The following is a 53,668-nucleotide window of genomic DNA, read 5'->3' on the forward strand; positions in this document are numbered from 1 at the left end:
ATCAGGTGCCGGACCTCGGCCCGCAGCGCCGGGTGCTCCAGCGCTTGGTTGAGGAAGGAGGCGGCCAGCACCGAGGAAGTTGCTGTCAGCAACACCCGCTCTACCGCGTGGCCGCTCCGCACCCAGGCGTCCTCGTCCTCGTCCGCGGTGCTGAGAACGGCGATGCGCGGACGGTGTTCGAAGACCGCCTGCTCTCGGCCCGGTGTGTCGAGACCGGTCGCCAGGTCCCGGACCATGGCCGGTCCCGCGGGCACCGGCCCGAGCGCGGTGTCCGGAACGCCGTCGTCCGGCCGCTCGCCGCCGACCCATCGGCCGCGCTCCAGCAGGCGGTCCTCGTCGTACAGGTCGAGGTCGTCGGCCTGCTGCAGGAGCTGGCGTAGCTTCCGGGTCGCATCGTCGTCCAGCCAGTGCAGCTCCGCGCCTTCGATCTCGGCGGCACGGATCAGCGCGCCGATCACCGTCGGCGGGATGGCCTGGTCGAGCAGCGGGCCGCGATAGGTGTGGCGGCGCGAGATCTCGCCGTACAGGGCGGACAGTTCCGTGACCGGGCCGCGGCGTTCGGACAGGAAGACCCGGGCCACTACATCCGGTTCGGCCGGGTCGGGCGCGACGGCGAAGGTCGACTCGTGCCCGAGCATGGCGGCCGCGACCCGGAGGTTGAAGACCGCGGCACCCAGCCCGATCCGGATCTCGCGGCCGGCCGGGTCGGCGGCGGGCAGGCTCCGCTCCCCGTCGAGCCGGACGTCGATCACCGGCCCGGCGACCTCGAACCGCCACGGCTGGGTGTTATCCATCGATGGAGCGTGCACCGCGGCGGCGAGCAGAATGCCCACCTCGTCGTCGGTCAGTGCCTTCGTGGTGTTCACGGATGTCCTCCTTGTGCGGCCCTACGGCCGGGGGCACTACGAGAGGTCCGATGCCGGGCAATAAGGCTGGACGATCTCGGTGTGCCAGGTGATGGGGTCGCCGTCGGGCGGATCGTGATAGATCTCCCAGGGCGCACCGGAAGGCGTGGCGCCGCGCAGCCTGAGCCAGTCGGTCAGCGCCTCATAGGTGGAACCGAGTTGGTCGTACGGGCCGACATGAACGGTCACCACTGCCGGACCGCCGGGCAGGGTCGATGGCTGCGTCGTCCCATCGGAGCTCACCGGTTCGGGCACCGGGAAGCCGGCCTCGACGTCGAAGTAGCCGCCGGGCAACATGCGGTACCGCGCGAACGGCGGACCGGTCGGAGTGATGCCGCGGAGCCGCAGGAACTCCGCGACTTCGCCGAACGCCTGGGGGAACCACGTCGGCATCTCGGCGGGGGTCATTGTCCCGCGCCGGACCACGGTGGGTTGCTTAGTCAGGTTCTGGCTCTCGATCAGAGCTGTGCGCATGGTTCTGCTCCCTTCTCGATCACTTCCAGCACACGGCATCCGGGTAGGTGGCCGGCAGGGCCGACAGTCCTGAACCAGCCGGGCCTATGGTCGGCGACCGAGCACTATGGCAGCCCGACCGGGACCTTCGGCCCTGCGCGCGCGATCGGCCGGCTCGTGGAATGGGGGTGGACGCTTTGCCGAGGGGGAGTTATGAAGCACCGGCGGACGGTCGCGGACGTGATGACCGCCGACGTCATCACCGTGCCCGACGACGCGGGATTCAAGACAGTGGCCCAAGTGCTGCGTACTGCGGAACGTGTCCTCCTGAGTCAGCGCACGACTGCGACCGGGCAGGGGGGGTGGTGCACGAGCGCCCGGCTGGTCGAGCCGAGCAACAGACCGCGGAACGCGCCGCGGCCCCGGGATCCGACCACGAGCAGTTCGGCGGACCGGCCGGCGGCGAGCAGTGCGTCGTGCGCGGTCCCGTGGACGAGCCTCTCGTCCACCAGGACGTCCAGGTACTTGTCCCGGTGGCCGGCCATCGACTCGGCCAGCAGTGCCGCGCTTTCCTCTTCGACGATGTCGAGGTCGTAGACAGCAGGCAGCGGGTCGTTCGGTCCGGTGCTGATCGGGTCATGCCAGGCCATCATCGCGGTCAGCGTCGTCTGCCTGGACTCGGCCTGCTCGAAGGCGAACTCGATTGCCTGGAGTGAGCACTTGGAGCCGTCGACTCCGACGACGATTCCGCCGGCCCGGCCGGACTGCCAGTGCGGCGGTACGACGACGACCGGACAGGTCGCGTGTGTCGCGACATGGGCCGACACTGATCCCATGGCCAGATCGCGGAACTCGCCGAGGCCCCGTGAGCCGACAACGACCAGCTCGGCGTTGGTTGCCTCTTGCAACAACGCCGCTGCGGCGCCGCCGAAGGTGACGACGGCGTCGACCAGCAGTTGCGGGAAGGTCTCCCGGATCTGCTGGGCGACTTCGGCCAGCAGGTGTTCGGCTGTGACCCGCAACAGTTCGGTGGGTAGCGGAACCGAGGGGATCCCCAGTGGGCTGCTGAAGAACGGCAATGGCTGGGCGTAGGTCAGGCGGAGCCGCGCCGACCGGCGGTCGGCCTCGCCGGCGGCCCACCAGACCGCGGTCTCGCTGGCGGGAGACCCGTCGTACCCGGCGACGATCGTGGTGATCATGAGTGACTTCCTCTCGTCATCGCGTTGTGCCGGCACGAACTCGGCGCCCGGTGATGCAGGTCGGGGTGATCACGACGTAGACCTGTCGGTCACCTCCCGCCCAGGGGTCGACCGTCGTGCTGAGCAGCGCGGTCAGTTGGGAGTCGGCGTGCCGGGCAGTGCCGTCGATGAGGACACTCCAGCCTTGGTGCATGCCCTCGTCGAAGCGGTCCACCTCGAAGGCGACCGGTCCTTGGCCGTACTGGCCGATCGCTGTCGTCGCCGCGGTCCGGACCACGATGCTGCCGTTGTGCACGGCGAAGTTCACCGGTACGACCGTCAGCCGGCCGGCCCACTCGATGGCGACCCGGCCGATGCCGCCCGATTCGATCAGCCGCCGGCATTCCGGCTCGCTCAGCTCGGCCAGGATGGGGTGCAGGGCGGCCCGACCGTGACCCGGGGGTTGTTCGGGGATCGCGCCGAGAAGCTCGGCGACGGTGGTGTCGAGGGCGTCGGCGAGGCGGACCAGCGTACTGGTGGTCAGGGGGACGGGCGCATGCTCGACGCGGGCGAGATATCCGGAGTCCATTCGGGCTCGTGCGGCGACCTCCTCGCGGGTCAGCCCCAGTACGCTGCGGCGTCTGCGCACCCGCCGGGACAGATCTCCGCCGCCGTCCGGCTGCTCGTTCGCGGTCATCTGCGCTGCCTCCACTCGAGAACCTCCTGTTTCCCACGCACTCGTTCGCTCAGCGGCCGTGGGCCTGCTTCATCTGTTCGGCGGTGAGGATGTGGGCGCCCGTGCTCGGGATGACCAGCGTCTCGGTCCCGGTGTCGTCCCAGCGGACGATGTACGGCGGCGATCCGTCGGGGCCGTGGACCTCCAGGATCAGGCCGTGACGTTTCGGGTCGTCGAGGTGGGTGCCTTCGATCATCAACCAGTCGCCAGGTGCCGCCTTCATGGTCGTGCTCCTCCCGGTGAGGGGGCTACCGGCGGTCCGCCGGCACGCCTACCTTCAGGTGACACCTGCCCCGGGCGCGGCGGCAGGGGCCAAGTTCCCGCCGGCAGGGACCGAAAGGCCCTCGCCCGGCTGGAGGTCCCTTGTCCGGGGTGGTCGGGACCTTGGGCCCTGGGGAGGGCCGGCGCCGCGCGGCCAGGATGCTGATAGACCCGGCGTGAGGTGCCTGGGACCCGTGACAACCGAACGGGGAGTGCAATGAGCCTGATGCTGGACCGGCTGCGTCGTTTCCGTCCCGTCGGGGCTCCGGGAGGTGCCGGCCCGGTCGGCGTACCCGTGGACCACCGCCCCGGCGTCCCTACCGAACTGGTCGCGGTCTTCGACGCCCTGGACGGTGTGATCGCCGAGTGCCGGGAGATCCGCGCGACCGCCGAGCGGGCGGCCGCCGAGCTGATCGAGGGGGCGCAACGCGAGGCCGCCGGCCTGGTCGCCTCCGCCGCCGCCCGCGGACCGGCCGAGCGCGCGGAGGCGGCAGCCGCGATCACGGCCGGTGGGGATGCTGTGGCCGAGCGTACCCGGACCACCGCGACAGCCGAGGCCGAAGGACTGACCCGGCGCGGCCGGCAGCGGATGGACGAGCTGGTCGCCCTGATCCTGGATCGGGTTCGTGACGGCACCGGCCGAGCCGGAGCGGTGTGATGGGTGCGGGCTGGGTGGCCGCTACGGTCCGGGCGAAGGCGATGGCACGGCGACGCGTCGGGGCCGGTGCGGCTCAGCGGATCGCGCGTACGCCGAACCTGTCCGATGCGCTCGGTCTGCTCGCTGGTACGGCGTACGCGAAGGCCTCGGCGCCGGGCACATCCTTGCCGGCGGCGGAGCGGCTGGTCGCGGCGGCGGAGCTGTGGGAGTTGCGGGTGTTGTCGGGCTGGTTGCCCAGATCGGCGGTGGGGCTGGCCCGGGCGCTGGGCGCACGCTACGAACGCGCCAACGTCGAGACGCACGCGCGGAGCCTCGCCGCGCCCGGCCGGTCCGCGCAGTACTACGAACTCGGCAGCCTGGCGTTGTCCTGGCCGCGGCTCGCCGTGACGACCTCGCCGCAAGCTCTCCGTGCAGCGCTCGCGGCCTCGCCCTGGGGCGATCCGGGTGACACCACGGTGGCGGCGCTGCACGACGTCCTCGCGCTCCGCTGGCTGCGGATGGTTGCCGCCGAGGCGGCCCCGACGATCGAGTGGGTGACCGGTGCGGCCGCCCTGCTGGTGGCCAAGCGGTTGCTAGTAGCAACTACTGGGCCGGCCGACTGGCTGGTACGGTCCGCGGCCCCCTTGGTCGGGACGAACTGGGTGCGGGCGGTGCGCTCAGCGACATCGATCGCGGCTACTTGGCTTACGCCACCGCGGTGGAGGATTCGCTGCTGCGGCAGCGGGTTGACGAGGCGCGGAGCTTCGACGAGACGCTGGACCGGCTGTGGCAGGCCGTGTCCGTCTTGCCTCGGCGTGAGCTGACCATGCTGTCGCGCGCCTTGCTGACCGAGCATCTGCCGGGCGGCGAACGATGAGCGGCACGGCGGCCACCGGCCGCGCCGGACGGCTCGCGTTGACCGCCAGGTTGTCGACCGCACGGCGTGCCGTCGAGTTGCTGGATCGCAAACAACGAGCGCTCGCAGTGGAGTGCGAGCGGTTGGAGTTGGCCGCCGGTCGAGCTGCCGAGACCTTCGAGCAAGAGTCGCGCACTGCGGCGAACTCGTTGCGGCGAAGTACCGCGCTGGACGGTCAACGCGGTCTGCGAGCGTCGACCCCGTTGACTGCCGCCGACGTCACCATCGGCTATGACGTGACCATGGGTGTGCGACATCCAACCAGTGCCGAGATCCGCTTCGTTCCGCGGCCCGAACCGGCCGGAAGCTCTGCCTTGGCCTATACCGTCGAAGCCCACCGCACGGCACTCCTCGCCGCGGTACGGCTGGCCGCGGCCCAGCGCGCCCTGGTCGCCGCCGAGCTGGCGCTGACCCGGCAGCAACAACGCGCGCCCGAACAGGGCTGGATCCCCAGGCTCGACCGCCGTCTGGCCGAGATTGTGCAACGCCTCGACGAGACAGAGCGTGAGGAGAACCTGCGGCTGCGCTGGGCCGCGGCGAATGGATCCCGGGAGGACCGATGACGGACCGGTTCCTGGTAGTGGTGGACGACTCCGCGGCGGCTCTGCACGCAGCGCGAGTGGCAATCGACCTGGCGGCGGCGGCCGGCGCGAGGCTCATGCTGGTCACGGTCGTCGAGGATCACGTGCTGGACGCTCGGCTCAGTGCGGCCGCGATCCCGGATGTGGCGGGTCGACGGGCTCGCGGTGCGGTGGCGATGGTGAGCCGGGTCGCCACGATGGCGGATCGCCAAGGTGTGCCGGCCGAGACAGAGGTGCTGTCCGGGCACGGCGCCGAGCAAGTACTGGCGGCCGTCGGCCGATGCGGCGCCGACCTCATCGTGGTCGCGCGGGAACCACGGCTGCCGGCCGGCAGCCGCACGCCGTCGGTGAACGTCGAACACTTGCTGGAATTCGCCGACGTCCCGGTCCTGGTGGTGCCGCCCGCGCCGAAAAGACAGCGTCAGGAGGCGCCATGAGAACAGAATCGCTGGACAGTTCCTACCTGGCGCTGCCCGACGACGGAGGTCCGTTCGCCGGTGTGGTTGTCGTTCACGAGGCCTTCGGGCTCAACGACAACATCCGCGACATCTGCGACCGGTTCGCCGGCGAGGGATATGCCGCTCTGGGCGTCGACCTGTTCGAGGGTCGGAGCCGGGCGGTCTGTATGGCCCGGATGCTCGTGGGTGCTCTGGCCGGCAACCTCGACTATTACGGAGTTCCCGGCCTGAAGGATGCGCTCGGGAGGCTGGCCGGCCATCCCGAGGTGGACGGGGAGCGGATCGGTGCCATCGGGTTCTGCCTCGGCGGATCCATCGTCCTCACGTGGGCCTGTACCGAAGACCGGCTGACGGCCGTCGCCCCCTTCTACGGCTCCGCTCCGAGGCCTCGCGAGGCAATTCGCAGGTTGTGCCCCGTGGTCGGGTCCTGGCCCGAAAAGGACTTCACGACCAAGGCTGCGGGCGTGCTGGAGACCGACCTGACGGCGGCGGGTGTCGCGCACGATCTGAAGGTCTACCCGGGTGCCAAGCATGCGTTCTTCAACGACCAGTGGCGCAACCACCAACCCGATGCGGCGGCTGACTCGTGGCGGCGGGTCCTGGCCTTCTTCGACGAACATGTTCGCCGGCGTGCGACCGACTGACGCGTCGCCGATGGTCCCGCGAAAGCGGGACTGTCTGCCCTGACCATCGCTGTGGGGGGAGCAGACGCTGAAGATATGTACAGCGTCGAGACTGTTCCCGCGCAGGCAAACCCGACCACTGGTCAGGTGCTGGTCGCATCGCATCTCGGCAAGCGGTTCGGAGATCGGGTCGCTGTCGACGACGTCAGCTTCAAGGTGGCGGCGGGGGAGACTTATGGTCTGCTCGGGCCGAACGGTGCCGGCAAGACGACCACCATCCGCATGGTCTGCGGGCTGCTCCGGCCGGATGCCGGCCAGACCCTGATCGTCGGCCGGCGCGTCAGCACGACGGCGACCCTGGCGAAGAAGTCCGTCGGCTACGTGCCACAAGACATCGCGCTCTACCCCGATCTGACCGCGCGGGAGAACCTGAGGTTCTTCGGCCGCCTCTACGGGCTGCACGGCCAGGCCCTCAATCGCCGGGTCGCCGAGGTGCTGGACCTGATCGGGCTCTCGGAGCGGAGTCGCGACCGGGTCGAGTCGTTCTCGGGTGGGATGAAGCGGCGGCTGAACATCGGTGCCGGCCTGGTGCACGAGCCCACCCTGCTGGTCCTCGACGAGCCCACCGTGGGGGTGGATCCGCAGAGTCGCCACGCCGTGATGGAGAGCGTGCGCGCCTTCGGTGCGGCAGGCATGGCGGTACTCTACACCACGCACTACATGGAGGAGGCCGAGCGGTTGTGCGACCGGGTCGGCATCATCGACCACGGCCGATTGGTTGCCGAGGGCACCCGTCGTGAGCTGGTCGCGCAGCTCGGTGAGCACGACCGCATCGAGCTGACGGCGACCGGTGACCTCGGCGCGCTGGCCGACCGCTGCCGTCACCTCGACGGGATCGACCGCGCGGACGTGAAGGACGGCGAGGTGCAGTTGCTGGCCCGTGACGGGCGCCGGCTGCTGCCCGCCGTACTGGAGGCCGCGGAGCATCTGGGTACGCCGGTACGGTCGGTCGAGGTGGCCGAGCCCGACCTGGAATCGGTGTTCCTGCACCTGACCGGCACTGCCCTGCGGGAGTGATCGTGAACGCACCCCTCGTCATTGCCGCCAAGGATCTGCGCCAGCGCTTCCGGGACCGCTCGGCCATCATCCTCGGCTTCGTCGCACCCGTGCTGGTGGCTGCTCTGATGAGTTTCGCCTTCTCCTCGGTGGAGGCCTTCCATGCCGATGTCGCACTGGTGGACAACGACCACGGGCAGATCGCCGTCGCCTTGCGTACGGCGCTCAGCGGCCCGGACCTGTCCGACGTACTGACGGTGAAGCCAATCGGTGACGAGCAGCAGGCCCGCAAGCTGGTGGATCACGGCGACGTCGGCGCCGGTCTGGTGATCCCGCCAGGGTTCAGTGCGGCGGCAGTCGGTGACGAACCGATCGGCTTGACCGTGCTCGGCAGTCCGGACAACCCGCTGGAGGCACAGGTCGCCCGGGCTGTCGCGGACGCCTATGTCGCACAGCTGAACGCCGACCGATTGTCCGTGCATGCCGCGCTGGCCGCCGGAGTGCCGCCGAGTCGGACTGCGGAGCTGGCAAAGGCGGTGGCCGGCCTCAGGCTGCCCGAGTCGGTCGAGGCTCGCGCGACGGGTTACCGGCAGTTGACGACCGCCAGCTACTACGCGCCCGCGATGGGCATCATGTTCATCCTGTTCGCGATCGGCTTCACCGCGCACAGCTACTTCGCGGAGCAACGCGCCAGCACCCTCGAGCGGATCAGTGCCGCACCGATCCGGCGGGGCGTCGTACTGCTCGGCAAGTCATTGGCCGCCTTCGCCTACAGCGTTGCGAGTCTGACCAGTCTCGCCGTGGTGTCCTCGCTGGCGTTCGGCGCCCAGTGGGGTCCACCGATCCCGGCCGCGGCGTTGATCCTCGCCATGTCGGCGGCGCTGGTCGCACTGACAGCCCTGGTGATCGCGGTCGCACGGACCGAGCGGCAGGCGGACGGGATCGCGATGATGATCACCTTCGCCCTGCTGCTGGTCGGCGGAAACTTCGTCCTGATCAGTCAGGCACCCGAGACATTGCGCAAGCTGGCGCTGCTCACGCCCAACGGCTGGGCGCTACGTGGCTTCACCGATCTCGCCACCGGCGCGGCCGCAACGAGCGCCGTTCGACCTGTTCTTGTCATTCTCGGTATGGCCGCGCTGGTCGGCGTACTCGCCGCGGCAGTTGGTCGCTGGAGGGCCGCCTCATGACAGCTCTGGCTGTGGCGGGCGCCTCGCTGCGCCGGATGCTGCGGGACCGGACGGCGCTGTTCTTCGTCGTGCTGCTGCCCGTTCTCGTGATCGCGATCATCGGCACAGTCGTGAGGAACCCGGGTGGCTTCCGGATCGGCGTCGTGTCAGCACAGGCCTCCGGGCAGCCGCTTGCCGGCACCCTGGTCGACGACCTTGGCGCCACCGGACCGGTGCATCTCCAGTCCGACGAGCAGACCGCGCGTACGGCGTTGCGGCGCGGCGAGCTGGACGCGGTGGTGCTGATCCCGAGCGGTCTGGAAGCGGCACTGCTGCGGGGAAACGACGTGGTGATTCCAGTGCTGGCCGGCGGCGCGGAGTCGACGCAGAGCGCCGTACGATCCGCCGTCTCCGCCGCGGTCGCGCGGCACGCCGAGCGGATCCAGGCGGCCACGTTCGCCGCCCGGAAGACCGGCAGCACCGTCGCCGAACAGTTGCCCAGAGCCACTGCTCTGCAACGGGTCACTCCACGCATCACGGTGAGCACCGAGAACGTGGCCAGCGGCAGCAACTACCTTCCACTAGGGTTCGGGTACAGCGCGCCGACCATGTTGGTGCTGTTCGTGTTCATCAACGCACTGGCCGGTGGTGCGACAGTCGTCCAGAACCGTCAGCTCGGAATCTACGGCCGTTCGCTGGCGGCGCCGGTCCGGGCGAGTGATCTGGTGCTGGGTGAATCCCTGTTCTACCTGACGTTCTCGCTGCTGCAGTCGGCGCTGATCATCGGTACCGGATCGTTGCTGTTCGGCGTCAGCTGGGGCAATCTGCCGGCGGCGATCGCGCTGGTTGTCATGTGGGCCCTGGTCGGCACCGGCGCGGGGATGCTCAGCGGCGCCGCCTTCAAGACGCCGGACCAGGCGTCGGCGATCGGGCCGGTGATCGGCATCGCGTTCGCCATGCTCGGCGGCTGCATGTGGCCACTGGAGATCGTGCCGGACGAGGTCCGCACCCTCGGTCATGTGACCCCGCACGCCTGGGCCGTGGACGCCTGGATCACTGTGCTGTCGCGCGCGGGCGGTGTCGCGGACATCGCGGCGAACCTGGCCGTGCTCACCGGATTCGCCGTCGGAATGCTCGCCCTGGCCTCGGTCCTACTCCAGCGCCGCCTCAGCAGCTGACCGCTTGTTTCACCCCCGCTGGACCCGCATCACACTCGTCCGCGGCCGGCGACTGCAGCGGTCGCACTCGTCTGCGGCCGGCGACTGCATCGGTCGCACTCGTCCGCTGCCGGATCCGTCGCGCTCGTCCGCGGCTGGCGACCGCAACCTTCGTCGGGACACGAACCTCGGGTGGCTTGCTGATGATGGCAGCGGCGTCGTCGACGCCGCGGCCGAGGCAAGTTGCATCGAAACAGCTCGAAACACTTGAACCTGGCGTACTCGATAGCCCCGCTGATAAGGATCGGTTATCTGTCGGTGGCTGACGATCGTGTGCGTGGCGCTCGTCGCCCGCCGGCGACCGCAACTTTCGTCGAGACACGAAACCTCACGTGGCTTGCTGATGATGGCAGCGGCGTCGCCGACGCCGCGGCCGAGGCAAGTTGCATCGAAACAGCTCGAAACACTTGAACCTGTCCTCCTCGGTAGCCCCGCTGGTGAGCTGAGGATCGGTGGCCAGTCTGTGGCTCGACATGCGCCGGCATAGTGGGGCCGTTTCAGCGGCGGTTCTTGGTCGTCTTGATTCAGGCCGCGGCTGTGTTGCCACGAGGCCCGGTGGATTTGCGCCAGGGGTCAGCAGCGCGACGGTCGGGTTCCGAATCGCTGTCGTTGTTGCCGTCACCGTCGTGGTCGCCGCCAGGTTTGCTGTGGTCGGACTCGGAGACGAGGTCGCCCCACGGATCGAACGTGGGGGTGATGTCCGCCGTGGGTTTACTCCAGCGATCAACGGTCGGGTTCGGGATCACCGCATTGCCCCACACGTCTGTGCAATCCCGCCCTTCGTTGGCTGACGTCTTGGGGCCGTCGTGTGGTCGGCTGTCGGAGTCTTCGCCCCAGGGGTCGAACGTGGGGGTGGCTGGGCGTGGCGGTCCGGGTTCGGGGGTCGGGTCCTGGTGGTTCTGGTGCTTCTGCTCGTCGCGGGTGTGGGTTGCTCTGAGGTCGGGGGTGTCTCCCCAGGGGTTGAGGTGTGTGGTGTCGTCGGGGGTGATCCAGGGTGGGTCGGTGTCGCGGGGCCAGGCGCGGGCTGGTGCGCCGGGTGTGGTTGCGTCGGGTGTTTGGCGCGTGGTTGTGCCGGGTGTCGGTTCGGTGGGGTGGAGGGGGGTGGTTGGTGGCCGGTATCTGCCGTGGGGGATGGGGTCGGGGGTGGCCCAGGCGGGGCGGTCGACGTGGACGGTGCCGTTGGTGATGTGGATGGTCCAGTGGCCGGCGTGGAGGTCGCGGTGGCAGCGTTTGCAGAGGAGGACGAGGTTGGTGATTTTGGTTTCGCCGCCGTCGATCCAGCTGATGACGTGGTGGGCGTCGCAGTACAGGGGTGGGGCGCCGCAGCAGACACAACCCTTGTCGCGGGCGATCAGGGCTTTGCGGATGGGGCCGGTCGCGAGCCGGACGGTGGTGCCGACGTCGAGGGGCTGGGAGTCCGAGCCGAGCACGATGGGCAGGATGTCGGCGTCGCAGGCGAGGCGGCGAATGGTGGCCGCGGACAGCGCGTCGCCGTAGATCAGGTGGCCGAGTTTGCCGGCGGTGGCGGCTTTGAGGTCGTTGAAGTCGATGGTGACGGTGATGTGTGCTTTCGAACCGTGCCCGGGAATGAATCCGCCGCCGTGGTGTTTGCCGGTGCCGCCGGGTGCAGCGCTGTCACCGGTGGGCGCGGCGTGGGAATGGCTGGGCATGTCCGGAAGCATCGTGTCGGCGACGGGGGCGGCGTCGATCGCCTCCACTGCACCTGCGGCTCGTGCGTGTCCTGGAGTTTTGCCTGCACTGCCCGCGCTGCCTCCTGCACTGCCCGCGCTGCCTCCTGCACTGCCCGCGCTGCCTCCTGCACTGCCCGCACGGTCTCCTGCACTGCCCGCGCTGCCTGCGGTGGCAGTTGTGGCGGGCAGGTGGTGGCCGGTGCGGTTGTTGGCGGTGGGGTTGTTGGCGGTGGTGAGGATGGTGGTGAGGGCGTCGGCTTGGCGTTTGGTGCGGGGGCGGGGGTCGAGGGCGCCGTCGATGGTTTGTGGGGTTTGGCGTGGGTGTGGATGAGGGTGCGGAAGAGTTCGGCGTTCTCGTTGGCCAGGTAGCCGGCGAAGGCGACGCCGTTGTCGGCGTTCTTCAACGTGAGGGTTTCGCGGTCGTAGGCTCTTTGTTCGGCGGGTTCGGGGCCGTCGGTGTCGAGCCGGTCGCGGACGAGTTTGGCGGCGTCGCGGAGCTGGAGTGGGCCGTGGGTGCGGCCGAGTTCGACCAGTTGTTGCTCGGCGACGCGCAGGTCGTCGGCCGGGACAGTGGTGGGGACCCGGTCCAGTGCGGACACGATCGCCGCGGCCTGCGCGGGATGCAGCAGCACCCTCAAACCCACGCCACACTCGCCCTTACCGCTGTCGCTAACGCCCTTGTCGGTCACATCGCCGCCGCTCGCATCGCCGCCGCTCGCATCGCCGCCGCTCGCATCGGCGCCGCTCGCATCGCCGCCGCTCGCATCGGCGCCGCTCGCATCGGCATCGCTCGCACCGGCATCGGTTGTGGCGTCATCCGTCGTGCTGTCGTCCATCAGAGGGTTGGGGTCGGGGAGCGCGGTAGCGACGGCCGAGAACTTGTCGAGACTGGTGGCGAGGTGGACGTCGCGGCGGGCCTTGGCGGCGTCGATGCGGTAGCGGAAGGTCAGGAATCGGGCGGTGGTGCCGGCGCCGAGTTCCTTGGCGTGGCCGGTGGTCTCGAGTCCGCGGATGAGGTGCAGAGCGAAGGTTTCCAGGCGGGCGATCTCGGCGTACGCGGCATCGAGAGACGACACCATCTCGCTGCCGCTCATCGACCACACCGGTCGCTCTCCGAGAATCTCCATGTACTTACTGTAGACAGCTCTGCCGACAGTTTCAAACGCGAAAGCCCTTGTTTTCAAGGCAATTCGCACACCACTGCGCCAGCGACGAGTGAATCGAGTTGTCCACAGAAGTGCAGAGTTGTGGACAACGATCGGATCGAGGTACTCGCGTGTGGTAGGTCTGCGACCGCAGATATCATTGCCGCAAGCAACTAGCGTGGACACTGGTTCGGGGCCGCCTTGACCGCGACTTCGCCACGGCTGAGGGCGCCGTCCCGTCGATCGAGTACGTGACCACAGGACGTGTGCGGGTCAGTTGGTCGGCGCGGGGCGCAGGCCGGTGATGGCAAAGGCCTCGACGCCTTGCAGGTGACCGCCGGTCGAGGCGACGACGGTCACTGCGGAACCGGTCGCGCCGGTGAAGCTGACCCGGGCCGACCACGGTTGCCGTTCACCTCCGGCGGGGAGGCAGCAGAACGTACCGATCGGCTTGGTGGACGACAGCTGCCGGACGTCGACCCGGATGGATTCGTCGACACCGGTGATCAGCCCACCCACCGTCAACGGTGAGGTCACGGTTGCGCCGTACCGGGGGTGGTCCAGGGTGAGGGTGGTGTCGATGGTCCCGACGACCTCCCATGGCGCGTCCGGTCCCTGACTGATCCGGACGAGGTGCAGGGTCGCGGCGTGGGCGAGCCGGCCTTCGGCCTGGTATCCGACGCCGATCCGCGCTTCGTCACCGCTGACCGAGCTGGACACCACTCGGTCGACCTCGGTGAAGCCGAGGTACCCGGTCGTGAACGACAGTGCCGTCTGCTCCGGATCGAGGTGCCAGGGCTGATGTCCGCCACTGCGATAGCTGCGTTGCCATGCTGCCGCGCCGGCGACCGAGCTGAACGGCCACAGGGCCTGGTAGGCAAAGGGCCCGACGGTCGTGGTGGGCTTCGACGGTGTCGGCGATGGCGTAGGCGTCGTACGAGCGGATGCCGTCGGGGTCGCGCTGGCCGACGGGGGTGGGGCGACGCCCGGTTCCGATCCCGTGTCACGGAGGAGTACGACGGCCAGCGCGGCGATCAATGCGATGCCGGTGACCGCGGCGACGACAACGGCGATCCGCATCCGCCGGGTTGCCCGGCGCAGTGGAGCCGGATCGCCGCCGGGACGGTTGTCGGGGCCCGTGGTGGTCATCGCTCCGCCTCCCGAATCAGCGCTGTGGAGCGGGGGAAGCCCACCACCGCTACTGCAGCGGGCCGAGATGTACGGTGCACGGCTGCGGGCCGATTCTCCGTACCCTTTCGCCTGGCTTCCCTCGCCCACTTCCATTGCACCTCCGGTGCCCGGCCGGACGCAGGGCCGAATGTCACTACTCCGAGGGCCTCTCGGGTCAGGTGCTGAGGAAGGTCACACAGTCGGCCATGGTCCGCAGCCGGGGATAGTCGTCCTCGTCGATCCGCCGGCCGGAGCCGGTGGTGAGCAGTTCGACGAAGCTGAGGAAGTCCAGCGAGTCGAGCTCGAGCTCGTCCCGGAACGGCGCGTCGTCGGGCAGTGTGTCCAGGTCCGCGTCGGGGACGATACGCAACAGTGAGTTGCCGACAAGTGTGCGGGCGTCCTGCATGGTCAGTGTCATAGCTCCTCCGGTGTCTGCAGCAGGTGGTCGATCGTGGCGAGGAAGCGGCCGCCGGTGAAGCCGTCGGTCGCACGGTGATCGGCGGCCAGCGTGAGCGTCACGCACGGCCGGACGCCGAGCAGGCCGTCCACTGCCCATGGACGCTGAACCACCCGCCCGGCGCCGACCAGCGCCACCTGCGGCGGATAGATCACTCCGTACACGCTCTCCACCCCTTGATCGCCGAGGTTGGTGACGGTAATCGTCGCGTCCGTCAGTTCGGTCCGGCGAAGCCGGCCGGCGCGGGCCCGGGCGACCAGATCACGCAGCCGGGCCATGAGTTCGCGGACCGGCAGCCCGGCGGCGTCAAGGATGGCCGGTGCCACCAGACCACCGCCGCGCAAGGAGATAGCGACACCGAGATGCACGGTGGCGCCCGGCTGGAACGCGCCGTCGGTCCAGTAGCCGTTCAGCTCCGGATGCCGCGCTGCTGACAACGCCGTTGCCTTGAGCAACAGAGCGGCCGGCACCAGCCGGTCGGCGACCGGTAGCGAGCGGTTCTGCTCGGTCAGCCAGTCGATCGCGGCACCGAGATCGACGGTGGTGGTCAGGTAGTAGTGCGGGATCTCCTGCTTCGATCGCGTCATGAGCCGTGCGATCGCCTCCCGCTGGGCGGCCTGCTGGACGACGTGCCGCGGCGCAACGGGTGCGGTGGCGACGGGCGGGACGATGGTCTGCGGTGGTGCGGCCGGCTCCGGTTCGGCGCCGAGCCGGTCGGCGAACCGTCGGACGTCGCCGGACGTGATCAGGCCACGCTGGCCGGTGGCGGGCACGGCCGCCAGGTCCAGCCCGAGCGACCGGGCCAGCTTGCGTGCGTACGGCGAAGCCTTCACCCGCTCGCCATCCGGCTGGACGACCCACGGCCGGGGCGCGACAGGCTCGGTCCGTGGCGGCGCGGGCTCGGCCACAGGTGGTTCGGGAGTCGCTCGCGCAGGTGTGGGCTCGGGCTGCGGTGGGACCGGTTCGGGTTCGGTGGGGCGGATCGACGACGGCTCGCCACCGTTGATAGTGGCCAGCGGCGTACCGACCTCGACGCGCTCGCCGACCGGGACCAGAATCTCCTCGATGGTGCCGCCGGCGAAGGTCTCCACCTCTACCGCCGCCTTCGCGGTGTCCACGACCGCGACCGGATCACCCTTGTGGACCGTGTCACCCGGCTTCACCAGCCACTCGATCACGGTGCCCTCGTCCATGTCCGCGCCCAGCGACGGCATCCGGAACTCAGCCACTGTCGCCCACCACCTTCCGCACCGCCGCGACGATGCCGGCCGGTTGTGGCAGCGCGGCATCCTCCAGATGTTTGGCGTACGGCATCGGCACCTCGGCGCTGCACACCCGCTCGACCGGGGCGTCGAGATCCTCGAACGCCTGCTCGGTGATCCGCGCGCTCACCTCGGCCGACAGACTTCCGCTGCGCCAGCCTTCGTCCACCACGACCGCGCGATGGGTCCGCCGTACGGATCCGACGAAGGTCGCGTCGTCGAGCGGTCGCAGCGTGCGCAGGTCGATCACCTCGACCGAGGTGCCGTCCGCGGCGAGCTGGTCGGCCGCATCGAGGCTCTTGCCGAGGCTGCCGCCATATGTCACCAGCGTCACGTCCGTGCCAGGCCGGCGGATGGCGGCGCGGTCGATGTCGACCGGGCCCGCGCTCGCGGCGAGCTCACCGGACATGTTGTAGAGCGTGCCGTGCTCGAAGAGCAGGACGGGGTCGGGGTCGAGCAGCGCGGTCCAGAGCATGCCACGGGCGTCCTCGAGCGTCGCCGGGGCGATCACGCGCAGCCCGGGGATGTGTGCGAACCAGCCTTCCAGGCTGTGCGAATGCTGGGCGGCCAGTTGCCGGCCGGCCCCGGTGGTCATCCGGATCACCAGTGGGACACCGAGTTGGCCGCCGGACATGTGCCGCAGCGTCGCGGCGTTGTTCAGGATCTGGTCGAGGGCGAGCAGGCTGAAGTTGACCGTCATGATTTCGACGATCGGCCGTAGCCCGGCGACGGCCGCGCCGACCCCGGCGCCGACGAAGGCCGACTCCGACAGCGGTGTATCCCGGATCCGGTCCGGACCGAACTCCTCCAGCAAGCCCAGGCTCACGCCGAAACAACCGCCGTAGGCGCCGACGTCCTCACCCATGAGGAACACCCGCTCGTCGCGGCGCAGTGCGTCGCGGATCGCCTCCCGGAGCGCTTCTCGGTACGTCGTGGTCGTGACGGCGGGACTGGTGGTGGTCATGGTCGCTCCGCGTAGACGAATCGGGTCAGGTCCTCGACGGGCTCCAGTGGCCCGGCCTCGGCGCCGTCCACCGCGCGCTGGATCTCGTCGTCGATCTCGCGGTGCAGGGCCTTCAGTGCATCCTTGGTCAGCTCGCCGTCGGTCAGCATCCGCCGGCTCAGGACCTCGATCGGGTCGCGTTCCTTCCAGCGCGCGATCTCGGCCTTGTCCCGGTAGCGGTCGGAGTCGTACATCGAGTGCGCCCGGAAGCGGTAGGTGCGCAGTTCCAGGAAGCACGGCCCGCCGCCTCCCCGGATCATCTCGATGGCCCGCTGGGCCGCCTCCTCGACCGCGAGCACGTCCATCCCGTCGACCGCCCAGGCAGGCATCCCGTACGACGATGCGCGCAGGGCCAGGTCGGTCTGCGCCTGTGCCCGGGCGATCGCCGTACCCATCGCGTAGAGGTTGTTCTCGCAGCAGAACAGGAGCGGGAGCTTCCAGAGCGCCGCGAGGTTCATGCACTCGTGGAACTCGCCTTCGGCGACGGCGCCGTCGCCGAAGAAGCACGCGGTCACGCTCGGCTCGCCCCGGAACCGATCGGCCAGAGCGACGCCGGTCGCCAGTGGTAGGCCGCCGCCGACGATCGCGTTGCCGCCGTAGAAGCGCCGCTTGCTGTCGAACAGGTGCATCGAGCCCCCGCGCCCGCGGCTGCAGCCGGTGGTGCGGCCGAACATCTCCGCCAGCACGGCCTCGGTCGGGACACCGCGGGCCAGTGCGTGGCCGTGTTCGCGGTAGGTGGTGACGAGGGAGTCGGCCGGCCCGAGACAGTTGATGGTCCCGACCGCGACGGCTTCTTCGCCGACGTACAGATGCAGGAAGCCCCGGATCTTCGTGGTGGTGTAGAGCTCGGCGCACACCTCCTCGAACCGCCGGATCCGGAGCATCTGGCGCAGCAGTTCGGTGTGGTGCTTGGCCGAGGGCGTCTCGGTGCCGGTCTTGGACGACTTCATCGTGGCCGCTCCAGGGTGGACAGGTCGCCTTCCGGCAGGCCCAGCTCACGGGCCTTGAGCAAGCGACGCATGACCTTGCCGCTACTGGTGTGCGGCAGGTTCTGATCGAAGGCGATGTCGCGTGGGGCGACGACCCCGAGCCGGCGTCGTCCGAACGCGATCAGCTCGCCCCGCAGGGCCTCGCCGGGCTGGTAACCGGGCCGCAGCGTGACGAACGCCTTCACGATCTCGCCGGCGACCGGGTCGGGGACGCCGATCACGCCGGCTTCGGTGACCGCCGGGTGTTCGAGCAGCGCGCTCTCGACCTCGAACGGGCCGACCAGATGGCCGGACGACTTGATCACGTCGTCGGCCCGCCCGACGAACCAGAAGTAGCCGTCGGCATCGATCCGGGCGAGGTCGCCGGTCAGGTACCACCCGCCGGCGAACGCGGCGCGGTATCTGGCCTCGTCGTGCAGGTAGCCGCGGAACATCGACGGCCAGCCGGGCCGTAGCGCCAGCTCGCCGACGTGGTCGGTGCCGAGGACGTCGACCTGACCGTCGGTCACCGCGGCCCGGCCGTCCTCGCCGCAGCGCAGGACGCCGGCCTCGATGCCGGGCATCGGGCGCCCCATCGACCCCGGCCGGATCGGCATCGACGGGTAGTTGCTGATCATGATCGCGCCGGTCTCGGTCTGCCACCAGTTGTCATGGACCGGCAGCCCGTACGCCTCCTGCGCCCACAGCACGACTTCGGGATTGAGCGGCTCGCCGACACTGGCGATGTGCCGCAGAGCGGACAGGTCGTAACGCGCGGCCATGTCGGCCCCCGCGCGCATCAGCATCCGCAGTGCCGTGGGTGCCGTGTACCAAACGGTCACGCGGTTGTCGGCCAGGACCTGGTACCAGCGGGCTGCGTCGAATTCACCGTCGTCGGCCAGCAGGGTGACGCCATGGGTGAGCGGCGCGATGATCCCGTACGACGTCCCGGTCACCCAGCCGGGGTCCGCCGTACACCAGAACACGTCGTCGGGCCGCAGATCGAGGGCGAAGGCGGACGTGATGTGGTGGGCGACCACGGCCTCGTGGACGTGGATCGCGCCCTTGGGTGTGCCCGTCGTACCACTGGTGAAGTGCAGCAGCGCCATCGCCTCGGGGCTGGTGGGCGGGATCGTCCAGTCGTCCGGCTGATCTGCCAGCGCGGCCCGGAGGTCGATAGTGCCCTCGGGTTGTTCGTCCGGCGCGTCGATCAGCAGGATGTGGCGCAGGCTCGGCAGTTGATCGCGTTGCGGCGCGATCTTGCGCCGGTACAGCGAGGTCGTCGTCACCAGTACCTCGCCGTCGCCGAGCAGCAGACGATTGCGGATCGGCTGCGGACCGAACGCGGCGAACAGCGGTGACAACACACTGGTGTTCTTCCAGCAGCCGAGCGCGGTGATGTAGAGCTCGGGTTGCCGGCCGAGCAGAGTGAAGACGCGGGCCCGTGGACCAACGCCCAGTGATCGCAACAGGTTCGCGAAGCGGTTGCCGAGCAGACTCAACTCCCGGTACGTCAGCTCGCGGGTACCGGTCCTCCCGATCGACCGGATCGCGATGTGGCCGCCCCGGCCGGTCGCGACGTGCCGATCGACGGCCTCGTAGGCGATGTTCAGCCCGTGCCCGTCTGGCAGTCCGCTCAGGAGTTGCTGGGCGGCGGCCCAGGAGAAGCTCCTGCGGGACTCTTCGTAGTCCGCCAGGTTGTGTGGCGGGGCGTCGGCCGTCACCGTCACAGGTCTGCGTGTCATCGCCGCCTCCTCCGCGTCATCTTCACAATGCGCCGGCACCGCATCGGCCTGCAGGGTCGAACGTCCCTGGAACCCCGGGACGGTCGGACGCGGGCGCCGTCCCTCCGGCTCTGACCTGGACTTCCGCCGCCTGTTCACCACCGAGATGGTGTCCAGCGGGCTGCCGCTGCAGATCGTGGTTGTGATGTTCCCGGCGAGCACCTGCATGTCGTTCGCCGCGAGGATGCACCGAACGGTGCGGTCGCGAAGTCACCGCGGTCCCGGGTCGTGCCGCTGGATTTCTTGGTGGCGCAGGCGTACGACGCCTCTTGCTGGGAACGGCAGCAGGTGCCAGTCGCCGACGGCTACGATTTCGTGCTTGTGAAGCTGTTCCGATCCCCGCTGGGTGCACTGATGCGGCCGGGAGCGGTGACCGAACTGCTGGCAGCGCTGTCGCGCCGAGCGGGACTGGTGCGATGCATCCGCACTTGGCGCGTCACGCCTTCGCGAGCAACGTGCTGGATGCCGGCGGCCCCTTGGACGAGACGCAAGCAGTGCCGGGATACGCCAGCCTGGCCTCGACGCAGGTCTACCCGCCTACGTACCAGCGCGGCTGCGGGCGGCGGTCGACCGGCTGGCTCAGGACTCCACGAGGCGCTCCGGCGCTGCAAAGCGTCGAAGGACAGCCGGCCGAGTCGGCGCGGACCAGCACCCGCCGATCGGGCCGGGTCCCTGGCCGGTACGACGGCAACTGCTTGAGCGCGTCACGGACCACGGCGACGTGATCGGCGGCTGTCAGATGACCGCAGCTCCAGGGTGCGTCCGCGCCATTCGCGTCAACCAGAGCCGAAGGTCCTCGCGGACTTCCCTGTAAAGGCTCCATTGACCCGGCAATCGGGAGGCGGCCGGCTCCCGAGCCGTTGGCCGTTCCGGGTCGTCGCCGTCGCTGTCAGAACCCCCAGGCGACCAGGTGCCAGAACGCGAGCTGGGCCGCGAGGGCGGTCAAGGCGAACGCGAGGGCCGCGTCGCTGTACAGGCTGCGGCACCGCAGACGCGGACATGCCGGGGATCCGCAGAGCGCTGCAGCGCGTCCGCCTGCCATTTGGCTCATCGGCGTACCACCTCGTTCTTCCAGGATCGATGGATTGCCACCACCCCGCCCGGGACGATCGCGAAGGCGACGGCCGCGGCGAGCTCGGAGGCCGAAAGCGCCTGCAGGCTGAGCAGGTCGCGCAGCGGCGTGACGAAAAGCGGTCCGACCTGCGCCACCAGGGCGCCCGCGACAGCGACGTCGAGGAAGCGGACCCGTCGGCGTTCACCACACGAACGCGGGTGACGGAGGGCGATGGCGACGCCCAGTTGTGCCAGGCCGAGGACGACGTACGCCATCGTTTGCCAGGCGCCACCGGTGGAGCGGGTCCAAAGGGCGGCGGCGAGGGTGACCGCGGCGATGAGTGTGCCGGTCCAGGCGATTCGTTGCCACAGGCCCGCACCGAGGACTTGCTCGTCCGGGGATCGCGGGCCGCGCCGCATCGCCCGCGGGTCGGCGGGTTCGGCGCCGATCGCGACGCCGGGCAGACCGTGGGTGAGCATGTTGATCCAGAGGATCTGCGCGGGCAGGAGCGGCGCGGCAAGTCCGAGCAGCGGGCCGATCAGCATCACCAGGATCTCGGCCAGCCCGCCGCTGAGTGCGTAGCGCAGGAAGGTCCGTACGTTGGCGTAGATCCGGCGGCCTTCCTCGATCGCCGCCACCACCGTGCCCAGGTCGTCGTCGGTCAGGACCAGGTCTGCCGCCTGCCGGGCGACCTCGGTACCGTCCTTGCCCATCGCGACGCCGATATCGGCGCACCGCAAGGCCGGGGCGTCGTTGACGCCGTCGCCGGTCATGGCGACCACATGCCCGGCGCGCTGCCAGGCGCGCACGATGTCGAGCTTCTGCTCGGGCCGGATCCGGGCGAACACCCGCCCGACGGACGGGTCGGCGCCGTCGTCGATGTCGTCGCCGGTGATGACGCCATCCGTGTGCAGGCCGACCCGCTCGGCCACCGCATGTGCTGTGCCGGGCGCGTCGCCGGTGATCAGAAGCAGGTCGACTCCGGCCTCGCCGAAGGCGGTCGTCACCTCGGCGGCGTTGTGCCGGACGGGATCGGTGAGTGCTACCAGGCCGGCCAACTGCAACCCGCTTTCGGTCCGGTGCGCACCGGGTGGCAGCACCCGATCGGCAACCGCCAGCACCCGGTACCCGTCGGCCGCGAGTTCGGCCGCGATGATCCGGGCCGTCGCGATGTCGCCGTACGGCGTGACCGCTGGATCGAGGATCACCTCGGGTGCACCCTTGCCGACGACCAGTGTGGCGTCGTCGCCGGGCATCCGGTGAAAAGTGGTCATCCGCTTACGGACGCTGTCGAAGGGCAGTTCGGCGATCCTCGGGTGGGCCGCCCGCAGCGGTTCGGGATCGGTCCCGCCGCGATGGGCCAGCGTGAGCAGGGCCGCCTCGGTAGGGTCACCCAGCGGCAACCAGACGGGTTGGTCCGGTCCGGGCGGCCGCAGGTCCGCGTCGTTGCACAGCACGATGTCGCGGAGCAGCCGCGTTGGTGGTTCGGCGTCATCGAGTGGGATCAGCCCGCCGGCCGGCGCGTAGCCGGCGCCGCTGGCAATGAAGTCGCCGTGCTCGGTCCAGATCCGCTCGGCCAGCATGACGCCTTCGGTCAGTGTGCCGGTCTTGTCCGCCGCCACGACTGTGACGGAGCCGAGTGTCTCGACGGCAGGCAACCGGCGTACGACGGCCGACCGCCGGGCCATCCGACGGGCACCGATGGCGAGCGCGAGGGTGACGACAGCGGGCAAGGACTCGGGTACGGCGGCCACTGTCAGGCTCACCGCGGTCACGAGCATGTCGGCGACCGGGAGCCCTCGCAGCAGGCCGGCCACCGCGACGACGCCGGACAGCAGCAGTGCGCCCCCGCTGAGGATGCGGCTGAGTGACCTGAGGCGGAGTTGCAGCGGCGTAGGTCGAGGTCGCTGATTCGAGAGCAGGCCCGCGATCCGGCCGAGCGCGCTGTCCGGACCAGTGCGAGAGACAACTCCGGAACCCCGGCCGCGCGTCACGACCGTGCCTGCGAAGACCTCGTTGCCCGTGTCCTTCTCGACCGGCAGGGATTCACCGGTGAGCGCGGACTCGTCGGTCTGCAGGTGGACTGCTCCGCTCAGCTCGAGGTCTGCCGGAACGATGTCGCCTGCTTCGAGCAGGACCAGATCGCCGGGAACGACGTCCGCCGCGGGGATCACCGTCGCCCGGGCAGAACGGAGCACGGTCGCGTGCGGTGCGGCAAGACGGTTCAGCGCGGCGAGCGCATGTTCGGCCCTGAGCTCCTGGACCACGCCGACCGCGGTGTTGAGCACGATCACGATCAAGATCACCGCGAGGTCGGCGAAGTCGTGGAGGGTCGCGGTGAGGACGGCAGCGGCCAGCAACAACAGGATCATCGGGTCCCGCAGTTGTGCCATGACCCGGAAGAGCGCCGACTGAGGCTTGGGGGAGGGGGTGGTGTTGGGACCGTGCTCGGCGAGTCTCCCGACCGCCTCGACCTCGGTGAGGCCGTGGGCAACCGGCAGTTGAACGAGGTCAGTCATCACGCGGTCACCTGTTCGGTCGGCAGATCGTCATCACTGGCGTACGGCGAGTCCCCCGCCGTCCGAGCGGGTGCGAACGGCGATGACGTGGCCGTGATCCAGCACCGGCAGGCCCTTCACCATCGTCGACCACATCAGGTCGATCGCGACGTCCGGTGGAGCGGCATCCTGAACGAGGTCGGCCTCGCTGACGATCCCCACGAGTACGCCGGTCGCGTCGACGACGGGCATGGCGGTGATATGTCGATCGTCGAGGAGCCGAAGCGCCCAGCCGACCGGTGTCTCTGCCGTCACGGTGACCGCGGGTGTGGTCATCAGGTCGCGGATCAACATCGTCATCACCTCGTTCTGCCGATGGTTCCAGCCTCCGTCGCACGGACCCCGTGGACGCGCGTCGTCCGGGCGGACAAGTCACGCGGTGCCTCTGTCTCCACGATGTCCTGGCTGCGCAGGTGATCCCAGAGACGAAGGTCCCAGTCAGCACAGGACTTGTGCTCAGCAATGGTGGCGGGTGCGTCGTACCGCATCCCCAGCTGCCGTCCCGGCGGAGGCGTCGACCTCACAGCAGCAGCTGGGCTGGGGGAGCAGACGGATTGTCACTGCGGCCGACCGTTCCGACCACGCGGTCCTTCTTCGGTCCCGGGCCATCGGCAGCGGTAGGCGACCGACGGGTCTTTGGGCATGCCGGGCAGTGACCTCGGCCTCTCCTTGGCGGTGGGCTGCCGCCGGGACGATGAAGGTGTCGGACCAAAGGGGAAGGACGAGACCATGTACACCACCCGCAAGTCCGTGATCCACGTCGGCGTGGACAGTTCGTGGCATCACTCAGGTGCGTTGGAGTGGGCGCTGCAGGAGGCCGAGCTGCGGCATGAGCCGCTCCGTGCGCTGCACGTCATCGCCGAGATGGTGCGCGGTACGCCGTACTGGTCGCCGATCGTCATCGACGACAGCGCGGCGGACTTGGTGAACGATGTCCAGATGCATCTCGAGAGCCGAGGCCACGGCTTGGAGCACGACGCCGACCTGTTGGTCGGTACACCCGCGGTCAAGCTGGTCGAGGCTGCCGGGGTCAGCACGATGCTGGTCGTCGGCCGGCGCGGCGTGGGCACCTTCAAGCGCTTGCTGATCGGCTCGACGTCGGAGGCCGTGGTGCATCAGGCGACGATGCCGGTGGTCGTCGTGCCGGATGCGTGGAAACCCGGTGATCACGCCGGTCCGGTCGTGGTCGCGATCGACGACACCGGCACGAACTACGCCGAGCTCGAGTTCGCGGTCATCGCCGCCGAGGAGCGGCAGGTTCCGCTGCGGATCGTGCACGTCTGGGATCTGCCTGCCATCTACAGCTGGGACGCGATGAACGTCGCGGGGATCAGTACGGAGTGGGCCGACAACGCTCGCCGGTACGTCGAATCCGTCGCCGACGAACTGCGGCGGAAGCACCCGGAGCTGACCGTCGAGATCGACGTACGCCGCGGCCACCCGGTCGACGGCGTGGTCACCGCGGCCCAGGTCAGCGACGCTCAGCTCCTGGTGATCGGTGGTCGTCGCCACTTCCGGCTGTCGGTGCTGCTCGGCTCGATCACCCGCGGCGTCCTCCACCACGCGACCTGCCCATTGGCCGTCATCCACAGCGCACTCCCTAGCCGATGAGTCGCCAGGCGGCGAGCTGAGCGATCACGGCAACTGAGGCAACGGCAAGTACTGCGTACTGAAGTCTGAGCGCAGTCGACCACCAGCGGAGTACCCACCCCGCGGCGATCAGAACAACCGTGCCTGCGCCCACGACAGCCAACGCCAGCGGCAAGTGCACCGCCAAACGCTGGACCAGCGGGAAGTCGAGCCTGCCGAGGAAGCCGGAATCCACGAGTCCAGGCATCTACGCGAGCACGGCCACACTTCCGACCATCAGCATCGCCGTGACGATCGACGTGAGGGTGGCGATCCGCCGCCAGCGTCGCGACGCGGAGGCCTGCCGGTCTGCGGACGAGCGCAACCGGTGGCGACGTACCTCACGAGCAGCGGCAGCGACGAGCCATGCGGCTGCAACGAGGGCGGCGGTCCCGAGAACGGCCCATTGCCACAGAGCGGGGCCTTCTGCCACTCGAACGAGCCTGAGACCCTGCCATTTCGGGACAGGGCCTCGCAGGTCGAGCATCTCGCCGTTGTCCGTGAGGAAGACGCCGGGTGTGATTTCGCAGAGCGTCGTCAGCGTCCGAGCAGTCTGTCGAGCCAGTTGCCGCCCTGGCGCTCGGTCTTGGGGTGGCCGGGGCACCACTGGTCGGCGGGGATCATTGCTTTGACCTGGGCAACGTGCTGGCCGCAGCCTGCCCAGGTGGTCTTGGCGCAGGTCTTGCACGTAACGGGTCGGCACATTCTTGTTCTCCTTGGTTGGGGCCTGTGAACGGCGGATCCTTGGACTGGTGGACGGTGTCAGTGGTCAGCAGGCTCCGGCGACGACCGTGAGGACGATCGGCACTGGTCGGTCACGCCTGCGGTCCGATGAGGTGCAGCCCGGCCGTCCCGGCGTTCTCGAACTGATCGTCGACAGCCACGAGCTCGCGTCCGGCGGCGTCGAGCAACGACGCGGCGATCGAGGCGCGGTAGCCGGCGGCACAGTGCACCCACACCTCGCCGGGTGGCACCTGTGCCAGCCGCCGCGGGAGCTCATGGATCGGGATGTTGACCGCGTCCTGGATCCGGACGGACTCGTGCTCTTCTGCGCGGCGGACGTCGAGTACGACGACCTCGCGATGGTGACGGACCTGCTCGAGATCGGCAAAGGTGGCGGTCGGGAACGACACGGGACCCTCGAGACTCCAGTCCTCGGGGCCGCCGGTGGCGTGTGCCGCGGGTCGGTCGATCCCGATCCGTACGAGCTCCCGCTGGGCCTCGGTGACGTCGTCCACGGTCCCTCCCAGCAAGGTCACCGGCGTACCCCACGCGATCAGCCAACCGAGGTACGTCGAGAACGCGCCGTCGAGACCGAAGTTCAGGGTGCCGGAGGCGTGTCCGGCCGCGAAGGCGGTGCGGTTGCGTAGGTCGACGACCCACTCGCCGGCTTCGATGCGGCGACGCAGTTCGGTCGCGTCTGCCAGCTCAGGCAGCGAGAGATCAGGAGCGCTCGGTCCGGCGGCGTTTGTGGGTGCCATGTGCAGGTAGTACGCCGGCCAGGCCCCCAGCCCGTCGAGCAGCTCGCGGACGTAGTCCTGTTCGTCCTGGGTCAGGACCGGATTGGCACGCTTCTCCTGACCGATGGTTGACCCGGTTGCGTCGGACTGGGTCGCGGAGCAGAAGGAGCCGAACCCGTGGGTGGGGTAGACCCCGGTGCTGTCAGGCAGTGTTTCAGCGAGTTTGTGAGCCGAGGCGTGCTGGTGGCGTACGAGGGCGTCGGTGTGGTCCGGACCGAGCAGGTCAGGCCGGCCGGTCGCGCCGTACAGGAGTGATCCACCGGTGAAGACCGCGATGGGCTCGTCGGTGTCGGCCAGGGCGTATGACATGTGCGTGAAGGTGTGTCCTGGTGTGTGGATCGCGCGCACCCGCATCCGGTCGCCGATCTCGACGATCTCGCCGTCGTGGATCGGCGTGCGGTCGAAGGAGACCTTGTCGTCGGCGTTGATCAGGTACGTCGCTGCGGTGGCATGGGACAGTGCGAGGCCTCCCGTGACGTAGTCGTTGTGGATGTGGGTCTCGAGGACATGAGTCAGCCGGACGCCGTCGGCCTCGAGAATCTCCAGGACACGATCGATATCGCGCTGCGGATCCACGACGAAAGCCACTTCGCCGTCGTGGACGAGATAGCTGCGATCGCCGAGCGAGGGAGTGTCGATGCTGCGAATGGTCAGTCCGGCGCCGGGCAGGTGCCGGGTGGCGGCGCGTTGGTCGGTGTCGCTGTCTCGCATCAAGAGTCCTTCCTGATCTGTACGCCTGAGCCACTATCCCCCTGGGGGGATACTGAATGACGGTAACATATCCCCCGGGGGGGATGTAGTCTGGTGCCTCGACCGACAGTAGAAGGAAGGCACCGATGGACCTCGAACCCACGGAGATCAAGGCGATCATCACCCGGATGAAGCGTGCCCACGGACACCTCGGCAGCGTGATCCGGATGATGGAGGAGGGCTCGGACTGCGAGTCGGTCCTCACCCAGCTCGCCGCGGTCAACAAGGCACTCTCGCGCTCCGGTTACGCCATCGTCAGCACCGGTCTGCAGCATTGCCTGACCGACGCCGACGCCGACGTCGACGTGGCCAGGCTGGAGAAGCTCTTCCTCGCCTTGGCCTGATGCCAACCCTGACGAACGCCGCGCTCGTGGCCGGTTGGAGCCGGAGCTGGACGCTGCGGCCGAGAGGATTGCCCAGGTCATCGGTTCGGCCGTTGCCGCGATCAGTGCGCCGCCGGGCCTGCCGGATTGGCCGAGGCTAGGTCGCAGTCTGGGCTGTGCGTGGTTGGACCGGGGTCTCCGGGTGGATGACCGGTAGGTGAGCTGCTTGCCAGGCCTGGAAGCCGCCGACGACGTCGGTACTGCTGAACAGACCGAGCTGCCGCAGGGAGTGAGCCGCCAGGCTCGAGGAGTATCCGCCCTCGCAGATGACGATCCACCGGATCTCGAAGGACACTGCTTCGGGGATTCGCGCGACGCTTGCGGGATCAAGCCTCCATTCCAGGTGGTTTCGTTCGATGATGATTGCGCCCGGCACCTCGCCGCCCGCCCGTCGCTGGTATTCGGGCCGCGTGTCCACGATGAACCCCTCGCCGCGCTGTACGGCGTCGAACGCCTCGGCGGCAGTGAGGCGCGGAAGTTCGGCCTGGATTCTGGCTACCCGGTCGTCGATGGACATCAGACGCCGCCGAGCCCGGCGGCTGTCGCGAGCTGGTCGACGGCCGTTTCGATGTCGCCGGGGGTGGTCGAGCGACCGAGCGACAGCCGGATCGCCGCGAGGGCGCGGGCTGGATCCAGGCTCATGGCCGAGAGGACGGGTGACGGCTCCGGGTCGCCGCTGTGGCAGGCGGAGCCGGTGGACGCCGCGATGCCTGGTGCGTTGCGGAGCAGCTCGGAGCCGATCGTGCCCTCGATGCTGATGTTGAGTGTGTTCGGCAGTCGCAGCGCCGAAGGGCCGTTGAGCAACACCCTGTCGGGAAGGGCTTCGGCGAGGCGGTCGTGGAGGGCGTCGCGGAGTTTCTGGATTCGGTGCCGATCGTCGAGATGTTCGACCGCGAGCCTGGCTGCGGCGCCGAGTCCGACGGCCAGGGCGACGTTCTCCGTGCCGGCTCGGAGGCCGTCTTCCTGTCCGCCGCCGTACACCAGCGGTTCCAGGGTCACGCCGGCCCGCAGGTAGAGAGCGCCAACTCCCTTCGGTGCATACATCTTGTGCCCGACGACAGTGGCGAGGTCGATGCCCAGGGCATCGACATCGAACGGCAGCTTGCCGAGCAGCTGGGCGGCGTCGCAGTGGAACAGGGCGCCGTGGTCATGAGCGATGCGAGCGAGGTCGTTGATCGGTTGGAGCGCCCCAGTCTCGTTGTTGGCCGCCATGACCGAGACGAGTACGGTCCGCGGGGTCATTGCCGCATCCAGATCACCCGGGTCCACCAGCCCGAGTCCGTCGACAGACAGATAGGTGACGTCCACGCCGTGCCATCGCTCGAGGGCACGGCAAGTCTGCAGTACCGCCGGATGCTCTGTGACCTGAGTGATCACGTGCGGTCGGTCGGTGTTGGCCGCGAGGACAACTCCGCGGATTGCCAGATTGTCGGCCTCGGAACCCGAGCCGGTGAAGACGATCCGTCCATCCGTCGCGCCGATCAGCGCGGCGACCTCACGGCGAGCCTGGCCGAGGGCTGCTCGAGGTGTGGCACCGTACGCATGCTCGCTGGACGGATTGCCGAAGGCTTCGCCGAGATAGGGGAGCAGCGCAGCGGTCACAGCGGGATCGATCGGTGTCGTCGCGTTGTGGTCCAGGTAGATCATGGTGCCCCCTCGTAGAGCTTGCCGGTACGACGCGACGCCGCCGGATGGGTCTCATACATTCGGACCGCGACCACGAGACCCGACAAGGCGGTGATGACTGCGACGACCCAGACCGCCGTACGCAGTCCCCAGATGTCTGCGACCAGACCGGCCAGGATCGCGCCGACCGCGAACCCGCCGTCGCGCCAGAGTCGGTAGACGCCGACGGCTCGCGCGCGCCAGGCGGGATGGGCGACGTCTCCGATGCTGGCGAGCAGTGTCGGATAGACCATCGCAGTGCCGACGCCTAGCAGTACTGCAGCCACCGCCCACAGCGAGAAGCTGTCGGCCGCGGCGATCGCCCCGAGAGCCATGGCTTGGACGAGCATGCCCGCGGTGATCAGCCACTTGCGTCCCCAGCGATCCGACAGCGGACCGGTGACAAGTTGCCCAAGGCCCCAAACGGCCGGGTAGAGCGCGGCAAGGACCCCGATCCGTGCGACGGACAGCCCCGCCGTGGCGAACAGGATCGGGAACAGCCCCCACGCGAGTCCGTCGTTGAGGTTGTTCACCATCCCGGCCTGGCTCGCCGACGACAGCGCCGGCTCGCGCAGGCTTGTCCGACTGAACACCTGGCGATTCGTCAGCTCGCCACGAAGGTGATGTCCTGCGGCCTCCAGTTGCGCGTACCCGCGGGTCTCGCGTACGAGGAACGCCGACAGGCCGAGCCCGAGAGCGGCGTACGACACTCCGAGCAGGAACGGGGCCGGACGCAGGCCGTAACGCGCGGCCAGATACCCCGTGGCCAGAGCGGTCACCGCGACGGCGACGTACCCGGCGGCCTCGTTCAGACCCATCGCCAGGCCTCGTCGGTGTGGGCCGGCCAGGTCGATCTTCATGATCACTGTGGTCGACCAGGTCAGACCCTGGTTGACGCCCAGGAGCACGTTAGTGGCGACGACCCAGCCCCACGACGGTGCCCAGATGAGGAGCAGCGGAACCGGCACGGCGATCAGCCAGCCGGCCACCAGGACGGGTTTGCGGCCGAAGCGGTCCGACCAGGTGCCGGCGAAGTAGTTCGTTGCTGCCTTGGTCAGGCCGAAGGCAAGCACATAGGTGAGCAGGAAGGTGTATCCGGTCAGGTGGAACGTGCGGTCGGCCAGCAGTGGCAGGACGGTCCGCTCCTGTCCGAGCACGCCGCCGACGAGCGCGTTGACCGCGACCAGCAGGCTGAACTGCGCGAGATTGGCGCGGATCCCCAGCTGCATCAGGGGGACTCCAATTCGCGCCCAGTTGCGGCCGCCCAGTCATCCGCGCCACCCGTGAGGACGGCGAGCTCCGGATGCCCGGCGCGTTCGAGCAGACTCGCGGCGCTCATCGCGCGTTCACCGTGGCCGCACATGACCACCAGGGGCTCACGTCGTACCTCGTCGGCCCGGTCGGCGAGCGAGCCGAGCTCGATGTGCTGGGCACCGGGGAGATGGCCGGCGTGAAACTCGGAGTCCTGCCGGACGTCGAGGACGGCGCCGCCGACGTCGCCCGCCCCGATCAGTCGGGTGCGGACGGTCTGCTCGCCCCAGGCATCCATGCCGCCGTTCAGTTCTCCGACCAGGTTGTAGCCGATCTTGGCCGCTTGCCACGCGATCTCCTCGGCGTCCTGGTCGGGGCGCCGTACGACGATCAAGGAGCGATCGGCCGGTGCCAGCCAGCCCAGCCACGACGCGAACGCCGGCCGCAACGGGATCGACAAGGCGCCCGGGACGTGCCCCGCGGCGAAGTCTTCCTTCGGCCGTACGTCGATCAGTTCAGCGCCCTGAGTCAGCTTGGACCGAATGGCCAAGGCATCGAGCGGCGTCAAGGACAGAGCGCGGCGGAAAACTGCCGGACCGCGCCGGTTGACCTCGGGCAACCGCAGGAAGTAGGGCGGGAAGCTGCCGAGCGACCCGAGCAATTCCTTCACGAACACGTCCTCGCCGTCGACCTGGAGCAATGGATTCGTTGCCCTCTCCCGGCCGATCGTGCTGACCCGGTCCGCACCGGGCGGGGCCGAGCAGAACGAGCCGGCGCCGTGAGTCGGCCAGACCGCCACGTGGTCGGGCAGCTCCATCAGGCGCCGCAGGGATGCGTATTGCGCGCGGGCGAGCGCCTCGGTCTGATCAGGGGAGACGAGATCGGTGCGGGCGGCCGCGCCGACGATCAGCGATCCGCCGGTGAAGACGCCGAGCGGGCGATCGCCATCGAGGAGGAGGAACGACAGGTGCTCCTGCGTGTGGCCCGGCGTACCGAGTGCTCGCAAGCGCAACCCGCCGAGGTCGACCTCATCGCCGTCGTGCAGACCACGGTGGCCGAACTCGCGATGACCAGCGGCCGAGGCGAGGACCCCGGCACCCTGGCTCGCGGCGAGCTGACGCGCACCGGAGAGGAAGTCGGCATGCAGATGCGTGTCCGCCGCGAACGCCACCGTCAGCCCACGCCGCTCTGTTGCCGCCGTGGCCGCCCGCAGGTCGACACTGACGTCGACCATCAGCGCCCTTCCGTCGTCCAGATCGACGAGGTACGACGAGTTGCCCAGGCCTTCGTCCACCAGGGGAAATACCGTCATCGCGTCCCTTCCTTGACGGCGAGCACCGAGATGCTCTTGACGCCGTACACCTTGCCGGCGTCCTGTGCCTGCTCCGAGAGGAACTCGTACGGGCTGGGTCGCACCTCCCGGACGGTGAAGCCACAGGCCTCGATCGTGGCGAGGTAGGCGTCCTCCTGCACCTTGTCTCCCATCGTCCCCTCCGCTCTGTTCAAGGAATTACTTGAATAAGACTCCCGGGTCTGGGGTATTGTCAAGAGAAGATTTGAATAGGCAGGTCAGGAGGCTGGCATGAGTGATCACGCAGCGAAGGCGGCACTGTTCGACGCTCTGACGGAGGGTGCGAAGGCGCTGGCGAACGGTCGTCGGGCCGAGCTGATCGACGTACTGGCCCAGGGTGAGCGGTCGGTCGAGGAACTCGCCGCCGAAATCGACCAGTCCGTTGCGAACACCTCGCACCATCTACAGCGCTTGCTGCGGTCCGGCATGGTCCGGACCCGCCGGTCGGGGACGCACATCTACTACGGGCTCGCGAGTCCGACGGTGGCGAATCTGTGGCGCGCGATGCGCGCGGCCGCCGAGGCGCACGTCAGCGGCCTCGAGCGGCTCGCGCAGGACTACCTCGGCGACCGCGACTCACTCGAGAGCATGACCCGGGACGAGTTGGTGACGCGACTTCGTGCCGGGGATGTCGTCGTACTGGATGTTCGGCCGGTGCCGGAGTACGAGGCAGGTCATCTGCCCGGCGCGATCTCGCTGCCGGTCGACCAGTTGCAGGAGCGGTTGGGTGAGGTGACCAGCGGCGCTCAGGTCGTTGCCTACTGCCGCGGACCGTACTGCGTGTACGCCGACGACGCGGTCAGACTGCTCACCAAGGAAGGTCGCACGGCGTACCGGCTCGAGGACGGGTACCCGGACTGGGCAATGGCCGGCCTGCCGGTCGAGCACTAGCACGATTGGCACGCCGCCGAACACGACACGCGGCCAAAGAAGCCAACAAGACACCCGGCCCGGCAGGGACGATCTCTCACACAGGGATCCAGATCGGCGACTCGGTCGTCATTGTTGAGGACGAAGACCCCGGCGGGGAACCACTGCGCCGCCCCCTGGTACGGCAGCCGGACTTCGTGATCGTCATGTCGGGATGGCCTGTCGGCGGTGGTAGTGGCTGGTGCGGGCGCGGTGTTGGTGTCGGCGTCTGCGGATCGACCAGCGGAGCTGGTGTCGCAGGTCGCGCATCGGCTGGTTGATGAAGGTGTTGAACAGGCGCTTGATCTCGTTGCAGGTCAACGCGATCAGCCGATCTTCTTGTGGGACTGGCTTGTCGGCCTTTCGGTCACGGCGACGACGGCCAAGAAGGCGTAGGCGAGCATCGCGAGGAGAGTCCAGCGTCGCCAGCTGGTCCAGCCGGCTTCGTAGCGAACTCCACCTCGGCCGCAACACCGGCCTGGCTGCGCCGGTCGGCATCGTCGGCCCAGACCTGTGGCAGTAAAGCTCGCGGTCGATCAACGCGTGACCCGCCAAGGTGGCATAGGTGAGGTAGACCGCGACCTGGGCGTTCTCGATCCGGCCGCGGTGCTGGTGTACTGGCGCTGAACACCGACGGTATGCGTGCCCTTCTCCACGTCTCCGGTCTCATCCACGACCAGCAGCGCGTCCAGGCTGCCGAGGCGATCGACGACGTCATCGCGCAAGGTCATCACGCACCCCGTCATCGTCCCATTTCGCCTTGCACAGCATGTGTTGCAGCCAATCCGGCGACTCATGCCCGGCATGCTCGGCCAGCGTCCAGCAGTTCTTCACCGCCACATCCGACATCAACCCCCGCACCGCATCACCCGCCAGCCGCCGCGGCTCCGCCGGCGCGAACCGCGCCATCAACGCATCGAACTCCGCCGCCACAGACCCGGGTCTATGCTGTGCCCCGCGGCCACCCGCCACATCATCTGGTTTCCACACAACTCCGGATCATCGAGCGGTGGCCGCCTTCACTCACGCCGCCGCGCGGTCGCCTACTCGTGAGAGATGTCGTCGGTGTCTCAGCGCAGGAACGTGAGCACGCGCCCCGCGAACTCCTCCGGAATCAGGTCGATCGCGATGTGCTGCTGGCCGTCCATGACGGTGACCCGCGCATCCGGAAGGGCGGCGGCGACGGTCTCGTAGTCGGCCTGCATCGCGGGCGGGCTGTCGCCGCCGACCATGAGCAACACCGGCACCGTGATCTTCTTCGCCTCCTCGGGATCGAAGGCTCGCTCGGCATGCCCCCAGTCCTCACGGGTGATCGTGTGCGCCGCGGCGATCCGCGCCTGCCAGGCAGGCAGGGCACGATACCGCTCGAACTCGTGGTCGGGCATTCCCACGATCTCGCGGAAGAACACCTCCAGCGCGCGCTCGGGCTCGCCCTCGGCCAGCAACGCGTCCATCCGCTCCTGAAGCTCCGGTGCGATGGCCAGCACCTCGGGGGCCGGGGCGGGCCAACCCTCGTACAGCACCAGCTTGCCAATGTTCGAGGTCAGCGTCGCCGCGCCGAACGCGCAGAACCCGCCGAAGGAGTGGCCGAGCAGGTCGACCGCCGAACCGGAGGTATCGGCCACGGCGTCCACCACGGCGGCGACGTCCTCGAACTCGCGCACCACGTCGTACTCGACCGCGTCGCCGCTGCCACCTCGGCCGCGGCGGTCCATGGCGTGCACCGTGACGTGCGGCTCCAGATACTTCACCACGGGCGCCCAGCGAGTGTGGTCGGCCGTCGTGCCGTGCACCAGCACGAGCGGAGGCCCGTCGCCGCACGTCCAGTAGGCGATCTCGGTGCCGTCGCGAGACACCACTCGCGCGCCGGCAAGTTCCTCCGTGCGTGTCATGGCAACCACCCCTTCGTCCAGTGCTGCCACGCTCCCGCGGCGGCGCCTAGGCCCGCATCGGTAGACCTACCCATCCTTGTTCGCAAGCAAGTTGGTGCACCGCCGCGAACAGCGCAACCGCCGCAGTACCAAGCCCGCCTGGAATCCGGCTTGGAGTCGTTCGTTATCGACGTGCGCTCAACGGACGACTATGGCGTGAACGCAGAACTTGAAGTCCTTGTCGCCAAGACGGGCCTGCAGGCGGGCGGTGCGTTCGTCGGGCATCGTGTCACAGTCTGGTGACTGCAAAGGACGTTTGCGCCGCTGCCGCCGATCTGACCGTTCATACCCGCCGCACGTCGCCTTGCTCGCAGGCACCTAGCGAGATCCACCCTGCTCCGTCACTGCTCCGTGGGTGGTTGACAAGCGACGTTCACCAGCGAGAGCTATTGAGCACAACGCCGCAGGTCAGAGGGCAGATCGGGGTAGGCGGCCGATCGGCCGTCGCCGGTACCAGGAAGATCCTGTATGCCCGGCGATCGCAGAACGCAACGGTGCGCTGACGGTTGCTCAGAGCGGTTCCGGTCGGATCAGCTCTCGAGGACGCGTGCCTCGTCGGGCTCCTCGACTGTGTCGGTGGCGCGGTCCCCGTGGCCGGGCCACCACGCGGCGTGCCCGATGAGTGCGGTGAGCGCCGGGGTCAGGAAGAGCGCCATCACGAACGCGGCCATGGCGATGCCGATGGAGAACGAGAAGCCCAAAGACTTGAAGAACGTGCCCTCGGCGAGCATCAGCGAGGCGAAGGTGCCGGCGAGGATCAGGCCGGCGGCTGCGACCGTCGGACCGGCATGCTCGATCGCCTTGGCCGCTGCGGGCCGTGGCTCGAGCCCTCCTCGTGCCTCTTCTCGCAGGCGCGCCACCATCAGGATGTTGTAGTCGGTGCCCAAGGCCACGACGAAGAGGTAGATGTAGATCGGCAGGATGAAGATCAGACCCTGCTGCCCCAGCAGGTGTTGGAAGACCAGTACGGTCGCGCCCAGGCTGGCGGTGAAGCCGAGGCCCACCGAGAGGATGAGATAGAACGGTGCGACGAGGCTGCGCAGCAGCAACGCCAGGATGATCATGATCAGTACTGCCGCGACCGGGAACACGACCGAGTAGTCGCGCGCCATCGCGTCATCGAGGTCGACGAAGATCGACGTGGTGCCGCCGACGAAAGCCTCGGTCCCGTCCGGCGCGGCCGAGTGCGCGGTGTCGCGCACGGGACCCTCGACGTTGGCCATCGCCACGTCGGACGTGGGGTCGTCGGAGAGGACGACGGTGAACACCGCGACGTCATCGGTGCGGGCGGTCAGCGCCGCCGACGCGACGCCCTGTGCGGTGCCTAGTTCGGTGGCGTACGCGTTGAGTTCGGCGTCGTCGAGCGGCTGGCCGTTTGTCGAGCGCAACAGCACCGTCGTGGGGTCGGCGGCACCACTGGGCTGGCCCTTCTGGAAGGTGATCAGCGCCTGGCCCGACTCTGTCTTCTGGGTGCTGCTGTCGGAGAAGTTGAAGGTCGGGTTGAACCCGAAGGCGAACAACGACAGGACGGCGAGCGAGCCCGCCGAGACGACGGCGTAGCGGACCGGGTGCGCGGCAACCGACCGCCCGATGGCGCGGAACCGGGTGGCCTCGGGCTCGACCATCCATTTCTTCGACGGCCAGGAGATGACCCTTGGCCCCAGGACTGCGACGACCGCGGGGACCAGCGTCAACGCCGCGAGTACGGCCAGCGCGACCGCGATCGCCAGCGCGGGCCCGATCGAGCGGAAGATGCTCAGGGACGACAGCACCATCGCCATGAAGGCGATGATGACCGCCCCGCCGGCCGAGGCGATCGCCTCACCGGCCCGCTCGACCGCGTGGGACACCGCGCCTCGACTGTCGAAGCCCAGCCGCAGGGCCTCCCGGTAACGGAACAGGAAGAACAGGATGTAGTCGGTCCCGATGCCGAACAGCACGATGAACAAGATCACCGAGATGGAACTGTCGGCCTTGAGGTCGAACGCCTCGTTCGCCACCGCGATGAGCCCGGTGGCGGTCGTCCCGACCAGGGCGACGGTCACGATGGGCAGTGCGCACGCGATGACGCTACGGAAGATCAGCGCGAGCAGAACCACGATGAGCAACAGGGTCACGACGCTGACCACGACGAGCGCCTGCTCGGACGACTCCTGGGAGTCCAGCGACTGGGCCGCCGGGCCCGTCACGCCCGAGCGGAGATCGGTCCCCTGAACCAGTGGTTCGAGGTCGGCGCGCAGGCTCCGGGCGTCCTCGACAGCAGCCGGGTCGAAGGCGTTCTTGCCCGGCTTGACCTGCACGAAGATCGCCTGCACCAAACCGTTGTCCGACGGCGGGGCAGCGGCCGCAGTGCCCAGGTTGTCGTAGCCCTTGGTGTTGAGCTGCGCGGCGATGGAGGACACCTTGGCCTGGTCATCCTTGGACAGCTCGCCGCCATCCTCCCGGTCGAAGACCACGATCGCGCCGATCTCACCGCGCTCGGGAAAGGCTTCCTGCTGGACGGTGAGCGCCTTGACGGACTCGTAGTGTCCGGGCAGAAACTCCGACTGGTCCTGCGTGGACTGCAGGGCGGGGGCCGTCATCGCGATGACCACGGCGGCCACGATCCAGGCGGCGATGACCCACCAGCGGGCGCGGACCACGAGCTTTCCCAGAGCAGTGACCATAGTCCGAACGCTACTCGCCTGATACTGACATCGCGCTGCCGCACACGCAGGTGCGACCCCACGGACCGGAACGACACCGTGCGTGCTCGCAACGACTCGGAGCCACTGACTCTCTTGACGGCGGAGGTGAGGCTGCACCGCAGCCGGCACCTCGCGTCAGCTGGCGCCGTCCGAACCCTGGCCCAGTGGAGCGAGACTCACACCGTTGGCATTCGGCGTGCCCTCGCGCCGAGCCGGCACGCGCGTCGCGGTCCGCATCCCCGGCACCTTAGGCTCGAGTCGCCCATCGGGTGAACGAGCTCACGCCGTCCGATGACCCGTCGACCTGTACGTCGGCGGCGCTGCGTCTGCCGAATGCGTGCAGGAGGAGCTCGAGAGGTGAACCGGCCACGGTGACGGTGCTCGGCCCGCTCCGTACGGCAGTGACCGCACCGCCGTCGGGTGCGAGCTCGACTCCGACGGGCGCCTTCCGGTAGGCGCTGACCTTGGACGGTTCGCCGAGTCAGCCCGCTTCGTGCGGCACTATCCCGTTCAGAACCCAGTCCTGCGTGATCTGCTGCCGACCATCACCACGCCGGTTCAAGTCGTGGCCGGGAAGGGCGATGAACTGGTGCCCTGGTCGCACAACCAGTTCCTGGCCGACCTCCTCCCGCATTGCGAGGCGCACCGGCTCGATGCCGGCCACTTCGCCTGGGAGGAAGCATCCGAGGAGTACGCACGCCTGACCGTGGACTGGATCAGCGGCGGCTACCAGCGCGTCGCGGCTTAGCCGTCGCGGGGCAGGGCGTCGGAGGTCGATACCGGCCAGCAGGTACGGCGGAATGCCGGTTCTCCGGACGCAGGACGGGTGCTGGCGGGGGCGATGATTGCCCGTCCGGCGGGCAGCATGAAATGAATCGCGCTCATCACTCCCGGCGAGTGCGAATCGCCCGGAGGCGGACATGGAACGTGCAGACTGGCTGGACGGTGCTTTCAACTCCACCCAGGCCCGGTTTCTCATGATCACGGCGATCACGCATCACCGGGTCAGTTCGCCGATCTGGGGTGCGGACGAGGTCCGCAAACTGTACGGCGAACTGGCGGAGATCGAGCTCTCGGCCATGAGATCGCTTGCGGCCCTCCAGGTCGGCGCCGAGTGACCCGACTCAGGAGCGCGTCTCTGCGGGAGCATGGCACACCGCCGTACCCGATCGGAACGATCACCACGGGCCGCTGCAACCGCTGATGCTCGTACTCGCAGTGGTCACCTTCCTCGGGGCTCGCTGACAGGTTGGGCAGCCGTCAGGCCGTGAGTCCCAACAGGTCGCGGATAGCCGGGACGGACAGTCTGGTCTTGGGTAGGAACCCGGCGACCGGACTGGCCGAAATCCGGTCCGCGTAATCCTCTTCGGCGTCGGTGGAGACCAAGATCACTGTGGCCGGCGCCAGGTCGGTCTCGCGGGTCAACCGTCGTACGACCTCGAAGCCGCTCTCTGCGCCGAGGTCGATGTCGACCAGGGTGACGTCGGGGCTGAGCTCCGTGGCGCGCCGCACGGCGTCGTCCCCGGTCGAGGCCACGGCCACGACCGCCATGCCCTCGCACTCCAGTAGACCGCGCGCAGCCGACAGGAAATGAAGGCTGTCATCGACGATCAAGCAGCGCAACTCCATGGCCACAGGATGCCAACCGGCCGGTCGTCGGACAATCCGGCTACCTGGACCTTGGCGCCAGGGGATCGAAATTCCTGCTGCCGGGTACCGGGTATGCGCGCTAGCGGTAAGGAAGCGCGGCCGGGCCCGGTCTGCAACCCGCGATCTTGCGGCTAGCCGGTACGGCGAATGGTCGTTTGCCGTGACGAAATCCGGCCGCTCCGGCGGCACCCTGGAAGGGAAGGAAGAACTGTGACGTGGTCGGAAGGGACTGATCGTGGCAACCGGATCGATGCTCAGGGCAACGAGGTTGAGGCCGGCCCCGGATGGTGCGGCGCTGGACCGCGATCGTGCGCCGGCCCGCGGTCGTATAGACCTTGCTGCTCTCCATGACGGGGTACGGGATCGGTCCGCAGCTGGAGCTCATCCGCTATCCGCTGAAGACCGCCGCCCTGGTGCAACGACACCACGATCCGGTGCCCACCGAGTCACCGGTATTGCGAGCGGCGGAGCGGCTGGGCGACGAGTCGCCCGCCGACCGGACCCGGGTGGAGGCGACGCTGGCCGCGGCCGCGTCCGATGAGCGGCCGTATCTCCTGAAGGTGTTGGCGGACGGCCACAGCGCCGACGACGTCGTCACCTTCGCGCGGCTGATTCGAGGTAAGCGACCTCGATGGCTGCGCACCCACCTCAATCTGATCGATCCGGAAGGGTCTGGCTCGGTGATGTACCGATCCTCTCCCGTGGAACAGACCGACGACACGACCTGCGGGTCGATGACGGTCCTGATGGCGCGGGCGATGACAGACCCGCTGTACGCGCTCTACCTCACGACCGGTGACAGCGACGATCGGGCGGATGCGAGACCGGAACAGTTCCAGGCGCGGCTGACTGCCGAGGAACAGTCGACCGAATCAACAAGCAGAGCTTCCTCAACGGCAAGATCGACGTGGTCGGATTCCACCATGTCTACGCGGTCGTCACACCCTCACAGCTACCCAGTGCAGCATGACTCAGCCGGCGCTACCTGTCACGGAGGCGATCGCCACCAGGTCGCCGGTGCCGGACGAGGTCGACGATGGCTATCAGCAGGGCGAGGAGCATGAGCGCGGAGGCACTCAGGAGCGCGTCGGACACCGCCGTCGGATAGTCACGCGCAGAGCTCATGAGGACGCGGTAGAAGATTGTCGCCAGTACGGCGGTGCCGATCGCCGAACCGATCCGTTGAGCTGTCTGCAAGGCGCCACCTGCCGCGCCGGCCATCTGTACGGGGACGTGTTGCAGGGACAGCGTGACGTTCGGTGAGGTGACCATGCCGCCGCCGAGTCCGGCAATCAGTAGGGGACCGGCTGCCGCCCACGCCGCGGCGTCCCCACCGACGTGCCGAAGCAGGAGCGCGGTGGCCACCAGCCCGGCAATGGTCGCGGTCAGACCTGCCACGGTCAGCAGGCGACCGACCCTTGACACCAAGCGGCCCGCGATCGCCGCGGAAACCGCGACCCCGATCGCGAACGGAGTCACTGCCAAGCCGGAGCGCAGCGGCGAGTAGCCGACGCCATCCTGGAAGTACAGTGCGAGCACGAGCCAGATGCCGGTGAAACCGACGAAGTAGACCAAGCCGATGACCGAGCCGGCGGCAAAGCCGGAGGTGTGCGCCAGCCGCGGGTCGAGCACTGGCTCTCGCCTTCGGCGAACGGTGTGGAGTTCCCATCGGGCGAACGCGGTGAGCAGCACGACAGCTGCGATGAGCAGCCACCAGTCCTGACCCAAACCGTTGCTCTCGGCATCCACCGCCGGGAGCAGCAGGCACAGCACGCCCCCGCCGAGCAACAGCGACCCGATCAGATCCAAATGGGCGTCGCGGCGGCCACCTCCCGAACGCGCCGGAACCCATCGCGCGGCGAGGAACAGGGCGAGCAGACCGATCGGCACATTGACGTAGAACACCCAGCGCCAGGCGTCCGGCCCGGCAATCAAGGTGATGATCAGCCCGCCGACTACCGGACCGGTCGCTGTGGCCACGCCGACCGTGGCGCCGAGGATGCCGAACGCCTTGCCCCGTTCGGCTCCCTGGAACAGCTCCTGGATCAGGCCGGAGTTCTGCGGCAGTAGCATGCCGCCGGCGACGCCTTGCAGCAGCCGCGCGGCTATCAGCAGACCAATGGTTGGCGCCGCACCGGTGAGAGCGCTGGTCAGCACGAACGCTCCAAGCGCGATCAGGAACATCCGGCGCCGGCCAAGTGCGTCGCCGAGTCTGCCGGCCGGTACGAGCGCCAGTCCGAAGCTCAGCGCGTACCCGGACACCACCCACTGCGCGGTTCCCGCCGACACACCGAGCCCTCGTTCGATGGATGGCAGCGCCACGTTGACGATGCTGACGTCGAGCAATGCCATGAATGCTGCGAGCTGGCTGACTGCCAACGTCCGCCAGCGCATCGGATTGCCCGCCGCAGGGGAGCTCCCCATCGCGTCGCGGACGCGGTCCACGGCGCTCATCGGTCGCTGGCCAGCTGATCGAGGACGGTGAAGACCGCGGCGATGTCACGCCGCTCGAATCCGAGCGTGCGGGCTACCGCCAGTACCTCGTCGGCGCTGATCGTGCTCGGCAACGGGACTCCCAGGCTCCGACCAAGGTCGAGAGCCAGGTCGAGATCCTTCCGCATCAGGCGGATCTCGAACCACGCTTCGTCGGGCAACTGGAGCAGGAGCGGCACACGGGCCTTCAGCATCGGCGAGCCGATCGCGCTCTCGGTCATCACCTGGACCGCGAGTTTGCGATCGATGCCGGACCTGTCGGCGAGCAGCAGCCCCTCGGAGAGCGCCAGAATCTGCACGGCGAGGCTGATGTTGATCGCGAGCTTGAGAGCCAATCCCTGGCCGTTCGCGCCGACGTGGGTCGGCTTGCCGAGCACCCGCAGGATCGGTTCGACCCGCGCGTACGACCTCTCGTCGCCGCCGACCATGATCGTCAGCGTTCCGGACCGCACCTGTGGAACGCTGCCGGACACGGGAGCATCGAGCAAGCGGGCGTCGTGTGCCCGGACCCGGTGCGCCAGAGCTGCGCTCGCGGCCGGGCTGACGGTGCTGAGGTCGATCCAGACCTTCCGCGGTGTCAGGCCGGCGAGAATGCCTTCCGGTCCGGAGGCGACCGTGTCGAGCGCGCCGTCGTCGGGGAGAGAGCTCAGTACGACGTCCGCCGCGCCGGCCACGCCGCGCGGTGTGCTGTGCCACTCGAGACCGCGGGCGATCAGCGGTTCGGCCCGCTCGTGGGTGCGGCTCATGCCGTGAAGGGAGTAGCCCGCATCGAGCAGGCGATCTGCCATCGCACCACCCATGTGTCCGAGGCCGACAAATCCGATGGTGGGGAGCGCTGCCGTCGCCATTTCGTCATCTCCGCTTGATAGCCGTCGTACCCGCTGATGCCGGACCTGTCCAGCGTCGCGTGTGTGGCCTCCGACGGCATCGCGGTCAGCGGCAATCCTTCGTACCTGCTAGTGGGCGGCCCCCCTTCCGGTCAGCCTGTCCTCGGTCTGGTTGCCTGGTGTCCACAACTGGAACTCCCACGTGCTTGCTGGCACTGGCTCCTCCACCTGGTGGACGTGTGCCTGCTGGCTGGAAGGCAGAGTGGAGGCTGGCCGGGGCGATGGGTGTGCGCTCTTTACGCGACTGCGGTGGCTCGAGAAGAGAATCGCCGACCGCGCGATTCAGGCGGCGCGGGCGATCGGCGTACCGCATCCGAACCGGCCACCGGTGGGCGCCTACGGCAGGTCGCAGTTACGGGCGCTCTTGCACGATCTGGCATCCGCCGGGCTGGTCCTTCCCCACACCGTCAAACTGCTCGCGCCGGACAACCGGCACTGAGGGGGTCGTCTCGCCGGCGGCCTGACTGCCTAGGCGCGGAGGGTGATCGGCTCGTGCTGCGAGAAGGTCAGTTCGGTGGTCTGGTCGTTGTGCCGGACGCGGTGGGTCGTGGTTCTGGACGGGTGGATCGTGGCGTGGTCGAGGCGGCCGTCCTTCCAGGTGATGTCGACGGTGAAGCCGCCTCGGGCGCGGAGTCCTCGGACGGATCCGTTCTGCCAGGTTGTGGGGAGAGCGGGGAGCAGTTCGAACTCCTCGCCGTCGGACTGGAGGAGCATCTCGGCGACGGCCGCGGTGCCGCCGGCGTTGCCGTCGAAGGAGTAGATGTTCTGGGCGGCTCCGGCGACACCACCGACGGAGTAGCTCAGCAGGTTCGCTTCGCTGGCGTCGGTGACGAGGTTGGTCAGGTGAGCGAGCGCCTTGTCGCCTTGGAGTAGGCGGGCGTGGAAGACCGCGAAGTTGGCCTCGACCCATTCGGTCTGCTCCCAGCCGGCCGCGCTCTGACGCCGTTCGATCGTGACCTCGGCGGCGCGGGCCAGCTCCGGAGTGCCGCGCGGTGTGATCTGCCGCTCGGGGAAGAGTGCACACAGGTGCGAGGTGTGGCGGTGGGCCGGATCCGCTTCGTCGAAGTCGTGGAGCCACTCCTGCAGTTGGCCGAGCCGGCCGATCCGGAACGGCGACAGGCGTACGCGCGCTGCCGCGATCCGCTCGCGCAGGTCCGCGTCGACGTCGAGTACCTCTGCCGCGGCCGCACAGTCGCGCAGGATCGCTTCGGCGAAGACCCGGTCGACGGTGTTGCCCATGGCAACTGAGCATCGGCTGCCGTCGGGTGCGACGTACCAGTTCTCGGGTGACTCGGACGGACCTGCGACGAGGTTGCCGTCGTGCGGGTCCTCGGTGAGGTATGCCAGCAGGAACTCGGCCGCACCCCGAAGCACCGGATACGCGATGTCGGCAAGGAACTCGTCGTCACCGCCGTACTCGTAGTGGTCCCAGAGGTCGAGGGCGAGCCAGGCGCCGCCGGTGACATTGAGGCCCCAACCCAGGTCGGTGCCGGGTGCCGTGTAACCCCACGCGTTCGTCACGGTGTGGGCGACCCAGCCGGGAGCGTCGTACATCTGGGACGCGGTGGTCTGACCGGTCTTCGCGAGCAATTGGAGGAACCGGAAGAGCGGCGTGTGGCACTCGGCCAGGTTCGTGGGTTCGGCGGCCCAGTAGTTCTGCTCGGTGTTCACGTCGAGGTGGAAGTCGTTGCTCCACGCCGCGCCGCTGGCCAGCCCGTCGTTCCAAAGTCCCTGCAGGGCCAGCGGTAGGGGCGAGTCGGCGCGCGATCCGGCGACGGTGAGATACCGGCCGTACTGGAAGTACAAGGCGAGCAGCGCGTCGTCCCGCTGGCCCTGTGCCATCCGTTCGCATCGCCGATCGGTGGGCAGGTCGGCAACCTCCGTGTCCAGGTCGAGCGACACGCGCCGCATCAGTGCGGCGTGATCGTCGACGTGCGCGGAGCGAATGGCGTCGTACCCGGTCTCGACCGCCGCCGCTGTCAGTGCCTCGACCTGTCGGACTGGGTCTTCGCCCGCCCAGTCGGTACCGACGGCCACGATCAGTACGGCGGCGTCGGCGCCGGTGACCTCGAACGTTTCATCCGTGGACCGGGTAGCGCCGCCGTTGGTCTCGACGTGGACTCTCACCTGGACCGTCGTGCCGGAGGTGCCGTCGCTGTGCAGCGACTCGACAGCCCGGCCACTGAACGCGACGCCGGTGTCCGTGGCAGTTGTGTGTCCCGGGAAGACTGCGCCGTCGATGCCGAGCGAGAAGCTCAGCGCGCCAGGTTGGTCGGCCGTGAGCCGTACGGCGATGACGCCGTGCGGATGCGAGGAGAGGAACTCCCGGGTGAAGCGGACTCCATCCTGTTCGTAGGCGACCGAGACAAGGCCCTGATCGAGGTCGAGCGATCGCCGATAGCCCGTGGCCGGCGAGCCGCCGGAGAAGCTCAGACGAACGTGGGGGAGCGGCAGATTCGTCCCGAAAGAAACCCGCGTTCCGAGCAGATGCTCACCCGCGAGCCGCTGTGCCTGGGCGTACTCACCCGCGAACAGCAGCTTCCGTACCGCCGACAGCTCCTCCCGCCGCGCGGTCGGGCTCAGGTCGGCGGTCGACGGCCCACCGGACCAGGCTGTCGACTCCGACAGGTCGATTTGTTCCGCGGGCGGGCCGCCGTACACCATGCCGCCCAGGCGGCCGTTGCCGATGGGCAGCGCCTCGAACCACCGTTCGCCCGGCCGGTCGTACCAGAGGGTGCCGGCCGGGGTGATGGATGGTTGTGGCCCGGTCGCGGGTGTAGCGATCAGCATGGGTCTCCTACTTGTCCTCGGCCAGCATGGTCAGGCTCTGCTCCTGCATCTTCGGGAAGATGCTCTCATCCGCCTTGTTCGTGAAGTACGCCTCGAACTGGGGAGTCATCGCGTTGGTCAGCGCGGCACCGTTGTTGTAGACCGGGCACGGCACGAGGTCTCCGTTGGCCAGGTAGTTCGTGAAGACCGAGAGATCGGTGCCCTTGGCCGTCTGCTGGTCCGACGGCGCCTTCATCGACGCGGCGATCGAGGGGAAGAAGGTGTGACGACACGCGAACGGGCCGGTGCGGGAGGCGTCCCGCCGCGCGCAGCGTCTCGGCGAGCTCGCCGAAGCCCTCCAGTGCGACGGCTTCGACGATGTCCTCCATCGATCCAAAATGCTTGAAGAGCACCGGCTGGCTGTACTCGATCTCGGTGGACCAGCCTGCGCGTGGTGACCGCATCCCAGCCTGCCCTCTCGGCCAATGAGCGCGCTGTCGCCGTGATGAGCTGCCGACGGGCGATGCGCTCGCGCTGCCGGCGATCCGCGATAGCCATACCTGACTGTAGCATCGCTAGATATTCTAGCGCCGCTATTGACGAGAGCACTGCTATCGGTTAGCGTTGCTAGCGCTAGCAGTGCTAACCCTCCATGAGGAGACCGACATGAACACACCAGAACACCAGCTCGCCGACCTCTACGTCGAGATGCTCAACACCCACAAGCCGGACCTGGTGGACCGATTCGTCGCCGAGGACTACATCAACCACAACGACTTCGTCGCCGACGGACGCGAGGCCAATCGCCAGTTCTGGACCGCGTTCTTCACCGGTCTGCCCGACGTGAGCGTCACGATGGAAGACCTGATCATCTCCGGTGACCGCGTCGTGGGCCGCTTCATCTACCGCGGCACCCACACCGGGGACTTCCTGGGCATCCCCGCCGGCGGCAAACCCGTCGAGATGCGCAGCATCGACATCTGGCGCGTCCAGAACGGCATGTTCGTCGAGCACTGGGACGAACTGAACCTGATGCAGATGTTCCAGCAGATCGGCGCCCTGCCGCCGCTCGGCGGCGCCGCGGCCCAGGCATGACACTGGTCTCGCAACTCGCCGCGCTCTTGGCGATCGTCAGTACGGGGATTGTCTACGGCACCGATGCTTTCTGCGCGCTCGTTCAACGATCCGCACTCGCGCGAGTCGATGACACCACCCTCACCGCCATCATGGGCAACGTGCACCGGTTCGGCGACCGGCGAATGCCCGCTCCGGGAATCCTCGGCATCATCGCCGCCGCCACCGCATCCGTGCTCGCCGCGGTGGCCGGCCACCCCGCCGGATCAGCGGCCGCGGGAGCAGCATTTCTGCTGCTGGTGGCCTGGGTGTTGCTCTACCTGCGCATCAGCGCACCCATCAACCGCAGACTCACCGCGGCCGCCGAAGCCCACGAAACTCCCGCCAACGCTCGCACCCTGCAACGGGACTGGGACCGCATCATCGTCCCCAGAGCCGTCCTGCAGGGCCTGGCCGTCCTCGCCCTGGGTGTAAGCCTCATCAGCTGACCCGGCACTCCGCTCCATGCTGCACCCCACGCAGGCCATACCGAGAGGTTCTGACGATCGTGTACCAGCTCAGGATTTACACACTGCGCACGGCCGAAGCGCTCCGGGACTACGCGACGGTGCACTGGCCGCGGCACGTCCCGAGCCTGCGCGCTTTCGGCGTTACCACGCACGGGATCTGGACCGACCACGACGCCGGCGCGCACCGCCTGGTCGCCCTGATCGAGTACCCCGACGGCGCCGAACCCGGCGAGGTCACCGCCGCCTACATGGCCAGCCCCGAGTTCGCAGCAGACATGCACGGCTTCGACGTCAGCAATATCCTCAACGTCGAGGAACTGCTGCTCGCCTCGACCGCCGCATCGCCGCTGCCCTGACGAAGCCGAGTTGGGCCATCGTCGGCGCGAACGACCAGACCGTACAGCCTCAGCTCGAGCGCGACTCAGCCAAGCGGATGGGAGCCAAGACCTTCGAGCTGGACTCCAGCCACGTCCCGGTGGCCGGAGTAGAGCGCGAGGTGTGCCTCTGCGGCCGCGTCCCAGGTATAGCCGGCCGCGACCGCGCGCCCGAGATCCTTTCGGCTGAGGTCTCCTCGGGCCGCGCGAATCGCTGTTGCGAGTGACTCGGGATCGGTCGCGTACGTCGCCGCATCGCCGAAGATCTCGCGGAACACCGGCAGGTCGGAGACGACGACCGGGATGCCGGCGGCGAGTGCCTCCATCGGGGCGAGGCCGAAACCCTCCTTGAGAGAAGGGAAAGCGAAGACCCCGGCGCCCGCCACCAGACTCGGCAGTTGGGCGTCGTCGACCGGCCCGAGAACGAGTGGTGCGAGGTCGAGCTCCGCGGCACGGGCTTCCCACTTGGCGCGGTAGGAGCGGTAGTCGAACAGGGTCTCGCCACCGGCGATCACCAACGGCATCCCGTCGAGGCGCGCGACCGCCTCGAGCAGGTCGAGCGAGCCCTTCCGGGGTTCGATCCCACCGACCGTGAGGACGTAGCGTCCGAGCCGGGAGCGCCACCTGTCCCGTGCCGCCGCGGCGATCGGCTCCTCCGCGGCCGCTGCCGCGAAGCGGGCGGCGTCCACCCCGTTCGGGATGACTGTTGCCGTGAGCCCCCAATCGGCCCGCAGTTCGGCGGCGACAGCGGTGGACACGCAGACATGCGCGTACGGCTCGACGATCGCGCGCTCGTGGCAGGCCGCCAGTGCCGGCGTGCTGAACTGGTCGAGGTGATGCACCGTCCGGATGCACCGGCCGGCCGCGTTGGCGCTGATACAGTCCTGCGCGTGCACGACGTCGTACTGCGATCCGTCGAAGGCCTCCCGCAGTACGGCGATCGACCGCAGTATCCGTGCTCCGACCTCCTCGCCCGGACGATCGGGAAACGGCACGAGGCAGACCTGCACCCGTGGATCGACCGGGCGGAAGAAGCCCTCGTCACCACCGCGGGCGAGCGACCACACGGACACGTCGGCGCCGGCCGCTGCCAGAGCCTCGGCCAGGTACAGCGTGTGTACGACGCCACCGCGCGGCTTGGTCGAGTAGGTGAGCAGCGCGACTCGCATCAGTAGACCCCTGGACGGCGCTCGTCGAGGTGGTGCAGGACCCGGCGGGCGATCTCGATCTCGGCGCGGACGTCGAGGTCGGCGATCGCGATCCCGGCCTTGGACCACGTCCGCGCGACGATGTCACCACCGGGGCCGACCACCTTGGACTGGCCGAGGAATCGGAGGCCGCCGATCGAGCCGGTCAGGTTCGACGAGACCAGCACGACCTGGTTCTCGGCGGCGCGGGACCGGTCGTAGAGGTCGAACAGCCGGGACTGGCGGTCCTCGTTCATCCGTGGCGCCCGGTTGGTAATGCTGGTCGGCCAGGCGCACAGGCAGGCGATGACCTCGGCGTCGTCCACCGCGAGCGCCCGGGCCGCCTCCGGGAAGGTCTTGTCGTAGTCGATCATCATCCCGAGCCTGCCGACCGGGGTGTCGAACGCGGCGAACCCGTTGCCCGCGGCATAGATCGCGCGTTCGGCCGGCGGCTGGTGCACCTTGCGATGCTTACCGAGGACGCCGTCGCCGGTGACGCACAGCGCGGTGTTGTACCGCTGTCCGCCGTCGGCCTCGCAGAAGCCGAAGCAGACCACCATCTCACCGGCCATCGCGATCACCTTGGAGATCAGGGGATCGTCGAGCGCGAGCGCGGGTGGAAGGTCGTCGAGTGTGGGGCTGCTCAGGTCGTCGAGGTACCCACCCAGCGCCGCGTCGGGCAGCACGAGCAGCTGGACCTCCTCGCGACGGCCGTGGCGGATCAGGGCCTCCACCCGGGACAGGTCGAAGTCCAGATCCCGGGTGAAGCCTGCCGCGACCGCGCCGATCTTCAGACCCATGCCAGTTCGTACGTCTCCGGCCGCCGGTCCCGCAGGTGGCCCATCGACCGCCGGGCCAGCTCGAGCGCTAGTTCGACGTCGAGCTCGGCGATCGCCATCCCTTCGGTCACCCCGGTGTCGGCGAGGATCTCGCCACCAGGGTCGACGACCTTGGCGCTCGCCACGAACCGCAGCGAGCCGAACGTGCCGGACTGATTGGCGGACAGCCAGACCACCTGGTTCTCGAGGGCACGGGCCTGGTCGAACAGGTCGAACCGCCGCTTCCACCGATCCTTGGCCAGGTCCGGATCCGGGTTCGTCCGGGCTCCCGGCCAGGCCGACGAGCAGACGATGATCTCGGCACCGTCGAGGGCCAGGGTCCGCGCGGCCTCCGGGAACGCCTTGTCGTAGCAGATCATCAGGCCGAGCCGGCCGACCGGCGTCTCGAAGGCCTCGAACCGATCGCCGGCCGCGAAGTGTTCGTTCTCGTGCAACGGCTGATGGACCTTGCGGTGATGCCCCAGTACGCCGTCACCGGTGACACAGACCGCGCTGTTGTAGATCAGTCCGCCGTCGGCTTCGGCGTACCCGGCGGTGACGACGAGATCGCCGGCAAGCCTCGCGAGACGGGCGATCTCGGGGCCGTCGACGGCGAACGCCGGCGGCGGTTCCGCCGTACCGTCGAGACTGAGCAGGTAGCCGCCCAGCGTTCCTTCGGGAAGGGCGAGCAGCTTGACGCCGGCCGCGCGGGCCTGCCCGATCAAGGCCGCGACGCGAGCGAAGTCGCCCTCCAGGTCGCGATCGAAGTTCGCGGCCACTGCCGCCATCCTGAGCGTCATGCCGCTCCCATCCCGGTGACTGCACCGGTCAGCGCGGCGGTGACCTCACCATCCGGCCAGCGCAGCGCGACGCCTTGCCCAGTGGTCAGTTCGCCGCACACCGCGCTCACGGCTGGACCGGCGTGCAGCTCCTGCGGACCAGTGCTGAGCATCGCGAAGCCGGGGAAGCAGGTCAGCCAGTCGCCCACCGATGCCGCGGCCGGCCTCGGTACGCCGGCAACGTCCAGCACCGCCGCGCACCCAGAGGCTTCGGCAAGCATCCCGAGCGTGCCGACGACTCCCGCCATCGACACGTCCTTGGCTGCCGCTGGTCGGGCTTGGCCCACAACGGTGAGCATTGCGCGCAGTTCGTCCGCTCGCCGGTGGCTGGTCGAGTCCCACTGCCGGCCTGTGTAGCCCGGTCGCCAACTGCCGCCGAGGTCCGCGGTCAGTCGTACCTGCTGTCCCGGTTGCCCACCACCGCCGGGCACCGGCTGCACGGCTCGCCCGAGCGCCGTCACGCTCAACGCCGCGGGCACGCCCAGCTGCGTGTGCCCGCCGAGGATCGGTACGCCGTACGCCGCTGAAGCTGCCTTCAATCCGCTGAGCACCCGGCTCGCGGACGACGCGTCCCGAGCGCCGAGTGAGTCGAGCAGTCCGACCGGTACGGCGCCCATCGCGGCCAGATCGTTGACGTTCACGAGCACCGAACACCAGCCCGCCCACTCCGGATCCCGCTCGACCATCGCCGGCAGGATCGCGTCACAGGCAGCCACCAAGTCGCTCCCGGGGACCGGCGCGCCGTCATCACCGACGAATCCGGCCGGTCCGATCCCTGGCAGCAAAAGGCCCAGCTCGCTCTTGGTTGCCTCGGCCAACTGTGCGATGCGGCCGATCGGCCACCGCATCAACATGTGCGGGGCCGCGGCAACAGTCACCGGCCTGACGGTCTCCCAACCCAGTCGCTGGAAGAACCGGTAGGTGGAGGCCTGCACCGTCGCGTCGAAACGTAGGGCACCTGCGGCCTCGGCCCGGGCAGTGGCGGCCCGCACCAGAGCGGCGCCCACACCCGACCTTCTCGTGGCGACCAAGCGACCACCTTGCCACCAGCCGATGTCGGGCCCGTCCGTTGCCGGACCGAGGCGGACCCCGCCGATCACTGTCCCATCAGCCGTCCGGGCGACCAGTACCTCGGTGCGCGGATCAGCATCCCGTTCGTCGAGGTCTGTCCGGTCGAACAAGGCTTGCTCTTCGACGAACGCCACATGCCGCAGCCGGTGATAGGCCTGCCGGGCCGCAGCATCCGCCGCCTCGATCAGAAAGGCCGGCGGCGGATCCCCGAGCAAGGCCCGGACGTCGGCCGCCCGCATCACGCCGGCCGTCTGCACCACCGCCGTACTCATGAGCCGGCCGCCGACAACAGGCTGCAGGCACCACACGCGGCACATCCGGCTCCCTGGTCCGCACCCCGCATGCCGGCCTCGGCCAGCAGGGCCGCGACCCGGGCCGTCACATCTCGGACCACGGCCGGATCCGGAGCCGTCACCCCATCGGCGCGCGCCAGCGTGCCGAGCATCGGCCGCAGCGGTACGACGAACGGGTACACACCCCGGTCGATCAATCGGCCGGCCCCGGCGACGAGCTCGTCCGGGTCCTCCCCGAGACCGATCAGCAGGTACGTCGACACCCGGTTGCGACCGAACACCCGGACGGCCTCGTCCCACGCCGTCTCGTACTCGGCCAGACTCACCGTCGACTTCCCCGGCATCCACTTCCGTCGTACGGCGTCGTCGAGCGACTCGATGTGGATGCCGATCGAGGTCGCACCGGCTTCCCGGAGATCCGTCAGCACGGACAGGTCGCCCGGTGGCTCGATCTGGACCTGGATCGGCAGCCCCGGGACCGCGGTCAGGACCGCTGCCACCGAGCGGACCAGGTTGCGGGCACCCCGATCCCGGCCGGTCGTCGTCCCTGTCGTCATCACCATCTGAGTGACACCGTCCAACCGGACGGCGGCCTCGGCGACCTCCGCCAGCTGGGCCGGAGTCTTGGCCGCGATGGTGGCGCCGGCCCGCAACGACTCCTCGATCGAACAGAACCGGCACCGCGTCGACTCGTCGTACCGGATGCAGGTCTGAACGACGGTCGTGGCGAGGACGTCCTTGCCGTGCAGCAGGGCGATCTGACGGTACGGGACGCCGTCGGCTGTGGTCAGGTCGTAGAAGCGCGGCCGGCGGACCGGCTCGACCGACAGCCCCAGGCTCAGGCCGTTGCGGAAGACCGTGCCGTCCTTCACCTGATAGGGGCTGTCAGCAACGATGGGGAGAGTCGCGTTGGCACCGTCGACGACCAGATGTCCGTCGTCGCTCGGCCCGGCCCCCTTGCTGCGTCGGACGGGTGCGTCCACCTGGACGCCGTACACGGCCATCTCAGCCCTGACCGCCAAGGCTTCTTCGGTGCCAACGCTCATCGCCAACCCCTCAGAACATGTAGGTCGAGTTGATGATGGCGCCCTTGCGGGCATAGTGGATCAGCGCGTCCTGGACGTCCAGGGGGTGGGTCGGGATGACGCCCTCGATCAGGTCCTCCTCGCGAGCGCCGTGCAGGGACAGTCCGAAGCGGCAGCAGTACACCTTGCCGCCCTCGGCGATGAACGTCTTCAGCGACTCGTTGATGTTGTGCTCGCCGGGGAACGCCGAGTTCCCGGTGGTCGGGAAGCCGCGGGTGGCCAGGCAGTTCAGCGAACCGGGGCCGTAGAAGTAGATCGCGGACTCGAATCCCTTCCGCTGCGCGCGAGTCGCCTGCAGGATGGCGACGAAGCTGACCGAGGACTCGTGCGCGATGCCGTGCACCAGGGTGAAATAGGTCTCGCCGTCCTCGGCCTGATAGTCCGGGAACACCTTGGTGCCGCCGTAGATACTGGAGCCCTGCGGCAGCGAGGGATGCGGGATCTCCTCGAGGCTCTTGGTCTCGAGATCGGTCAGTTCGGCCGTTTCGGGCATGTCGTTTCTCCTTGTGTGGTGTGGATGTGAGTCAGTCGTAGAGGTGTGCGAAGGTGCGGTGGAAGACCAGGTCGCCGAGTTCGCCGTCGCCCATCACGGCCCGCATCCGGGCCAGCTCGCCGGCGTGATCGCCCCACGGCTGGTCACTGGCGAACAGCACCCGGTCGTGCCCGACGCCGCGGCGTTCGATCTCGGCGGCCAGCCAGCCCGGAGCGAAGCCGATCGCCCAGGACAGATCGGTGTAGACACGTTTCCCGGTCTCGATCCAGTCGAAGAACCGCGCACCGATCAGCTTGATGTGCCCGCTCATCCCGCCACCGAAGTGGACCAGGTGCAGCGCGACGTCATCGGCGTACGTCTCGACCAGCCGGCCGACGTGGTCGATGTCCGAGGCGGCGCCGGGGGAGGTGTGGACGTGCACGACGAGCCCGTTCCGCCGTGCCGTCGCGAAGATCTCGTCCAGCTGCGGTTGGACCGCGTCGTCGGCCGGATGACCGCCGAGCAGGAAGCTCAGCTTGAGCGCCCGTACTCCCGGCTCGGTGGCCAGGGTGAGAGCTTTGGCGGTGAGTTCGGCGTCCTGCGGCCGCGGTGAGACCCAGAGGCCGGCGCGGATCCGGTCGTCCCGGGCCGCTGCCTCGACGACCAGTTCGTTGAAGCCGAACGAGACACTGACGTCCGGTACGCCGTAGTTCGGGATCACCAGCGCGCGTTCGGTGCCCTCGGCATTGAGGTCCGCGAGCAGTTCGTCGACGGTCGCGCGGGCGGTGA

Annotated in this window: 58 protein-coding genes and 1 pseudogene (1 of these 59 cut by a window edge); 19 read left to right on the top strand and 40 right to left on the bottom strand. The window is 68.8% G+C overall.

Annotated elements, in window-relative coordinates:
- From ACZ3HV_RS40025 to ACZ3HV_RS40045, 5 genes are all read right to left on the bottom strand, one after another.
- The coding region (locus tag ACZ3HV_RS40025) for an Acg family FMN-binding oxidoreductase (protein ID WP_465692595.1) at nucleotides 1–866 on the bottom strand (866 nt) is incomplete at its 3' end.
- 36 nt (nucleotides 867–902) lie between these two features.
- Entirely contained in the window at nucleotides 903–1,379 is a 477-nt protein-coding gene (locus ACZ3HV_RS40030; RefSeq protein ID WP_465692597.1) for a GyrI-like domain-containing protein, read from the bottom strand.
- Between the two features lie 311 nt (nucleotides 1,380–1,690).
- Nucleotides 1,691–2,557, bottom strand: a complete 867-nt coding sequence (locus tag ACZ3HV_RS40035) for a universal stress protein (protein WP_465692599.1) — start codon at nucleotides 2,555–2,557, stop codon at nucleotides 1,691–1,693.
- A 16-nt stretch (nucleotides 2,558–2,573) separates the two neighbouring features.
- The gene (locus ACZ3HV_RS40040) at nucleotides 2,574–3,233 is read right to left on the bottom strand and encodes a helix-turn-helix domain-containing protein (RefSeq protein WP_465692601.1); all 660 of its coding nucleotides are present in this window, start codon (nucleotides 3,231–3,233) and stop codon (nucleotides 2,574–2,576) included.
- Between the two features lie 49 nt (nucleotides 3,234–3,282).
- Nucleotides 3,283–3,495, bottom strand: coding sequence for a DUF1918 domain-containing protein (locus tag ACZ3HV_RS40045; protein WP_465692603.1), 213 nt, complete (start codon nucleotides 3,493–3,495; stop codon nucleotides 3,283–3,285).
- A 255-nt stretch (nucleotides 3,496–3,750) separates the two neighbouring features.
- Here ACZ3HV_RS40045 and ACZ3HV_RS40050 point away from each other — a divergent pair, with 255 nt between their 5' ends.
- From ACZ3HV_RS40050 to ACZ3HV_RS40085, 8 genes are all read left to right on the top strand, one after another.
- On the top strand, nucleotides 3,751–4,191 hold the full coding sequence (locus ACZ3HV_RS40050) for a hypothetical protein (protein WP_465692605.1): 441 nt from the start codon (nucleotides 3,751–3,753) through the stop codon (nucleotides 4,189–4,191).
- A gap of 697 nt (nucleotides 4,192–4,888) precedes the next feature.
- On the top strand, nucleotides 4,889–5,047 hold the full coding sequence (locus ACZ3HV_RS40055; RefSeq protein ID WP_465692607.1) for a hypothetical protein: 159 nt from the start codon (nucleotides 4,889–4,891) through the stop codon (nucleotides 5,045–5,047).
- Entirely contained in the window at nucleotides 5,044–5,649 is a 606-nt protein-coding gene (locus ACZ3HV_RS40060) for a V-type ATP synthase subunit D (RefSeq protein ID WP_465692609.1), read from the top strand. Before ACZ3HV_RS40055 ends, ACZ3HV_RS40060 begins: the two co-directional genes overlap by 4 nt.
- Nucleotides 5,646–6,104, top strand: coding sequence for a universal stress protein (locus ACZ3HV_RS40065; RefSeq protein WP_465692611.1), 459 nt, complete (start codon nucleotides 5,646–5,648; stop codon nucleotides 6,102–6,104). Before ACZ3HV_RS40060 ends, ACZ3HV_RS40065 begins: the two co-directional genes overlap by 4 nt.
- Nucleotides 6,101–6,769 (top strand): dienelactone hydrolase family protein, encoded by a 669-nt coding sequence (locus ACZ3HV_RS40070; protein WP_465692613.1) that lies wholly within the window; start codon nucleotides 6,101–6,103, stop codon nucleotides 6,767–6,769. Before ACZ3HV_RS40065 ends, ACZ3HV_RS40070 begins: the two co-directional genes overlap by 4 nt.
- A 75-nt stretch (nucleotides 6,770–6,844) precedes the next feature.
- A complete protein-coding gene (locus ACZ3HV_RS40075; RefSeq protein ID WP_465692615.1) occupies nucleotides 6,845–7,825 on the top strand; it encodes an ABC transporter ATP-binding protein in 981 nt (326 codons plus the stop codon).
- 2 nt (nucleotides 7,826–7,827) lie between these two features.
- Nucleotides 7,828–8,994: an ABC transporter permease gene (locus tag ACZ3HV_RS40080; RefSeq protein ID WP_465692617.1), complete on the top strand. Its 1,167-nt coding sequence runs from the start codon at nucleotides 7,828–7,830 to the stop codon at nucleotides 8,992–8,994.
- The gene (locus ACZ3HV_RS40085; protein WP_465692619.1) at nucleotides 8,991–10,151 is read left to right on the top strand and encodes an ABC transporter permease; all 1,161 of its coding nucleotides are present in this window, start codon (nucleotides 8,991–8,993) and stop codon (nucleotides 10,149–10,151) included. Before ACZ3HV_RS40080 ends, ACZ3HV_RS40085 begins: the two co-directional genes overlap by 4 nt.
- A gap of 563 nt (nucleotides 10,152–10,714) precedes the next feature.
- On the opposite strand, the gene ACZ3HV_RS40090 is transcribed toward ACZ3HV_RS40085, so the two are convergent.
- The 8 genes from ACZ3HV_RS40090 to acsA all read right to left on the bottom strand — a co-directional run bounded on the left by ACZ3HV_RS40090 (nucleotide 10,715) and on the right by acsA (nucleotide 19,631).
- Complete coding sequence (locus ACZ3HV_RS40090; protein WP_465692785.1) at nucleotides 10,715–11,779, bottom strand: HNH endonuclease signature motif containing protein; 1,065 nt, start codon at nucleotides 11,777–11,779, stop codon at nucleotides 10,715–10,717.
- On the bottom strand, nucleotides 11,689–13,077 hold the full coding sequence (locus tag ACZ3HV_RS40095) for a DUF222 domain-containing protein (protein WP_465692621.1): 1,389 nt from the start codon (nucleotides 13,075–13,077) through the stop codon (nucleotides 11,689–11,691). Before ACZ3HV_RS40095 ends, ACZ3HV_RS40090 begins: the two co-directional genes overlap by 91 nt.
- Nucleotides 13,078–13,299: 222 nt before the next feature.
- Nucleotides 13,300–14,175: a hypothetical protein gene (locus ACZ3HV_RS40100; protein WP_465692623.1), complete on the bottom strand. Its 876-nt coding sequence runs from the start codon at nucleotides 14,173–14,175 to the stop codon at nucleotides 13,300–13,302.
- 196 nt (nucleotides 14,176–14,371) lie between these two features.
- Nucleotides 14,372–14,614: a hypothetical protein gene (locus ACZ3HV_RS40105; RefSeq protein WP_465692625.1), complete on the bottom strand. Its 243-nt coding sequence runs from the start codon at nucleotides 14,612–14,614 to the stop codon at nucleotides 14,372–14,374.
- On the bottom strand, nucleotides 14,611–15,882 hold the full coding sequence (locus ACZ3HV_RS40110) for a dihydrolipoamide acetyltransferase family protein (RefSeq protein WP_465692627.1): 1,272 nt from the start codon (nucleotides 15,880–15,882) through the stop codon (nucleotides 14,611–14,613). The genes ACZ3HV_RS40105 and ACZ3HV_RS40110 overlap by 4 nt, the downstream gene beginning before the upstream one ends.
- Nucleotides 15,875–16,879, bottom strand: coding sequence for an alpha-ketoacid dehydrogenase subunit beta (locus tag ACZ3HV_RS40115; protein ID WP_465692629.1), 1,005 nt, complete (start codon nucleotides 16,877–16,879; stop codon nucleotides 15,875–15,877). The genes ACZ3HV_RS40110 and ACZ3HV_RS40115 overlap by 8 nt, the downstream gene beginning before the upstream one ends.
- Entirely contained in the window at nucleotides 16,876–17,868 is a 993-nt protein-coding gene (gene pdhA / locus ACZ3HV_RS40120; RefSeq protein WP_465692631.1) for a pyruvate dehydrogenase (acetyl-transferring) E1 component subunit alpha, read from the bottom strand. Before pdhA ends, ACZ3HV_RS40115 begins: the two co-directional genes overlap by 4 nt.
- Nucleotides 17,865–19,631 (bottom strand): acetate--CoA ligase, encoded by a 1,767-nt coding sequence (gene acsA, locus ACZ3HV_RS40125; RefSeq protein WP_465692633.1) that lies wholly within the window; start codon nucleotides 19,629–19,631, stop codon nucleotides 17,865–17,867. Before acsA ends, pdhA begins: the two co-directional genes overlap by 4 nt.
- 455 nt (nucleotides 19,632–20,086) lie before the next feature.
- Between acsA and ACZ3HV_RS40130 the strand changes: the two genes are divergently transcribed.
- A complete protein-coding gene (locus ACZ3HV_RS40130; protein ID WP_465692787.1) occupies nucleotides 20,087–20,395 on the top strand; it encodes a hypothetical protein in 309 nt (102 codons plus the stop codon).
- Nucleotides 20,396–20,559: 164 nt separating this feature from the next.
- Here ACZ3HV_RS40130 and ACZ3HV_RS40135 read toward each other — a convergent pair whose 3' ends face one another.
- The 3 genes from ACZ3HV_RS40135 to ACZ3HV_RS40145 are packed head-to-tail and all read right to left on the bottom strand — an operon-like array spanning nucleotide 20,560 to nucleotide 23,582.
- Nucleotides 20,560–20,721: a hypothetical protein gene (locus tag ACZ3HV_RS40135; RefSeq protein ID WP_465692635.1), complete on the bottom strand. Its 162-nt coding sequence runs from the start codon at nucleotides 20,719–20,721 to the stop codon at nucleotides 20,560–20,562.
- The gene (locus ACZ3HV_RS40140; protein ID WP_465692637.1) at nucleotides 20,718–23,243 is read right to left on the bottom strand and encodes a cation-translocating P-type ATPase; all 2,526 of its coding nucleotides are present in this window, start codon (nucleotides 23,241–23,243) and stop codon (nucleotides 20,718–20,720) included. Before ACZ3HV_RS40140 ends, ACZ3HV_RS40135 begins: the two co-directional genes overlap by 4 nt.
- 33 nt (nucleotides 23,244–23,276) lie before the next feature.
- A complete protein-coding gene (locus tag ACZ3HV_RS40145) occupies nucleotides 23,277–23,582 on the bottom strand; it encodes a CBS domain-containing protein (protein ID WP_465692639.1) in 306 nt (101 codons plus the stop codon).
- Nucleotides 23,583–24,011: 429 nt separating this feature from the next.
- Here ACZ3HV_RS40145 and ACZ3HV_RS40150 point away from each other — a divergent pair, with 429 nt between their 5' ends.
- Nucleotides 24,012–24,893, top strand: a complete 882-nt coding sequence (locus tag ACZ3HV_RS40150; RefSeq protein ID WP_465692641.1) for a universal stress protein — start codon at nucleotides 24,012–24,014, stop codon at nucleotides 24,891–24,893.
- Here the strand turns inward: ACZ3HV_RS40150 and ACZ3HV_RS40155 are convergent.
- The 4 genes from ACZ3HV_RS40155 to ACZ3HV_RS40170 form a co-directional block, all read right to left on the bottom strand.
- Nucleotides 24,883–25,119, bottom strand: coding sequence for a hypothetical protein (locus ACZ3HV_RS40155; RefSeq protein WP_465692643.1), 237 nt, complete (start codon nucleotides 25,117–25,119; stop codon nucleotides 24,883–24,885). The two genes, ACZ3HV_RS40150 and ACZ3HV_RS40155, sit on opposite strands and share 11 nt — an antisense overlap.
- Nucleotides 25,120–25,344: a hypothetical protein gene (locus tag ACZ3HV_RS40160; RefSeq protein ID WP_465692645.1), complete on the bottom strand. Its 225-nt coding sequence runs from the start codon at nucleotides 25,342–25,344 to the stop codon at nucleotides 25,120–25,122.
- 104 nt (nucleotides 25,345–25,448) lie between these two features.
- A complete protein-coding gene (locus ACZ3HV_RS40165; RefSeq protein ID WP_465692647.1) occupies nucleotides 25,449–25,616 on the bottom strand; it encodes a hypothetical protein in 168 nt (55 codons plus the stop codon).
- A 110-nt stretch (nucleotides 25,617–25,726) separates the two neighbouring features.
- Nucleotides 25,727–27,142 carry a rhodanese-like domain-containing protein gene (locus ACZ3HV_RS40170; protein ID WP_465692649.1) on the bottom strand — a complete coding sequence of 472 codons (1,416 nt, stop codon included), beginning with the start codon at nucleotides 27,140–27,142 and terminating at the stop codon, nucleotides 25,727–25,729.
- 125 nt (nucleotides 27,143–27,267) lie between these two features.
- Between ACZ3HV_RS40170 and ACZ3HV_RS40175 the strand changes: the two genes are divergently transcribed.
- Complete coding sequence (locus tag ACZ3HV_RS40175; RefSeq protein WP_465692651.1) at nucleotides 27,268–27,525, top strand: metal-sensitive transcriptional regulator; 258 nt, start codon at nucleotides 27,268–27,270, stop codon at nucleotides 27,523–27,525.
- A gap of 136 nt (nucleotides 27,526–27,661) precedes the next feature.
- On the opposite strand, the gene ACZ3HV_RS40180 is transcribed toward ACZ3HV_RS40175, so the two are convergent.
- From ACZ3HV_RS40180 to ACZ3HV_RS40200, 5 genes are read right to left on the bottom strand one after another with little or no spacing between them, the layout of a single operon-like run.
- Nucleotides 27,662–28,081 carry a rhodanese-like domain-containing protein gene (locus ACZ3HV_RS40180; RefSeq protein ID WP_465692653.1) on the bottom strand — a complete coding sequence of 140 codons (420 nt, stop codon included), beginning with the start codon at nucleotides 28,079–28,081 and terminating at the stop codon, nucleotides 27,662–27,664.
- A complete protein-coding gene (locus ACZ3HV_RS40185) occupies nucleotides 28,081–29,211 on the bottom strand; it encodes a cysteine desulfurase family protein (RefSeq protein WP_465692655.1) in 1,131 nt (376 codons plus the stop codon). Before ACZ3HV_RS40185 ends, ACZ3HV_RS40180 begins: the two co-directional genes overlap by 1 nt.
- Nucleotides 29,208–30,458, bottom strand: coding sequence for an MFS transporter (locus ACZ3HV_RS40190; RefSeq protein ID WP_465692657.1), 1,251 nt, complete (start codon nucleotides 30,456–30,458; stop codon nucleotides 29,208–29,210). Before ACZ3HV_RS40190 ends, ACZ3HV_RS40185 begins: the two co-directional genes overlap by 4 nt.
- Nucleotides 30,458–31,792 (bottom strand): MBL fold metallo-hydrolase, encoded by a 1,335-nt coding sequence (locus tag ACZ3HV_RS40195; protein WP_465692659.1) that lies wholly within the window; start codon nucleotides 31,790–31,792, stop codon nucleotides 30,458–30,460. Before ACZ3HV_RS40195 ends, ACZ3HV_RS40190 begins: the two co-directional genes overlap by 1 nt.
- On the bottom strand, nucleotides 31,789–31,965 hold the full coding sequence (locus ACZ3HV_RS40200) for a hypothetical protein (RefSeq protein ID WP_465692661.1): 177 nt from the start codon (nucleotides 31,963–31,965) through the stop codon (nucleotides 31,789–31,791). The genes ACZ3HV_RS40195 and ACZ3HV_RS40200 overlap by 4 nt, the downstream gene beginning before the upstream one ends.
- A 97-nt stretch (nucleotides 31,966–32,062) precedes the next feature.
- On the opposite strand from ACZ3HV_RS40200, the gene ACZ3HV_RS40205 reads away from it, so the two are divergent.
- Together ACZ3HV_RS40205 and ACZ3HV_RS40210 are read left to right on the top strand one after the other, a co-directional pair.
- Nucleotides 32,063–32,722 carry an ArsR/SmtB family transcription factor gene (locus ACZ3HV_RS40205; protein WP_465692663.1) on the top strand — a complete coding sequence of 220 codons (660 nt, stop codon included), beginning with the start codon at nucleotides 32,063–32,065 and terminating at the stop codon, nucleotides 32,720–32,722.
- A gap of 270 nt (nucleotides 32,723–32,992) precedes the next feature.
- On the top strand, nucleotides 32,993–33,136 hold the full coding sequence (locus ACZ3HV_RS40210) for a hypothetical protein (protein WP_465692788.1): 144 nt from the start codon (nucleotides 32,993–32,995) through the stop codon (nucleotides 33,134–33,136).
- A gap of 43 nt (nucleotides 33,137–33,179) precedes the next feature.
- Here ACZ3HV_RS40210 and ACZ3HV_RS40215 read toward each other — a convergent pair.
- From ACZ3HV_RS40215 to ACZ3HV_RS40225, 3 genes and pseudogenes are all read right to left on the bottom strand, one after another.
- Nucleotides 33,180–33,705, bottom strand: a pseudogene (locus ACZ3HV_RS40215) (IS701 family transposase); the annotation flags it as partial.
- Nucleotides 33,706–33,810: 105 nt separating this feature from the next.
- Nucleotides 33,811–34,632, bottom strand: a complete 822-nt coding sequence (locus tag ACZ3HV_RS40220) for an alpha/beta fold hydrolase (protein WP_465692665.1) — start codon at nucleotides 34,630–34,632, stop codon at nucleotides 33,811–33,813.
- A gap of 569 nt (nucleotides 34,633–35,201) precedes the next feature.
- The gene (locus ACZ3HV_RS40225; RefSeq protein WP_465692667.1) at nucleotides 35,202–37,337 is read right to left on the bottom strand and encodes an MMPL family transporter; all 2,136 of its coding nucleotides are present in this window, start codon (nucleotides 37,335–37,337) and stop codon (nucleotides 35,202–35,204) included.
- A 514-nt stretch (nucleotides 37,338–37,851) separates the two neighbouring features.
- Here ACZ3HV_RS40225 and ACZ3HV_RS40230 point away from each other — a divergent pair.
- Both ACZ3HV_RS40230 and ACZ3HV_RS40235 read left to right on the top strand, forming a co-directional pair.
- Complete coding sequence (locus tag ACZ3HV_RS40230; RefSeq protein WP_465692669.1) at nucleotides 37,852–38,106, top strand: alpha/beta fold hydrolase; 255 nt, start codon at nucleotides 37,852–37,854, stop codon at nucleotides 38,104–38,106.
- A gap of 172 nt (nucleotides 38,107–38,278) precedes the next feature.
- Nucleotides 38,279–38,476, top strand: a complete 198-nt coding sequence (locus tag ACZ3HV_RS40235; protein WP_465692671.1) for a hypothetical protein — start codon at nucleotides 38,279–38,281, stop codon at nucleotides 38,474–38,476.
- Nucleotides 38,477–38,618: 142 nt separating this feature from the next.
- Here ACZ3HV_RS40235 and ACZ3HV_RS40240 read toward each other — a convergent pair whose 3' ends face one another.
- The 3 genes from ACZ3HV_RS40240 to ACZ3HV_RS40250 form a co-directional block, all read right to left on the bottom strand.
- The gene (locus ACZ3HV_RS40240) at nucleotides 38,619–38,987 is read right to left on the bottom strand and encodes a response regulator (protein WP_465692673.1); all 369 of its coding nucleotides are present in this window, start codon (nucleotides 38,985–38,987) and stop codon (nucleotides 38,619–38,621) included.
- A gap of 1,002 nt (nucleotides 38,988–39,989) precedes the next feature.
- Nucleotides 39,990–41,462 carry an MFS transporter gene (locus ACZ3HV_RS40245; protein ID WP_465692675.1) on the bottom strand — a complete coding sequence of 491 codons (1,473 nt, stop codon included), beginning with the start codon at nucleotides 41,460–41,462 and terminating at the stop codon, nucleotides 39,990–39,992.
- Entirely contained in the window at nucleotides 41,459–42,349 is an 891-nt protein-coding gene (locus tag ACZ3HV_RS40250) for an NAD(P)-dependent oxidoreductase (protein ID WP_465692677.1), read from the bottom strand. The genes ACZ3HV_RS40245 and ACZ3HV_RS40250 overlap by 4 nt, the downstream gene beginning before the upstream one ends.
- Nucleotides 42,350–42,590: 241 nt before the next feature.
- Between ACZ3HV_RS40250 and ACZ3HV_RS40255 the strand changes: the two genes are divergently transcribed.
- Complete coding sequence (locus tag ACZ3HV_RS40255; protein WP_465692679.1) at nucleotides 42,591–42,827, top strand: hypothetical protein; 237 nt, start codon at nucleotides 42,591–42,593, stop codon at nucleotides 42,825–42,827.
- A 29-nt stretch (nucleotides 42,828–42,856) separates the two neighbouring features.
- On the opposite strand, the gene ACZ3HV_RS40260 is transcribed toward ACZ3HV_RS40255, so the two are convergent.
- Both ACZ3HV_RS40260 and ACZ3HV_RS40265 read right to left on the bottom strand, forming a co-directional pair.
- Nucleotides 42,857–45,178, bottom strand: a complete 2,322-nt coding sequence (locus tag ACZ3HV_RS40260) for a glycoside hydrolase family 95 protein (RefSeq protein WP_465692681.1) — start codon at nucleotides 45,176–45,178, stop codon at nucleotides 42,857–42,859.
- A gap of 7 nt (nucleotides 45,179–45,185) precedes the next feature.
- Nucleotides 45,186–45,413, bottom strand: coding sequence for a hypothetical protein (locus ACZ3HV_RS40265; protein ID WP_465692683.1), 228 nt, complete (start codon nucleotides 45,411–45,413; stop codon nucleotides 45,186–45,188).
- A gap of 410 nt (nucleotides 45,414–45,823) precedes the next feature.
- Here ACZ3HV_RS40265 and ACZ3HV_RS40270 point away from each other — a divergent pair, with 410 nt between their 5' ends.
- From ACZ3HV_RS40270 to ACZ3HV_RS40280, 3 genes are read left to right on the top strand one after another with little or no spacing between them, the layout of a single operon-like run.
- Nucleotides 45,824–46,252, top strand: coding sequence for an ester cyclase (locus tag ACZ3HV_RS40270; RefSeq protein ID WP_465692685.1), 429 nt, complete (start codon nucleotides 45,824–45,826; stop codon nucleotides 46,250–46,252).
- Entirely contained in the window at nucleotides 46,249–46,719 is a 471-nt protein-coding gene (locus ACZ3HV_RS40275) for a hypothetical protein (RefSeq protein WP_465692687.1), read from the top strand. Before ACZ3HV_RS40270 ends, ACZ3HV_RS40275 begins: the two co-directional genes overlap by 4 nt.
- A 59-nt stretch (nucleotides 46,720–46,778) precedes the next feature.
- Nucleotides 46,779–47,096 (top strand): NIPSNAP family protein, encoded by a 318-nt coding sequence (locus ACZ3HV_RS40280; protein ID WP_465692689.1) that lies wholly within the window; start codon nucleotides 46,779–46,781, stop codon nucleotides 47,094–47,096.
- Between the two features lie 65 nt (nucleotides 47,097–47,161).
- Here ACZ3HV_RS40280 and ACZ3HV_RS40285 read toward each other — a convergent pair whose 3' ends face one another.
- The 7 genes in view from ACZ3HV_RS40285 to ACZ3HV_RS40315 are tightly spaced (at most 31 nt apart) and all read right to left on the bottom strand, a layout consistent with a single transcriptional unit that may run on beyond the window.
- Nucleotides 47,162–48,283 carry an MSMEG_0565 family glycosyltransferase gene (locus ACZ3HV_RS40285; protein ID WP_465692691.1) on the bottom strand — a complete coding sequence of 374 codons (1,122 nt, stop codon included), beginning with the start codon at nucleotides 48,281–48,283 and terminating at the stop codon, nucleotides 47,162–47,164.
- Complete coding sequence (locus tag ACZ3HV_RS40290) at nucleotides 48,283–49,101, bottom strand: carbon-nitrogen hydrolase family protein (RefSeq protein WP_465692693.1); 819 nt, start codon at nucleotides 49,099–49,101, stop codon at nucleotides 48,283–48,285. Before ACZ3HV_RS40290 ends, ACZ3HV_RS40285 begins: the two co-directional genes overlap by 1 nt.
- Entirely contained in the window at nucleotides 49,092–49,919 is an 828-nt protein-coding gene (locus tag ACZ3HV_RS40295) for a carbon-nitrogen hydrolase family protein (RefSeq protein ID WP_465692695.1), read from the bottom strand. Before ACZ3HV_RS40295 ends, ACZ3HV_RS40290 begins: the two co-directional genes overlap by 10 nt.
- Complete coding sequence (locus ACZ3HV_RS40300) at nucleotides 49,916–51,346, bottom strand: MSMEG_0567/sll0787 family protein (RefSeq protein ID WP_465692697.1); 1,431 nt, start codon at nucleotides 51,344–51,346, stop codon at nucleotides 49,916–49,918. Before ACZ3HV_RS40300 ends, ACZ3HV_RS40295 begins: the two co-directional genes overlap by 4 nt.
- Entirely contained in the window at nucleotides 51,298–52,368 is a 1,071-nt protein-coding gene (locus tag ACZ3HV_RS40305) for an MSMEG_0568 family radical SAM protein (protein WP_465692699.1), read from the bottom strand. Before ACZ3HV_RS40305 ends, ACZ3HV_RS40300 begins: the two co-directional genes overlap by 49 nt.
- 10 nt (nucleotides 52,369–52,378) lie before the next feature.
- Nucleotides 52,379–52,900 (bottom strand): MSMEG_0572/Sll0783 family nitrogen starvation response protein, encoded by a 522-nt coding sequence (locus ACZ3HV_RS40310; RefSeq protein WP_360379116.1) that lies wholly within the window; start codon nucleotides 52,898–52,900, stop codon nucleotides 52,379–52,381.
- A gap of 31 nt (nucleotides 52,901–52,931) precedes the next feature.
- Nucleotides 52,932–53,668, bottom strand: the 3' portion of a protein-coding gene (locus tag ACZ3HV_RS40315; RefSeq protein WP_465692701.1) for an amidohydrolase family protein. It continues 82 nt past the right edge of the window; 737 of the gene's 819 nt are visible here — the last part of the coding sequence; the start codon falls outside the window, past its right edge; the stop codon is at nucleotides 52,932–52,934.

The organism is Kribbella sp. NPDC020701 (genome assembly GCF_055562215.1).

What these genes read in the sequence shown, in the direction of transcription:
- ACZ3HV_RS40030 (WP_465692597.1), bottom strand. Translation starts at nt 1,379, where the DNA reads ATGCGCACAGCTCTGATCGAGAGCCAGAACCTGACTAAGCAACCCACC.
- ACZ3HV_RS40035 (WP_465692599.1), bottom strand. Translation starts at nt 2,557, where the DNA reads ATGATCACCACGATCGTCGCCGGGTACGACGGGTCTCCCGCCAGCGAG.
- ACZ3HV_RS40040 (WP_465692601.1), bottom strand. Translation starts at nt 3,233, where the DNA reads ATGACCGCGAACGAGCAGCCGGACGGCGGCGGAGATCTGTCCCGGCGG.
- ACZ3HV_RS40045 (WP_465692603.1), bottom strand. Translation starts at nt 3,495, where the DNA reads ATGAAGGCGGCACCTGGCGACTGGTTGATGATCGAAGGCACCCACCTC.
- ACZ3HV_RS40050 (WP_465692605.1), top strand. Translation starts at nt 3,751, where the DNA reads ATGAGCCTGATGCTGGACCGGCTGCGTCGTTTCCGTCCCGTCGGGGCT.
- ACZ3HV_RS40060 (WP_465692609.1), top strand. Translation starts at nt 5,044, where the DNA reads ATGAGCGGCACGGCGGCCACCGGCCGCGCCGGACGGCTCGCGTTGACC.
- ACZ3HV_RS40065 (WP_465692611.1), top strand. Translation starts at nt 5,646, where the DNA reads ATGACGGACCGGTTCCTGGTAGTGGTGGACGACTCCGCGGCGGCTCTG.
- ACZ3HV_RS40070 (WP_465692613.1), top strand. Translation starts at nt 6,101, where the DNA reads ATGAGAACAGAATCGCTGGACAGTTCCTACCTGGCGCTGCCCGACGAC.
- ACZ3HV_RS40075 (WP_465692615.1), top strand. Translation starts at nt 6,845, where the DNA reads ATGTACAGCGTCGAGACTGTTCCCGCGCAGGCAAACCCGACCACTGGT.
- ACZ3HV_RS40085 (WP_465692619.1), top strand. Translation starts at nt 8,991, where the DNA reads ATGACAGCTCTGGCTGTGGCGGGCGCCTCGCTGCGCCGGATGCTGCGG.
- ACZ3HV_RS40100 (WP_465692623.1), bottom strand. Translation starts at nt 14,175, where the DNA reads ATGACCACCACGGGCCCCGACAACCGTCCCGGCGGCGATCCGGCTCCA.
- ACZ3HV_RS40105 (WP_465692625.1), bottom strand. Translation starts at nt 14,614, where the DNA reads ATGACACTGACCATGCAGGACGCCCGCACACTTGTCGGCAACTCACTG.
- ACZ3HV_RS40115 (WP_465692629.1), bottom strand. Translation starts at nt 16,879, where the DNA reads ATGACCACCACCAGTCCCGCCGTCACGACCACGACGTACCGAGAAGCG.
- pdhA (WP_465692631.1), bottom strand. Translation starts at nt 17,868, where the DNA reads ATGAAGTCGTCCAAGACCGGCACCGAGACGCCCTCGGCCAAGCACCAC.
- acsA (WP_465692633.1), bottom strand. Translation starts at nt 19,631, where the DNA reads ATGACACGCAGACCTGTGACGGTGACGGCCGACGCCCCGCCACACAAC.
- ACZ3HV_RS40130 (WP_465692787.1), top strand. Translation starts at nt 20,087, where the DNA reads ATGCATCCGCACTTGGCGCGTCACGCCTTCGCGAGCAACGTGCTGGAT.
- ACZ3HV_RS40135 (WP_465692635.1), bottom strand. Translation starts at nt 20,721, where the DNA reads ATGAGCCAAATGGCAGGCGGACGCGCTGCAGCGCTCTGCGGATCCCCG.
- ACZ3HV_RS40140 (WP_465692637.1), bottom strand. Translation starts at nt 23,243, where the DNA reads ATGACTGACCTCGTTCAACTGCCGGTTGCCCACGGCCTCACCGAGGTC.
- ACZ3HV_RS40145 (WP_465692639.1), bottom strand. Translation starts at nt 23,582, where the DNA reads ATGACGATGTTGATCCGCGACCTGATGACCACACCCGCGGTCACCGTG.
- ACZ3HV_RS40150 (WP_465692641.1), top strand. Translation starts at nt 24,012, where the DNA reads ATGTACACCACCCGCAAGTCCGTGATCCACGTCGGCGTGGACAGTTCG.
- ACZ3HV_RS40155 (WP_465692643.1), bottom strand. Translation starts at nt 25,119, where the DNA reads ATGCCTGGACTCGTGGATTCCGGCTTCCTCGGCAGGCTCGACTTCCCG.
- ACZ3HV_RS40165 (WP_465692647.1), bottom strand. Translation starts at nt 25,616, where the DNA reads ATGTGCCGACCCGTTACGTGCAAGACCTGCGCCAAGACCACCTGGGCA.
- ACZ3HV_RS40170 (WP_465692649.1), bottom strand. Translation starts at nt 27,142, where the DNA reads ATGCGAGACAGCGACACCGACCAACGCGCCGCCACCCGGCACCTGCCC.
- ACZ3HV_RS40175 (WP_465692651.1), top strand. Translation starts at nt 27,268, where the DNA reads ATGGACCTCGAACCCACGGAGATCAAGGCGATCATCACCCGGATGAAG.
- ACZ3HV_RS40180 (WP_465692653.1), bottom strand. Translation starts at nt 28,081, where the DNA reads ATGTCCATCGACGACCGGGTAGCCAGAATCCAGGCCGAACTTCCGCGC.
- ACZ3HV_RS40185 (WP_465692655.1), bottom strand. Translation starts at nt 29,211, where the DNA reads ATGATCTACCTGGACCACAACGCGACGACACCGATCGATCCCGCTGTG.
- ACZ3HV_RS40190 (WP_465692657.1), bottom strand. Translation starts at nt 30,458, where the DNA reads ATGCAGCTGGGGATCCGCGCCAATCTCGCGCAGTTCAGCCTGCTGGTC.
- ACZ3HV_RS40195 (WP_465692659.1), bottom strand. Translation starts at nt 31,792, where the DNA reads ATGACGGTATTTCCCCTGGTGGACGAAGGCCTGGGCAACTCGTCGTAC.
- ACZ3HV_RS40200 (WP_465692661.1), bottom strand. Translation starts at nt 31,965, where the DNA reads ATGGGAGACAAGGTGCAGGAGGACGCCTACCTCGCCACGATCGAGGCC.
- ACZ3HV_RS40205 (WP_465692663.1), top strand. Translation starts at nt 32,063, where the DNA reads ATGAGTGATCACGCAGCGAAGGCGGCACTGTTCGACGCTCTGACGGAG.
- ACZ3HV_RS40220 (WP_465692665.1), bottom strand. Translation starts at nt 34,632, where the DNA reads ATGACACGCACGGAGGAACTTGCCGGCGCGCGAGTGGTGTCTCGCGAC.
- ACZ3HV_RS40225 (WP_465692667.1), bottom strand. Translation starts at nt 37,337, where the DNA reads ATGGTCACTGCTCTGGGAAAGCTCGTGGTCCGCGCCCGCTGGTGGGTC.
- ACZ3HV_RS40235 (WP_465692671.1), top strand. Translation starts at nt 38,279, where the DNA reads ATGGAACGTGCAGACTGGCTGGACGGTGCTTTCAACTCCACCCAGGCC.
- ACZ3HV_RS40240 (WP_465692673.1), bottom strand. Translation starts at nt 38,987, where the DNA reads ATGGAGTTGCGCTGCTTGATCGTCGATGACAGCCTTCATTTCCTGTCG.
- ACZ3HV_RS40245 (WP_465692675.1), bottom strand. Translation starts at nt 41,462, where the DNA reads ATGAGCGCCGTGGACCGCGTCCGCGACGCGATGGGGAGCTCCCCTGCG.
- ACZ3HV_RS40250 (WP_465692677.1), bottom strand. Translation starts at nt 42,349, where the DNA reads ATGGCGACGGCAGCGCTCCCCACCATCGGATTTGTCGGCCTCGGACAC.
- ACZ3HV_RS40260 (WP_465692681.1), bottom strand. Translation starts at nt 45,178, where the DNA reads ATGCTGATCGCTACACCCGCGACCGGGCCACAACCATCCATCACCCCG.
- ACZ3HV_RS40265 (WP_465692683.1), bottom strand. Translation starts at nt 45,413, where the DNA reads ATGAAGGCGCCGTCGGACCAGCAGACGGCCAAGGGCACCGATCTCTCG.
- ACZ3HV_RS40270 (WP_465692685.1), top strand. Translation starts at nt 45,824, where the DNA reads ATGAACACACCAGAACACCAGCTCGCCGACCTCTACGTCGAGATGCTC.
- ACZ3HV_RS40275 (WP_465692687.1), top strand. Translation starts at nt 46,249, where the DNA reads ATGACACTGGTCTCGCAACTCGCCGCGCTCTTGGCGATCGTCAGTACG.
- ACZ3HV_RS40285 (WP_465692691.1), bottom strand. Translation starts at nt 48,283, where the DNA reads ATGCGAGTCGCGCTGCTCACCTACTCGACCAAGCCGCGCGGTGGCGTC.
- ACZ3HV_RS40290 (WP_465692693.1), bottom strand. Translation starts at nt 49,101, where the DNA reads ATGGGTCTGAAGATCGGCGCGGTCGCGGCAGGCTTCACCCGGGATCTG.
- ACZ3HV_RS40295 (WP_465692695.1), bottom strand. Translation starts at nt 49,919, where the DNA reads ATGACGCTCAGGATGGCGGCAGTGGCCGCGAACTTCGATCGCGACCTG.
- ACZ3HV_RS40300 (WP_465692697.1), bottom strand. Translation starts at nt 51,346, where the DNA reads ATGTGCCGCGTGTGGTGCCTGCAGCCTGTTGTCGGCGGCCGGCTCATG.
- ACZ3HV_RS40305 (WP_465692699.1), bottom strand. Translation starts at nt 52,368, where the DNA reads ATGAGCGTTGGCACCGAAGAAGCCTTGGCGGTCAGGGCTGAGATGGCC.
- ACZ3HV_RS40310 (WP_360379116.1), bottom strand. Translation starts at nt 52,900, where the DNA reads ATGCCCGAAACGGCCGAACTGACCGATCTCGAGACCAAGAGCCTCGAG.